Annotated in this window: 54 protein-coding genes (2 of these 54 only partly in view); 26 read left to right on the plus strand and 28 right to left on the minus strand. The window is 63.8% G+C overall.

Going from position 1 to position 56,072, the window contains the following annotated elements; all coding sequences use genetic code 11:
• On the plus strand, window positions 1–193 hold the 3' portion of the coding sequence (locus PYR64_RS19855) for a glycerate kinase (RefSeq protein ID WP_018778416.1). 950 nt of this gene lie to the left of the window's left edge; 193 of the gene's 1,143 nt are visible here — the last part of the coding sequence; its start codon lies beyond the left edge, outside the window; it ends in the stop codon at window positions 191–193.
• Window positions 194–209: 16 nt separating this feature from the next.
• On the opposite strand, the gene PYR64_RS19860 is transcribed toward PYR64_RS19855, so the two are convergent.
• Entirely contained in the window at window positions 210–452 is a 243-nt protein-coding gene (locus tag PYR64_RS19860) for a DUF2630 family protein (protein ID WP_018778415.1), read from the minus strand.
• A gap of 95 nt (window positions 453–547) precedes the next feature.
• Between PYR64_RS19860 and PYR64_RS19865 the strand changes: the two genes are divergently transcribed.
• Window positions 548–991 (plus strand): YdeI/OmpD-associated family protein, encoded by a 444-nt coding sequence (locus PYR64_RS19865; protein WP_055976629.1) that lies wholly within the window; start codon window positions 548–550, stop codon window positions 989–991.
• 329 nt (window positions 992–1,320) lie between these two features.
• On the opposite strand, the gene PYR64_RS19870 is transcribed toward PYR64_RS19865, so the two are convergent.
• The gene (locus PYR64_RS19870; RefSeq protein ID WP_275777196.1) at window positions 1,321–2,442 is read right to left on the minus strand and encodes a VanZ family protein; all 1,122 of its coding nucleotides are present in this window, start codon (window positions 2,440–2,442) and stop codon (window positions 1,321–1,323) included.
• Window positions 2,443–2,778: 336 nt separating this feature from the next.
• Window positions 2,779–4,038 carry an MFS transporter gene (locus PYR64_RS19875; RefSeq protein ID WP_275777198.1) on the minus strand — a complete coding sequence of 420 codons (1,260 nt, stop codon included), beginning with the start codon at window positions 4,036–4,038 and terminating at the stop codon, window positions 2,779–2,781.
• A 55-nt stretch (window positions 4,039–4,093) separates the two neighbouring features.
• Between PYR64_RS19875 and PYR64_RS19880 the strand changes: the two genes are divergently transcribed.
• Window positions 4,094–5,047 (plus strand): DUF5937 family protein, encoded by a 954-nt coding sequence (locus PYR64_RS19880; protein ID WP_275777200.1) that lies wholly within the window; start codon window positions 4,094–4,096, stop codon window positions 5,045–5,047.
• Between the two features lie 50 nt (window positions 5,048–5,097).
• Here the strand turns inward: PYR64_RS19880 and PYR64_RS19885 are convergent, their stop codons facing one another.
• From PYR64_RS19885 to PYR64_RS19895, 3 genes are all read right to left on the minus strand, one after another.
• Window positions 5,098–5,649 (minus strand): dihydrofolate reductase family protein, encoded by a 552-nt coding sequence (locus PYR64_RS19885; RefSeq protein WP_275777202.1) that lies wholly within the window; start codon window positions 5,647–5,649, stop codon window positions 5,098–5,100.
• 11 nt (window positions 5,650–5,660) lie between these two features.
• Window positions 5,661–5,996, minus strand: coding sequence for a hypothetical protein (locus PYR64_RS19890; protein WP_079582011.1), 336 nt, complete (start codon window positions 5,994–5,996; stop codon window positions 5,661–5,663).
• A gap of 664 nt (window positions 5,997–6,660) precedes the next feature.
• Window positions 6,661–7,299, minus strand: coding sequence for a VCBS repeat-containing protein (locus tag PYR64_RS19895; RefSeq protein WP_345799347.1), 639 nt, complete (start codon window positions 7,297–7,299; stop codon window positions 6,661–6,663).
• Window positions 7,300–7,774: 475 nt separating this feature from the next.
• Here PYR64_RS19895 and PYR64_RS19900 point away from each other — a divergent pair, with 475 nt between their 5' ends.
• Together PYR64_RS19900 and PYR64_RS19905 are read left to right on the plus strand one after the other, a co-directional pair.
• Complete coding sequence (locus PYR64_RS19900; RefSeq protein WP_275777206.1) at window positions 7,775–8,551, plus strand: hypothetical protein; 777 nt, start codon at window positions 7,775–7,777, stop codon at window positions 8,549–8,551.
• A 522-nt stretch (window positions 8,552–9,073) separates the two neighbouring features.
• Window positions 9,074–9,952 carry a VanW family protein gene (locus PYR64_RS19905; RefSeq protein ID WP_275777208.1) on the plus strand — a complete coding sequence of 293 codons (879 nt, stop codon included), beginning with the start codon at window positions 9,074–9,076 and terminating at the stop codon, window positions 9,950–9,952.
• Window positions 9,953–10,720: 768 nt separating this feature from the next.
• On the opposite strand, the gene PYR64_RS19910 is transcribed toward PYR64_RS19905, so the two are convergent.
• Complete coding sequence (locus PYR64_RS19910) at window positions 10,721–11,137, minus strand: hypothetical protein (protein ID WP_275777210.1); 417 nt, start codon at window positions 11,135–11,137, stop codon at window positions 10,721–10,723.
• 485 nt (window positions 11,138–11,622) lie between these two features.
• Between PYR64_RS19910 and PYR64_RS19915 the strand changes: the two genes are divergently transcribed.
• On the plus strand, window positions 11,623–12,201 hold the full coding sequence (locus PYR64_RS19915) for a hypothetical protein (RefSeq protein WP_275777211.1): 579 nt from the start codon (window positions 11,623–11,625) through the stop codon (window positions 12,199–12,201).
• A 188-nt stretch (window positions 12,202–12,389) separates the two neighbouring features.
• Window positions 12,390–12,635 (plus strand): SOS response-associated peptidase family protein, encoded by a 246-nt coding sequence (locus PYR64_RS19920; RefSeq protein WP_275780015.1) that lies wholly within the window; start codon window positions 12,390–12,392, stop codon window positions 12,633–12,635.
• A gap of 392 nt (window positions 12,636–13,027) precedes the next feature.
• On the opposite strand, the gene PYR64_RS19925 is transcribed toward PYR64_RS19920, so the two are convergent.
• The 10 genes from PYR64_RS19925 to opgC all read right to left on the minus strand — a co-directional run bounded on the left by PYR64_RS19925 (window position 13,028) and on the right by opgC (window position 25,190).
• A complete protein-coding gene (locus PYR64_RS19925; protein WP_275777213.1) occupies window positions 13,028–14,821 on the minus strand; it encodes an alpha/beta fold hydrolase in 1,794 nt (597 codons plus the stop codon).
• Window positions 14,822–15,205: 384 nt separating this feature from the next.
• Window positions 15,206–15,772 (minus strand): type 1 glutamine amidotransferase domain-containing protein, encoded by a 567-nt coding sequence (locus PYR64_RS19930; protein WP_018778399.1) that lies wholly within the window; start codon window positions 15,770–15,772, stop codon window positions 15,206–15,208.
• Between the two features lie 243 nt (window positions 15,773–16,015).
• On the minus strand, window positions 16,016–16,813 hold the full coding sequence (locus tag PYR64_RS19935; protein ID WP_275777216.1) for an ABC transporter permease: 798 nt from the start codon (window positions 16,811–16,813) through the stop codon (window positions 16,016–16,018).
• Window positions 16,810–17,508, minus strand: coding sequence for an ATP-binding cassette domain-containing protein (locus PYR64_RS19940; RefSeq protein ID WP_275777217.1), 699 nt, complete (start codon window positions 17,506–17,508; stop codon window positions 16,810–16,812). The genes PYR64_RS19935 and PYR64_RS19940 overlap by 4 nt, the downstream gene beginning before the upstream one ends.
• 47 nt (window positions 17,509–17,555) lie before the next feature.
• Window positions 17,556–18,377: a hypothetical protein gene (locus tag PYR64_RS19945; protein ID WP_275777219.1), complete on the minus strand. Its 822-nt coding sequence runs from the start codon at window positions 18,375–18,377 to the stop codon at window positions 17,556–17,558.
• An 82-nt stretch (window positions 18,378–18,459) separates the two neighbouring features.
• Window positions 18,460–19,113: a response regulator transcription factor gene (locus tag PYR64_RS19950; protein WP_275777221.1), complete on the minus strand. Its 654-nt coding sequence runs from the start codon at window positions 19,111–19,113 to the stop codon at window positions 18,460–18,462.
• Window positions 19,110–19,982: a sensor histidine kinase gene (locus tag PYR64_RS19955; protein ID WP_275777223.1), complete on the minus strand. Its 873-nt coding sequence runs from the start codon at window positions 19,980–19,982 to the stop codon at window positions 19,110–19,112. The genes PYR64_RS19950 and PYR64_RS19955 overlap by 4 nt, the downstream gene beginning before the upstream one ends.
• A 306-nt stretch (window positions 19,983–20,288) precedes the next feature.
• Window positions 20,289–20,651 carry a hypothetical protein gene (locus PYR64_RS19960; protein ID WP_156369827.1) on the minus strand — a complete coding sequence of 121 codons (363 nt, stop codon included), beginning with the start codon at window positions 20,649–20,651 and terminating at the stop codon, window positions 20,289–20,291.
• Window positions 20,652–21,276: 625 nt separating this feature from the next.
• Window positions 21,277–22,632: a solute carrier family 23 protein gene (locus tag PYR64_RS19965; RefSeq protein ID WP_018778387.1), complete on the minus strand. Its 1,356-nt coding sequence runs from the start codon at window positions 22,630–22,632 to the stop codon at window positions 21,277–21,279.
• 80 nt (window positions 22,633–22,712) lie between these two features.
• Entirely contained in the window at window positions 22,713–25,190 is a 2,478-nt protein-coding gene (gene opgC, locus PYR64_RS19970) for an OpgC domain-containing protein (protein ID WP_275777226.1), read from the minus strand.
• Window positions 25,191–25,396: 206 nt separating this feature from the next.
• Here opgC and PYR64_RS19975 point away from each other — a divergent pair, with 206 nt between their 5' ends.
• A complete protein-coding gene (locus tag PYR64_RS19975) occupies window positions 25,397–26,002 on the plus strand; it encodes a malonic semialdehyde reductase (protein ID WP_018778385.1) in 606 nt (201 codons plus the stop codon).
• A 100-nt stretch (window positions 26,003–26,102) separates the two neighbouring features.
• On the opposite strand, the gene PYR64_RS19980 is transcribed toward PYR64_RS19975, so the two are convergent.
• Together PYR64_RS19980 and pgm are read right to left on the minus strand one after the other, a co-directional pair.
• The gene (locus PYR64_RS19980) at window positions 26,103–26,564 is read right to left on the minus strand and encodes a DUF3806 domain-containing protein (RefSeq protein ID WP_275777229.1); all 462 of its coding nucleotides are present in this window, start codon (window positions 26,562–26,564) and stop codon (window positions 26,103–26,105) included.
• 23 nt (window positions 26,565–26,587) lie between these two features.
• Entirely contained in the window at window positions 26,588–28,258 is a 1,671-nt protein-coding gene (gene pgm / locus PYR64_RS19985) for a phosphoglucomutase (alpha-D-glucose-1,6-bisphosphate-dependent) (protein ID WP_026267259.1), read from the minus strand.
• Window positions 28,259–28,510: 252 nt separating this feature from the next.
• On the opposite strand from pgm, the gene PYR64_RS19990 reads away from it, so the two are divergent.
• The gene (locus PYR64_RS19990; RefSeq protein ID WP_275777232.1) at window positions 28,511–29,176 is read left to right on the plus strand and encodes a DUF4190 domain-containing protein; all 666 of its coding nucleotides are present in this window, start codon (window positions 28,511–28,513) and stop codon (window positions 29,174–29,176) included.
• Between the two features lie 175 nt (window positions 29,177–29,351).
• Here the strand turns inward: PYR64_RS19990 and PYR64_RS19995 are convergent, their stop codons facing one another.
• The 3 genes from PYR64_RS19995 to PYR64_RS20005 are packed head-to-tail and all read right to left on the minus strand — an operon-like array spanning window position 29,352 to window position 33,077.
• Window positions 29,352–30,851: a peptide MFS transporter gene (locus PYR64_RS19995; RefSeq protein WP_275777234.1), complete on the minus strand. Its 1,500-nt coding sequence runs from the start codon at window positions 30,849–30,851 to the stop codon at window positions 29,352–29,354.
• Between the two features lie 41 nt (window positions 30,852–30,892).
• Window positions 30,893–32,341 (minus strand): amidase, encoded by a 1,449-nt coding sequence (locus tag PYR64_RS20000; RefSeq protein ID WP_275777236.1) that lies wholly within the window; start codon window positions 32,339–32,341, stop codon window positions 30,893–30,895.
• Window positions 32,334–33,077, minus strand: a complete 744-nt coding sequence (locus tag PYR64_RS20005; RefSeq protein ID WP_275777238.1) for a peptidase E — start codon at window positions 33,075–33,077, stop codon at window positions 32,334–32,336. The genes PYR64_RS20000 and PYR64_RS20005 overlap by 8 nt, the downstream gene beginning before the upstream one ends.
• Window positions 33,078–33,230: 153 nt before the next feature.
• Here PYR64_RS20005 and PYR64_RS20010 point away from each other — a divergent pair, with 153 nt between their 5' ends.
• The 3 genes from PYR64_RS20010 (at window position 33,231) to PYR64_RS20020 (ending at window position 34,877) form a co-directional block, all read left to right on the plus strand.
• Complete coding sequence (locus PYR64_RS20010) at window positions 33,231–33,557, plus strand: rhodanese-like domain-containing protein (protein WP_018778378.1); 327 nt, start codon at window positions 33,231–33,233, stop codon at window positions 33,555–33,557.
• Between the two features lie 50 nt (window positions 33,558–33,607).
• On the plus strand, window positions 33,608–34,540 hold the full coding sequence (gene pheA / locus PYR64_RS20015; protein ID WP_275777240.1) for a prephenate dehydratase: 933 nt from the start codon (window positions 33,608–33,610) through the stop codon (window positions 34,538–34,540).
• A gap of 106 nt (window positions 34,541–34,646) precedes the next feature.
• On the plus strand, window positions 34,647–34,877 hold the full coding sequence (locus PYR64_RS20020) for a hypothetical protein (protein ID WP_275777242.1): 231 nt from the start codon (window positions 34,647–34,649) through the stop codon (window positions 34,875–34,877).
• Here PYR64_RS20020 and PYR64_RS20025 read toward each other — a convergent pair.
• Window positions 34,874–35,935 (minus strand): diacylglycerol kinase family protein, encoded by a 1,062-nt coding sequence (locus PYR64_RS20025; RefSeq protein ID WP_275777244.1) that lies wholly within the window; start codon window positions 35,933–35,935, stop codon window positions 34,874–34,876. The genes PYR64_RS20020 and PYR64_RS20025 overlap by 4 nt on opposite strands.
• Before the next feature lie 111 nt (window positions 35,936–36,046).
• Between PYR64_RS20025 and serS the strand changes: the two genes are divergently transcribed.
• The gene (gene serS / locus PYR64_RS20030) at window positions 36,047–37,327 is read left to right on the plus strand and encodes a serine--tRNA ligase (RefSeq protein ID WP_275777246.1); all 1,281 of its coding nucleotides are present in this window, start codon (window positions 36,047–36,049) and stop codon (window positions 37,325–37,327) included.
• Here the strand turns inward: serS and PYR64_RS20035 are convergent, their stop codons facing one another.
• A complete protein-coding gene (locus PYR64_RS20035) occupies window positions 37,328–38,068 on the minus strand; it encodes a class I SAM-dependent methyltransferase (protein ID WP_275777248.1) in 741 nt (246 codons plus the stop codon). It lies immediately after the preceding gene.
• Window positions 38,069–38,254: 186 nt separating this feature from the next.
• Here PYR64_RS20035 and helR point away from each other — a divergent pair, with 186 nt between their 5' ends.
• Together helR and PYR64_RS20045 are read left to right on the plus strand one after the other, a co-directional pair.
• A complete protein-coding gene (gene helR / locus PYR64_RS20040) occupies window positions 38,255–40,438 on the plus strand; it encodes an RNA polymerase recycling motor ATPase HelR (RefSeq protein ID WP_275777250.1) in 2,184 nt (727 codons plus the stop codon).
• An 81-nt stretch (window positions 40,439–40,519) separates the two neighbouring features.
• Entirely contained in the window at window positions 40,520–41,365 is an 846-nt protein-coding gene (locus tag PYR64_RS20045) for an HAD family hydrolase (protein ID WP_275777252.1), read from the plus strand.
• Window positions 41,366–41,375: 10 nt separating this feature from the next.
• On the opposite strand, the gene PYR64_RS20050 is transcribed toward PYR64_RS20045, so the two are convergent.
• Window positions 41,376–42,116, minus strand: coding sequence for a GAF and ANTAR domain-containing protein (locus PYR64_RS20050; RefSeq protein ID WP_018778370.1), 741 nt, complete (start codon window positions 42,114–42,116; stop codon window positions 41,376–41,378).
• Between the two features lie 134 nt (window positions 42,117–42,250).
• Here PYR64_RS20050 and PYR64_RS20055 point away from each other — a divergent pair, with 134 nt between their 5' ends.
• Entirely contained in the window at window positions 42,251–43,027 is a 777-nt protein-coding gene (locus PYR64_RS20055) for a sigma-70 family RNA polymerase sigma factor (RefSeq protein WP_275777255.1), read from the plus strand.
• A 13-nt stretch (window positions 43,028–43,040) separates the two neighbouring features.
• Here PYR64_RS20055 and PYR64_RS20060 read toward each other — a convergent pair whose 3' ends face one another.
• Window positions 43,041–44,003 carry a glycosyltransferase family 9 protein gene (locus PYR64_RS20060; RefSeq protein WP_275777257.1) on the minus strand — a complete coding sequence of 321 codons (963 nt, stop codon included), beginning with the start codon at window positions 44,001–44,003 and terminating at the stop codon, window positions 43,041–43,043.
• A gap of 86 nt (window positions 44,004–44,089) precedes the next feature.
• Between PYR64_RS20060 and PYR64_RS20065 the strand changes: the two genes are divergently transcribed.
• Genes PYR64_RS20065 through PYR64_RS20095 form a run of 7 tightly spaced genes read left to right on the plus strand, consistent with a single transcriptional unit; the run spans window position 44,090 to window position 50,851 of the window.
• Window positions 44,090–44,644 (plus strand): HAD-IIIA family hydrolase, encoded by a 555-nt coding sequence (locus PYR64_RS20065; protein ID WP_018778367.1) that lies wholly within the window; start codon window positions 44,090–44,092, stop codon window positions 44,642–44,644.
• Window positions 44,641–45,729 (plus strand): glycosyltransferase family 9 protein, encoded by a 1,089-nt coding sequence (locus PYR64_RS20070; protein ID WP_275777258.1) that lies wholly within the window; start codon window positions 44,641–44,643, stop codon window positions 45,727–45,729. Before PYR64_RS20065 ends, PYR64_RS20070 begins: the two co-directional genes overlap by 4 nt.
• Window positions 45,726–46,748 carry a glycosyltransferase gene (locus PYR64_RS20075; RefSeq protein ID WP_275777259.1) on the plus strand — a complete coding sequence of 341 codons (1,023 nt, stop codon included), beginning with the start codon at window positions 45,726–45,728 and terminating at the stop codon, window positions 46,746–46,748. The genes PYR64_RS20070 and PYR64_RS20075 overlap by 4 nt, the downstream gene beginning before the upstream one ends.
• The gene (locus PYR64_RS20080; protein ID WP_079581986.1) at window positions 46,745–48,013 is read left to right on the plus strand and encodes a glycosyltransferase; all 1,269 of its coding nucleotides are present in this window, start codon (window positions 46,745–46,747) and stop codon (window positions 48,011–48,013) included. Before PYR64_RS20075 ends, PYR64_RS20080 begins: the two co-directional genes overlap by 4 nt.
• Before the next feature lie 56 nt (window positions 48,014–48,069).
• The gene (locus PYR64_RS20085; protein ID WP_275780017.1) at window positions 48,070–48,696 is read left to right on the plus strand and encodes an SIS domain-containing protein; all 627 of its coding nucleotides are present in this window, start codon (window positions 48,070–48,072) and stop codon (window positions 48,694–48,696) included.
• Window positions 48,697–48,698: 2 nt separating this feature from the next.
• On the plus strand, window positions 48,699–50,126 hold the full coding sequence (locus PYR64_RS20090; protein WP_275777260.1) for a PfkB family carbohydrate kinase: 1,428 nt from the start codon (window positions 48,699–48,701) through the stop codon (window positions 50,124–50,126).
• Window positions 50,127–50,155: 29 nt separating this feature from the next.
• Window positions 50,156–50,851: an SDR family oxidoreductase gene (locus PYR64_RS20095; RefSeq protein ID WP_018778361.1), complete on the plus strand. Its 696-nt coding sequence runs from the start codon at window positions 50,156–50,158 to the stop codon at window positions 50,849–50,851.
• On the opposite strand, the gene PYR64_RS20100 is transcribed toward PYR64_RS20095, so the two are convergent.
• Window positions 50,817–51,983: a glycosyltransferase family 9 protein gene (locus tag PYR64_RS20100; protein WP_275777261.1), complete on the minus strand. Its 1,167-nt coding sequence runs from the start codon at window positions 51,981–51,983 to the stop codon at window positions 50,817–50,819. The two genes, PYR64_RS20095 and PYR64_RS20100, sit on opposite strands and share 35 nt — an antisense overlap.
• A 111-nt stretch (window positions 51,984–52,094) precedes the next feature.
• On the opposite strand from PYR64_RS20100, the gene rfaE2 reads away from it, so the two are divergent.
• Together rfaE2 and PYR64_RS20110 are read left to right on the plus strand one after the other, a co-directional pair.
• Window positions 52,095–53,636 carry a D-glycero-beta-D-manno-heptose 1-phosphate adenylyltransferase gene (rfaE2, locus tag PYR64_RS20105; RefSeq protein ID WP_275777262.1) on the plus strand — a complete coding sequence of 514 codons (1,542 nt, stop codon included), beginning with the start codon at window positions 52,095–52,097 and terminating at the stop codon, window positions 53,634–53,636.
• A gap of 10 nt (window positions 53,637–53,646) precedes the next feature.
• Window positions 53,647–54,681, plus strand: coding sequence for an NAD-dependent epimerase/dehydratase family protein (locus tag PYR64_RS20110; RefSeq protein ID WP_275777264.1), 1,035 nt, complete (start codon window positions 53,647–53,649; stop codon window positions 54,679–54,681).
• 13 nt (window positions 54,682–54,694) lie between these two features.
• Here PYR64_RS20110 and PYR64_RS20115 read toward each other — a convergent pair whose 3' ends face one another.
• A complete protein-coding gene (locus PYR64_RS20115; RefSeq protein WP_275777266.1) occupies window positions 54,695–55,858 on the minus strand; it encodes an aromatic acid exporter family protein in 1,164 nt (387 codons plus the stop codon).
• A gap of 102 nt (window positions 55,859–55,960) precedes the next feature.
• Here PYR64_RS20115 and PYR64_RS20120 point away from each other — a divergent pair, with 102 nt between their 5' ends.
• Window positions 55,961–56,072, plus strand: partial view of a hypothetical protein gene (locus PYR64_RS20120; protein WP_275777268.1) — the beginning only. The gene runs 824 nt beyond the window's last position; 112 of the gene's 936 nt are visible here — the first part of the coding sequence; the start codon lies at window positions 55,961–55,963; the stop codon falls past the right edge of the window.

Below are 56,072 nucleotides of genomic sequence, written 5' to 3' on the forward strand. Positions count from 1 at the left end.
TATTCCGGTGATCGCGGTGGCAGGCCGTATCACTGTGACCCCCGAGGATCTCGCGAAGCACGGGATCGTGGCTGCGGCGCAGTTGCTGGACGTCGCGCAGCGCAAAGACGGCGTTCCGGATGTTGCCGATGCAGTCGCCAACGCCGCCAAGTACTTGGCGTGGGCGACCAGCCAGGTTCTCGAGGGCGCCTAGGTTCGCCCGGCAGAACTTACTGCCTGTAACCCTCGACTTCGCTGATCGGGCGGGCCTCGGCGTCGTCCGGGTTCTCCCCGGCATGCTTCTTGGCCCGGCGCTGCCGCAGCAAGTCCCAGCACTGGTCCAGCTGGGCTTCCAGCTGGGAGAGACGCGCGCGGCTGTCGTCACCGTCGGTCTCCGATCCCGCCGAGTCGCGCAGATGATGCTCTTCTTCCACCAATGCCTGGATTCGTTCCAGAAGATCCTGCTCGTCCATGGTCCTGCTCCTTGGGTTGGCTGTTCCGGGCGTTATGTGAAACCTAGTACTACTGACCGGGTGCGTCTACTGGCGGCTGACGGCATACTTGGGTCATGCAATTCACAACCACCATCGTGGGCGATGGAAACAAGGCCGGCATAGAGGTTCCCGCCGATGTCGTTGATGCGCTGGGGGCTGGGAAGAAGCCGCCCGTGGTGGTGACCATCAACGGCCAAAGCTATCGCAGCAGCATCGCGGTGATGGGTGGAAAGTACATGGTGGGCGTGAGCGCGGCGAACCGCGAGCTTACCGGCGCTGCTGCCGGTGACACGGTGGAGGTCGGCCTGGAGGTCGACACCCAGCCGCGTGTAGTGGAAGTCCCGGACGATCTCGCTGCAGCCCTGGATGCCGAACCCGAAGCCAAAGCCTTCTACGGGACGCTCAACTACAGTGCCCAGCGGCGTTATGTAGAACCGATCGGAGACGCCAGGACTGCTGAGACCCGCGCGCGACGTATCGCCAAAGTTGTCTCCGATCTGAAGGCCGGGAAAAAGTAGCCGGACGGTCCCGAAAGACAGTCCCGAAAAAAATAAAAAGAAAGTGACCTGGACCATGACACGTTCCATCAGGTGGCGCCACTACTAAGTAGTGACAGGTTGCAGAGCGCATTCCGGATGTAGAACAGCAGCCACGGCCTATGAGGTGTTGAGACCCCCTCCTCGGCCGGTCACGGCGCAACGATCCATGCCGCTTTTTGTCGGCGAGCTGGAGGTGCGCTCGTCCGCTTGCCCAAGTGGACAGTGTGGCCGGCCCGAAAGCAGACCCCCCCTCGAGCCGGCCACACGCACCTCGCGCACCAGCCGGCTGCCGAGGTGGCGTGCGGCCCCTAGGCGGGTCGAGGAGCTGGGCCAGCCACCCGGCGTCGTTTGATTTCACGCGAGTCAACCATCTCCGCACCCGTCAGGACGCCCGAAAGTCCCCGCGCTTTTGTCAGGGGAACCGCCACGAAGGCGGCCAGGAGCAGCAGGCCGGAGAGCGGACCGAACGCCGTTGCCGGTATCAGGGCAGTCAGGAACGACAACACAACATAGAGTCCGCCGGTGGTGCTGGCCCGGAGCAACGCCCGACGGCGGGTGGCCGGCCAATGCGGTTGCAGCCACACGGCGCGCTGGCCGAGTGATGCGCCGGAACCCACAAGCGCCGGCAGGTAGAACACCAGGAACCCGGGAACGAGATGCATGAGGACGAGGGAGACGGCGTCGTCCGCTCCGGGAAGGTCCGCACCGATCGCGAGCAACCCCACCCTGTAAATCACAACGAAGCCGAAGCCAAGGAACGTTAGCGCCACGTAGTCGATGATCATCCCGAGCCAGCGCCGCCGGACAGTGACGGGGCGGCTCTGGCCACGGGCTGCGCGGAGGTCGCGTCGTTGCGGCATGAACCAGAGGACCAAAGGCGCAATCATGGCACCGATCAGGGCACCCAGGGTGTTGGTGATGAGATCGTCGACATCGGCAAGGCGGTAGGCACAGTCGTAAATGCCCCACAAACCAGTGAATTGAGTCGCTTCGATGAGGCCCGAGGCGAGGGCGCCTGTCAGCGTAGAGACGGCAATGTTCCACGACAAGTAGCGGCGCGCGATCACACCCCAAGGAACGAAAAGCACCACGTTGAACACAACTTGCAACATGGCACGGCTGGTCAGTGTCCCCGTGATCCCCAAGCCCGAGGTCTCACGTTGGATATCGTCCAGGAATTGGAAGGGGAGCGCCTGGAAGGTGCTTCCGCCCGGGCCGCATTTCAACAGGGTGGGGTCAGGCAGGGGTAGCAGCGTGTAAGCCACCAGAGCAACGCCGTAGATGCTGAGCCCCGCGGCACCCAGAAACCGGCGCCACGTGAACCGGCCGTACATCCTGTACTGGACGGCCACGATCGGCACCATGAACACGCCAAAGAGGGCCACTCCTCCCAACACGCCCACGTACGCCGGCCAGACCCATTCCCCCATGATTCCCCTTCACTCGTTCCTTACATGGTTTCAGGGTGGGCGGCTCAATTCCTCCGTCTCCGTGGTGATGTTGCTCGCGGCGGTCTCGCCCCGAGGTTGGATTTTCGCGTAACGAAGCAGTGCTTTTGTGCACCTTAGTAGAAAGGAACGTGGCTTAGGGGGACAGTCAATGACGCAAGAGTCGTGCAGGAATGACCGGTGCTTGGAGGGGTGGATCTGGCCGCAAGTGGGCGAGTTTCCTGATGGGCAGTGTCCGGAATGCTCGGACGAGGAACCCCCGCCGGAACCAAGTGCGCAGCCCGCCGGTGGGCGGCGGCGGACCCTGCGCCCGCCCCGTTAGGCGAGTACCGCCGTCGTCGTGGCTTTCCGCGCTATCAGCGCTACGCCCGCCGCCGAGGCAACAAAGACCGCTCCCAGGATGACCCAACCCAGTGTGCCGTGTTCGACGACGGTAGCGGTCACCACGAGAGGTGCGAGCATGGCCCCCAGGGCGGATCCCATGCCGAACATTCCCTGGTAAGCGCCGGCCTGGAGTGGATCGGCGAGTTCGAAGCTGAGTCCCCATGCCCCCGCTTGCGAAAGGATCTCCGCCAACGAGTGCAGGAGGGCGGCACCGCACAGGAGAATGATGGCGGCGACCACCGGCACTCCGCCCGCCAGTGCGTAGAGCGCGCAAGCCGCGGCCATGAGCACCCCACCGGTCAGCACGATCTTCCCGGCACGGGCAGGATGGTCTGTGCCCCGGGAGAGCGGCACCTGCAGCAGGACGACGCACACAGTGTTGATGACCAGGACCACCGATATCAGCACATCCGGCGCGCTGGTGTCCTGTGAAATCCACAGTGGAACGCCCATCTCGGCGAGTCCGAACTGCATGCCGAAAATACCGGACAGCACCGTCAACAGAACGTAGCGGCGATCCTTGAAGGGGGAGATGCCACGCTTCGGCGCAGGGTTGGCGGGGTCGTGTCGCGGCGCGTCGACGCGGCTGGGAAGGCGGCGGAGGTGCAGCGCGCTGAGGACATAGACGACGCCGGCACTGATCATCATCACGCGGAACGCGTCGGCCGTCCCGGCCAGCAACGCCAATCCGGCGATCATGCCACCCGTCGCGATGCCCAGGTTTGTGATGGTGCGGAGGACAGCGCGGGCGTTGACGCGGTTCGGGCCATCGAAGGCACGCGCGATGATCGCTGAGCGCGTGGCGTTCGCGGCGCGGTCCACGCCCACCGTAATGCAGGCAATCACGACGGCGGTGCCGAAGTTCCCGGCGAACGTATAGCTTGCGATAGCGAGACCTTCGACGGCGACCATCACCACCAGCAGCCGGCGCGCGGATAAGTGGTCCGCAAGGCGGCCGCCAATGTACGACGTCGCGACGCCTACCCCGCTGGAAACAGAGAGGATGACGGCGATTTCCACGGCGCTGAGTCCGACGAAGCGGCTGAAGTACAGAACCGTCAGGGTAAGGAAGATGCCGCGACCCACCGTGGAGACCAGAATGGCCGAAGCGAGGATCTTAAGGCTGGGTTCGGAAAGGGCGGCGCGGAGGCCGTGCCGGGGAGGGGTAATGGTGTCTGCCGGAGTTTTGGTCACCCCCTAGTTCTGTCACCCGCCGGGGATGGCCGGTAGTGATGTAGCGTTATGCTTCATGTTGAAGTACGTACTGTCCGGCGCCGACCTGGGCGGGGTGCGCTTCGGCATCTCGCCCATGTGTGAACTGGGGCTCTCCCTGAGGGCCATCCGTGATCCCAGCCAGTACCCTCTTCAGCTGCCGTGGTTGCGCCGCACGGAGGAAGCCCGTTCCCGCCTGGATCTGGATGGTCTGCTGGCGCTGGTTGACCACCGGCTCTGGACGCCGGACTTCCTGAACCCCAGGCCTGATTCCCCTCTCACCAGGATCGACGACGAGTTCGCGGCATTGGAGGGGATTTCAGCAGAGCAGTTCCACGGCGACCTGATCCGGGTGCATGGCGAAGTGCCCGCAGTCTTTGCCGGACCCGTTGGCCCGGCGATCCGGCGCCTCGTGCAAATCCTCAAGGATTTTTGGGAAACGTGCTTCGCACCGCACTGGCTGCGCATGCGCACCATCCTGGAAGCAGACATCGTCTACCGCGGCAGGCAACTCGCCCAGGGCGGGCTGTTCACAATGCTCAACGACTTGTCCGGTGCCGTGGAATTCGACGGCCGGGTCATCTCCGTGCGGTTGAAGAACCCTGCGTCACGGACCGAGAAGACTGATGGCCTGGGGCTGACACTCGTACCCACCATGTTCACCCGCAGGGCCTCTGCTCCCGTGAACCACGGTGACCCGCCGATGCTGATGTACCCGGCCCGCGGTCAAGGAGCCATGTGGGAAGCGGAGCAAGTGAGAAGCCCTGCCGCTGTGGTGGCGCTGCTCGGCGAGGTCCGTACCAGCCTGTTGACGGCGCTCGCTGCGCCTGCCTCATCCACCGAGCTTGGAGTGCGCTTTGGCGTGACCACGTCCGCAGTCAATCAGCATCTCAGGGTGCTCCGGAATGCCGGGCTCGTGACTTCCACGCGCTACGGCCACAGTGTGCTCTACTTCCGGAGCGAGCTGGGCGCGGCGCTGCTGCTGGGGTGAGCGCTGAGGCGGGCCGACGACGGTAGCCGGCTGCCGCCGTCGAGCGTTCTCTAGTCCTTGCGCAGGCTGTAGGTGCTCACAACATTGCCTTTGCTGGTGCCGTACTGGTCCTCCAGAACGAGCCGGTTTTGGGGATCGCCGTCCTCGAAGAGGCGGCGGCCGCTGCCCGCCACCACCGGGTGCGTCATCAGGGTCAGCTCGTCCAGCAGGCCCGCAAACAGGAGTTGGCGGACCACCGAGATGCTGCCGCATACGGCGATCTCTCCGCCGTCGCGGTTCTTGAGATCGGTGATGAAGTCCTCCAACGGACCGTTGATGAGGTGCGAGTTCTGCCACTCCAGCGGTTCGGTCAGGGTCCGGGACGCCACGAATTTTTCGACAGGATTGATGAAGGCGGCGAAATCATCGTCCTGGGTGGCGTTTGGCCAGTATCCGGCCCACTCCTGGTAGCTGACCCGGCCCAGCACCGCGGTATCCACGGTGTTGATCATCTTGGTCAGGCCCTTGCCGAGGTCCTCGTCGAAGCTGTCGAACTGGAACTTGAACGGATCCTGGACCACGCCATCCACGGAGTGGAACAGTCCGGCGGTTACTTTTCGCATGCGTTCTCCTATTAGGCTGCCCGGCTTGCTGTCTGGAGTTTCCGGGAGGGCAGGGCGGTCACATTGCCGACGTTGCCGGGCGCAGTGTTGAGGCGGACAGGCACCTCATGGAGTTCAGCGTAGATCCTCAGTTGGTCCAGCGCATCTGCGTCGATCGTCGCTTCCGAAAGGTCCATTTCCACGCCGAGTCCGCCGCCCAGGCCCTTTGTCCGCTGAACCACGGGGTAAAGCCCCTGAAGGCTCGAGGTGGTGACGCGGCCCGTTGCTGCGATCTGGATCTGTTCGCCGTCTACGTCGACGCGAACAACTACGGAGAGCTTGTCGCTGGCCAATTTTCTGCCTTTCATCCTTGCTGCCACGCTGCAGCGCACCCCAGCGTATGTGCCAGGTGTGACCTGCGCAACATTACGACGGCGGGAGCTGGCACGGGTTTGGTCCCCAGCCAAGCCGCTTGGCCGGGTCCCTGCGTACCCGGAATGGGTGCGGGTTCGCTCGTGAGTCGGCGACCCAGCTGTCCCGGAAGTTGTCTTTGGGACAGCTGTTGGAAGGGGATGTTTTGGGACAACATGCGGGACGACAGTGTTACGCGGACGCTGGACTGGGATTTCATCATTGCTGGACTGTGTCTGAATGAGTGCCCAAAGCCGTCTGCACAACATGCACGTTAGAGGATGCCTCCAAGGGATCGGCGCGGCATCACGCGACATCCGGCATGCTGCCCCGACTGAATCCGCGACTCGGAAGTGTCCCACCGAGTGTGTCCCAGTTCCAAGAAAATGGGACAGGAAACTGTGTAGCGTTTCGGCAGCTTCACCGGGCATTTTTGCGGGCGAGTCTTACATGACCGCATCTGACTACGCGCGTCGCATGGGCAACACTTTGATCGCGGACTGGATCGATGCCTGGACGCAGCGACATACAACGAGTTAGCCAGAACATGTACGGTGATGGATCCTCCACCGGACGTCTACATCCCATGGCCTCGGATCCGGAAATGGGCACCACGTCCGGCTAGGACAGAAATAGGATCTCCGTCATGATGTTCCAGCCGCTGCCCACTTTCCTCGATGTGGGCCATGCGGATCCACCGCTGCCCTCGTAAAGGTACAAGTCGCCGATGGAGTCCCGGGCTATGATGTCGTTTTTTCCGTCCCCATTGAAGTCGCCGGGTCCAACAAGGGAGTTCATGGCGTTCCAGCCGGCGCCGGTCACGCTCTGTGGCAACCAGCCGCCGGTTCCGTTGCCGGGGTAGAGCCACAGGACACCGGAACTGTCGCGGCCCACGACATCAGCTGTGCCATCACTATTGAAATCACCGACACCGATGGCCTCCGACCCGAAGAACCAGCCATATCCCGCCCACGCTGAGTTCAGCCAACCGCCCTTTCCATCACCGCGCTCTATCCACATCCCGCCACGGTTGGAGACGGCTACGTCAACGAATCCGTCGCCTTGGAAGTCGCCGATCCCTAGGCTATTAGTCTGGTTATTCCAGCCGGCGGATACCTGCACACGTGGCATCCATCCCGCCGAGCCATTTCCGGGGTAAAGCCACAGGTCGCCGGCGCCATCACGGGCCAGAATGCCAGCCTTGCGGTCCCCGTTAAAGTCGTTCTTGACGACGTCCGACGCGGAAGTTGACGGAGCCAGATCCCGGTTCGCGCTGGCTGCGGCAGGCGCCCCCCGGTTCCCCGATCAGCTCCACGAGGGTTTACGCCACGACCACTAATGCGTAGGGCCACATGGCCGGTAGAGCCAGCGCCATGGAAGGAACCCAAACCTAAAGAGGGCTCCTCACAGTGGAGGTGTTCCCCAACAGAACTGATTCAATTGCACGTCCGGCAGCAGCGAACCGACGCCATCAGACTGCTGGGGCCAAAAATATACGTCCTACCGGGGCCAATCTAAGTTGACACAATCATTTGGCGTTTCCTCGCCGCTGCTTCAGCGACGCGCTTTCGTCATTTCGGGGGATTGCATGAGTCGAAACTGATCTCCGGGCAGTTCTTCCTTGTCACGGGTTCTCTGCCGGAGGAGACTTGAGGCGACGGCCTTCCATCTCGCGCCGCCCGCGGGGCCACCCGGCTGCGGGGCCTCACAGCACCCTGTAGTGGCTGGTGGATCAATGAGCTCCATGACACCCCTCGAAAAGGCCGGTCAGCGGTTGCGCCATCTCTTGGCCTTGGTGATTGTCGCCCTGATTGGATGTCTTTGCGGGTGCGAGTATGAGCCCGATAACGTCGCCCTCCCGTCCACCAATTCTCCAACTTTGGAGGCCCGCACGGCCCCGCCACTGCCGGACGGAAACGACCCCCGCCCGTTCCCGCCGCTGCCGGAGAGTGGAGACATTGACGCCGGCACATACCTCGTCCCCGTCGCCGGCCATACGGAACCTTTCGAGATCACCGTCCCAGACGGCTGGTTTGCTCTCGACGGCGGAAGCCTGGGCAAGGACGACCCGGATCACCCAGCTGAATGGGCCGTCCACATAACTCTTTTGCCTGTCAACTATGTGGCGATGGACGCATGCAAGTGGAGGGGCGCCCTTTCCGATGACGGTCCGTCGGCCGAGGCCTTCGTTGACGCGATGGCGGCGCAGTCGTCAACGGCAAGCACCCCTCCCGTCAAGGTCACGGTGGGCAACTACTCAGGCTTCGAGTTCGACCACTTCGTCGAGGCCAACGTGGACATGAACGCCTGCGACGGCGGTGAATTATGCATTTACTCAAGACATACACAAGCCTGCTCACGCTGGTACTCCACCCGGGGCGAACGCGAAACCTACCGGGTGGTCGACCTGAACGGCAAGCGGGCTGTCGTCGCGGTGGGCCGTATCGACGAATCAATCAATCCGGAGCTGATGAGAGAGGCACGCGCCGTCTTCGACTCGATCGTGTTCTAGTCCTACAAGTGACCAGCTGATCCGATAAGCGATCCCGCCCGCGGGCGCCGGCTCCTTCTCTGAACCCCCTCCATGTCTTATAACCGAGGTGCCTCGAATCCCTAACGTTCCGAGACAAATCAATGACGCGGATTGTGAACAGGAGTGCTGAACAAACGGGCACTTGTGCACAGGAGTACCGGCCAGTCACTGATCGCAACCCGTCTGCACAAACCCCAAAATTCAGCGGGATTTTGTGCAGTCGGCTTCTGAAAACGACAGATTCGGATGGGTGGGGGAGTGTTCCATTGCTGGTGTCCCACTTCTAAGGAACTGGGACGATCCCGGTCGGCACCTAAGGCACCTGCGCCGGCATCTGGTATCGCATGAACCTCAGGCGTTGGTTGGATGGCCCATGTTCCACTGGGTCAGGACGGACCGTTTCACCGATTACTCGATTTCTTCAAGCGTCTGGAAAGATAACCTTGACGCCGGGCGTTCCGGTTTGGCTTGCCCTGGGTGGGCGTTTTTACCGGGGGAACCATGGCACGAAAACTCTTCTGCGAACTTTCGCCGATCACGTACCGCATTTCTGTGCAGCGCATGATCCTGAACCGCAAATTGCGCGACCTGTTCTCTCCCACAGTCTTTGCGCGGCGCCAGCCGGAAGAGGTCCTTCCTGCGGTTGTCTACGGCCACAACTCACTGATCCGCCGCAAGCTGGGCAACGTGGACTTGCACCTCCAGGAAAATAAGGCGGTAAGTCTGGGGATCGCCGCGCCTCTGGTGAACTCTGTCGTCATACGTCCCGGCGAGACCTTTTCGTTCTGGAAGCTGGTAGGGAGTTGCACTGAAGCCAAGGGATACCGCGAGGGCCTGGTCATCAACCATGGCCGAGCCGATTCCGGAATTGGTGGCGGCCTGTGTCAATTCACGAACCTTCTGCATTGGATGGTCTTGCACAGCGAGCTGACTGTGGTGGAGCATCACCACCACGGGGACCTGGACTTGTTTCCGGACTTCAATCGTCAGATCCCGTTTGGTTCGGGCACTTCGATCATCTACAACTACTTGGACTACCGGGTTCGCAATGACACGGACCAGGCTTTCCAATTCCTAGTAAGTACCAACGACGAATACCTGTGTGGTGAACTTCGCGCCGAGAACGTCACGGATGTGAAATTCCACATCCGTGAAGAGGACGCCTACTTCTACGAGTCCGGGAATAAGGTTTACCGCCATAACCGGGTGATGAGGCTGACCCGGGACAAACGGACAGGTCTTGTGACCTCGAAGCAACAGATCATCGAGAACAACGCCTTGGTCGTTTACGACCGTTCCCTCATCAACGCCCCGGTGCTGCCAGCTCCGCTTCCTCCTGTTCCCATGCAGGACGACCGAGTGGCTCCAGCTCCCGCCTAAGCGGCCTACCAGGTCGGTGAACCCGACAGCGTCTCTCTTTTACGTCAACGGAGTCCCAGCTGCCGCGTTCCGTATCCAAGGAAGTGGGACACGTTGCTCTTGTCGCCTACTCCAGCATCAACACACAGGCTGCAGAGGCACCTCACCCAGACGAATACCGGTTGCGTCCGTGAACTCCACTCGTACAAGGACGCAGCCGGGTGCGTACACCTGGCGTGTGAAGGAGTTCTTTGCCTCGGGTGTTGCTTGCACATCTCCAGTGATATCCGGCGATGTGAAGCTAACTGAAGGGAGGCCCTCAGCAGGGCCTCGTTCGATGTACTTCGTGACCGTTGTTCCGCTGAGTTGGTTGCTGACGTGGACCCAGCTCGTTTCGCATCCAGGGGAGTGCAGTACGGTCACTAACGCGAACGGGGAAGGCTCTGAGGCCCTGGCAATGGGGATACTCTTCAGCGTTATGGCATCTACGGAGCAACCAGCTTGTGGGTAGGTGCCGTCCAAACGGGTTTGTACGGGTGGGGGAACCGAACGACTCCCGATCCCAAGCTGAGGTCCGAAGAACTGCAGGGCAAATGTCGCCACAGCCACGAGTAGGGCACCTACGGTGGCTATTGCTGCAATGGTGCCTAATGAGAAATGTCCTCGGAGAAAGCCCACGGCGTCTCGACCTCGGCCAGGCTGGATCTTGACGTCAATGAGGTTCCGGTCATTCCACGCCCACTTAGGTCGTCCGTCGAGCAGCACCGTTGTTTGGGCGGGGCGGCCTTTCTATAACAGAGCAGGACCGAAAAGGACGTTATCGCCTTCGGCCCGGAACAACCCAGCCGGGTTTACTCTACCCAGATCGGCTTCAGGATCGTCACTCAGCAGAGCGATAATAGGCGCGCCACATTCGAGGATGAGTGGTTTTCCGGCATCAAATCTGCTGCTCTGGATATCCGCTCGTCCAGTTGATTCAGGAGTGACAATCAGCACGTAGGGGTTCTGCACAACGTTGCCGGAGTGTTGGACCACGAGCTTGTCCCAACCGCTGCCTTGCCCGAGCTTGTTTACTATTGGGGCGGCCCTGACGTCTGCGGATATCCGTGATTTGGGGTTGCTGCGCCTGTACTGCAGTGCCGTAATTACTGCCCCAACGAGTGTCACGACACCAGCGACTAGTGCGATCAGGTCCGAATTGCTCATGTGCAAATAAAACCATGGCACCTGAACGCCGATGGAACCGCCGGACCGATGCTTGCCAACTTAGTAACGGTGAGGTCGTTGCCGACGAACGTCCCAAAGTGCGCACAAGCGTCCTTTGCACGCATCAATGAGTGCCGCTCAACGAGGGTGGCTCCCAAGCCAGACAAAACGGGATAGCCTTTGCGCTCATGAGAACATGTGTCTTCTGCGGTGGGTTTCCTTTGACGGTGGAACACGTCTTTCCCCAGTAGTTACGGCAATTTGCCGCTCCTCAGGCCTTCATTCAACGCAAGGGCTCCTACCAGGCTCCTTTCCGTCAGACGGTCGTGAGGAAGAACTCTCAAGGAACCTATGTCAAGGTCGATGAAGCTCGGGGTACGAGGACGCCGAACGTCCACGAGGTAAGAGTAAAGAGCGTCTGCGCTGCTTGCAACAACGGCTGGATGTCGAGACTGGAGACTTCAGTCAAACCGATCCTAAGAAAGATGGCCAAGAAGACACCTCCCATGCCGCACTTGGTGTCCCCTGAAGGAAAGCTTTATCTGGCGGCGTGGGTATATAAGTGCCTTCTTATGTATGACCAGTACCTTCCTGTCGAGGACAGGGTCTTCGTGGACGAAGATTTCACTTCCTTCATGAAGACCCGCCGGCCACCTTCGTCCGCACGCATCTATATGGGGATTACAAACTCCCCATGGTCCACCGTTTCAATCTGGCACCAACCCCATCGTTTGGTCTTGGACGCAGGCACGGACCCCCAAGCGGCACTGGCCCAACCAAACAACACAGCGAGTTCTTTCCTTGGAATAGAGGGCATCTATTTCATCCAGCAGTACTTCAAACCAGATCTTCCCTGGAATGCCGATAACCGCTATATCTGGCTTGACGCACAACGAGGAGTCGATGCCACTCCCGCAAAGCTGATCTGGCCAGCGGACAACAAGCCTCTCAATTGGCCACCTCCCTTGACCCCATTCCTGAAAACGGAGGCTGCCAGACTAGCGCTCTACCAAGTGATTGGATCCCTGCGTGACCTCGCGGATTGGGAAAAGCCGCTCGAATGAGCGCCACGGCAAGAGAAGAATCAGCGAGGTAATGATTGAGTATGGGTACCAACGCGGGACACCACACCTCAGGACAGCGACCGCGAGCTCCGTCATGGGAGGGGGAGCTGCGCGAGGTCCTCAAGAAGTACCCGGGCGCCGGCCCGCGGCTGGCCACGCTTTGAAGGTTTTGTGGGCAGAATGGGCTCATTTGCGGCAGATACGTGATGTCCAAAGCAACGAGCGATCTTCTGAGCCATTTCGAGGCCAAGGAGGTTGAAGGCAACCCTCCTGGGCCGAGCTGGAACGTCGCCCCGACCCAGATTGTGCCAATCGTGGCCGAACGACTGGACGAGGGAGCCCTTGACCGGCGGCTGTTGATCGCAAAGTGCGGCCTGGTCCCGTCCTGGGCCAAGGATGCGAAGATCGGCTCCAAACTTCCCTGCACTAACTGACCCCATCAGCTGCTGGGCAGCGTCCCACTCTTGGCTGTTCCACTTCCAAGGAAGTGGGACAGCGTCCTTCGGTTCCTAAGTGCCACCAGCCTGTGGACCGACGGTGCTCCATTTTGTTGTGGCTTTGGCGGTTGACATCCGGCGTTTGGGTTGCGGTGTTCGTTTACTCGCCCGTTTGAGAGTTAGTGGCTGTTCGGTTGCGGGTCCAGTCCGGAGGCCCACACTCGTCCGTTGATGGCCAGTTCACGCAAGTCAACATCACCCCAGCATCCCCTGAACTGGCTTTGAAATATGTAGCCAGTTTGAAACTCTGGCTACCTTTCAGGTCAGAGCTCGTTGGTGGATCTCAATCGGCATGTGTATTTCTAAACAGCTGGACCCGGGCGCCCTGTTCACCCGACGGATTGCTTGATGAGTGTGACGAGTGGATCTATATGAGTCAGCTGCGGATGGTGCCCTGCGCCCGGCATCGAGACGAGCTCAACGTTCGGAAGTGATTCGAGCTGCCCAACCATGCCCGGGGCGATTGGGTCCTCGCTTCCCGTAATGATGCGGACCGGGCCGGTGAATCGCCCCAGGGCCTCCTGGAGTTCGCTACGCCACTGTTTCGATCCGGCAAGGGCGAGTTGCCTGGCCACCTTCTTGGCGCTGCTTCGTTTGATGTCACTGAGGCTGGACTGGAGAGCAGCCGCGTTCGCTTCTGATCCGGTCAGTTGGCGCGACAGCCGTGCCGGATTGGTGTGTCGCAGGTAGGTGGATACGAGCGGCCGAAGCCCGGCTGGGACGCCCGTTGGGGTTTGGAGGAAGAACGGTGCGACCAGTGTCAGGGATTTGACCCGCTCCGGGAACCGGTCCGCCGCGACCACTGCCGCAGCCGCGCCGATGGAATGGCCGATGAGGTCAGCAGGTTCACCGCCCAGCACATCGGGAAGCCACTGCTCCCAGTCCTGAATGCCTGTTCCTCCGCTGAGGCCGAGTCCGGGAAGGTCGACGACGCGCGCGCCGACACCCGAAGCGACGCCGGCCCATGTGTCCGCGTTGACCGGCAAGCCGGGAAGGACCACCCGGCTGGATCCGGCTACTCCGAGCTCGAATGTCCTTACACCGCCGGCGTCGACGAATCGGCGGCCGTCAGCCATGCCGTCGCCAAACCGGTGTGCGGCCAAGTAGTCGGCCCACCGTTCCAGGGACACCAGTACGTCCGGCATCTGTATCCCGTGTCTGTCTGCGAACTCGATGGCTGACTCTGTCGGATAGCGGTCGGCGGACATGAAGGAGAGTGTCTCGGGATCCGCCCTGGTGATCCGCTGCGGGAGTCGCTTGATGACGCCGACCGGCATCCGTACCCGCGGAACCTTGACTCCGAGGTGCCGCCCGACGTGGGTGAGCAGGTCAGCCAGCGGCGGGGTAGCGTCGTCGAGAACCCAATAAGCCTTGCCCGCAGCAGTGGGATCGACCGCTGCTGCGGTCATGAAGGCAGCCAAGTAGTCGACCGTGACGACCGGGAGGAACGTCGATCCGTTTCCGGGCAGTGCGGCTACGGCTCCCTCCCAGACTTGCGCGATGGTGGTAGCCAGGCCGATGAGCTGGTCGGACTCCCCGGTCACGCTGTCGCCGATCAGGCTGGACGGATTGACGATCGTCCAGGGGACTCCGTGCTCCAAGGCACGTGCTTGGAAGATGGCGTCGGATTCCACTTTCGAAGCCTCGTAGGCGCCAAGTTCCTTGTAAACCGCGATGCGGTGGTCATCTGACCACGGGACAGTGGCGGGGTCCTGTCCGCCCACCCGGTAGCCCGACACGTGGACGACGCGCTGCAGATTGGGGAGGTCCTTTGCGAAGTCGATCAGTTTCTCGACGATGCCAACATTTGCGCTGCGTGCCTCCTGGGCGGTCATCCCGAATCGGTAGGTCCCGGCGCAGTTGTGGATCTCGGTGATGAACGGCAATGTCGATGGTCCACCCGCGACGATCCCGGGAGCATCGAAGTCGACGATCGTCGTCCTGATGCTACGTTCCAGGCCATGCTCCCTGACCCATCGCTCCACGCGCGCTCCGGACTCGGCGGTCCGGACTGCCGCTGTCACGTTCGCGCCAGCCTTTGCAAGGGTCAGGACGAGGTGCCGGCCGACCATTCCCGAGGCCCCGAAGACCAGGGCGTTGCGGGAGTCTGCGTGGGGTGTCATCGCGTCCTCCCGGCGGTCTGGCAACGCTGGTTGACAAGCTCCACTACCGCACCAGCAGCCGCAGCAAGGGGTTGGGTGCTCTGCGTGGTGCGAGAGGCTATGGTCGCAGTCTCCGCCGATGGCACAAGAACGGCCACCGGCGGCCGCGCGTCTTCGGCGTCAACACCGCTGGTCTGGACGGGCTGGAGCAGGGGCTCTGTGAGCCGTTCTCTTGTCAGGGTTCCTTTGGATGGCATAAAGAAATAATAGACCAGTCTATATATTTTACAAATCACTCAAGTGCCCGGGCGAACGAGGCCTGCCTGGCAGTTAAACGCAAGTGCCGCCGTCGTACTTCTTGTGAAAGTACGACGGCGGCACTCGCCTTAAGGACGCTGGTGGCCGCTAAGCCGTCTGGCCGGCGTGCTGGCCTTCCGAGATCTCTTCAACAACCTTGGCGTTGAAGGCGGGGAGGTCGTCCGGGTTGCGGCTGGTGACCAGTCCCTGGTCGCACACCACTTCTTCATCGCTCCAGTTGGCGCCAGCGTTCTTCAGATCCGTCTGGAGCGTGTGGTACGAGGTGACGTTGCGGCCCTTGATCACCCCGGCTTCGATGAGGATCCACGGTCCGTGGCAGATCGATGCCACTGGCTTGTGCTGCTCAAAGAAGGAGCGCGTGAAGTTCTGGGCGTCCTTGTCCACGCGGAGATTGTCCGCGTTGACGACGCCGCCCGGGAGAACCAGGGCGTCGAAGTCGGAGGCGTTGGCGTCCGCAACTGCGAGATCGACGTCGAACGTGTCGCCCTTGTCCACGCCGTTGAAACCCTGGAGCTTGCCTTTGTCGAGGGCTACCAGGGTGGGCTCGCCTCCGGCGTCCTTGATGGCCTGCCACGGGCTGGTGAGTTCCACCTGCTCCACGCCGTCCGTCAAAAGGAATGCGACCTTCTTGCCTGCGATGTTGTGTTCTGACATTGTTCCTCCTCTTGTTCGGCTGCTTTTTGGGCATGTGCCGGTGCTGCGAGAGTTGTTTGTCTGACCTGAACCAGCCTAGGGAAGGATGCTTTAGTAAGCAAGCTGACTATTTCGATGGGTTGGTGAACATACGCATAACCGGACATATTCAGTCGCAGCGAAAACCGGCCTCGTACGTCGCTAAGCCAAGCCCGACGGCGGTCCCCGCCTCAGTCTGAGGTGAGGACCGCCGTCGTGGTTCAGCTATCCGCGGGCGTCCCGCGTGCTGAACTTGAACCCTGCAAAACCCACGAGGCCGGCTGTCCAGGTGAAGGTAACTATCGCAGCGGTGGGAGTACCCAGGTCCGCGGACGGGTACGACCCTGTCACCAAGCCGGGATCAAACAGCAGGACCCCGGCCACGGTGGGCAGGTAGGCAAAAGCCGGAGTCAGCAAGAGCAACATCAACGACAGTTGCGACACTACAATCAGCGCAAACAGCGGTATTAGCGTCTGCTTGAGCAAGATGCCCAGCGCGAACCCAATGAGGGCTATGGCATCCCAGAAAGCGATGGCACCAACCCAGCGGAGAACGAGGCTTGCCGGAATGGTTCCGTTGACGACGGAAAGTTCGCCGAGACCGGATTGGGACAGCAGGCTCAGCAGCGGGATGGTCACCAGACCCAGCAGCGTGACAAACACGGTCAACGCAGAGCATTTTGCCACGTAGAGGCGCTCGCGGTTCGGCGCGGCCACCAGGCTTGTCCGCAGTTGGCCCGACACGTACTCACTCGATGCGGAAATGACGCCGATAACGATGATTCCAATCAGTCCCAGTGCAACCCAGTCAAAGCCCACCGTCTCCGGACTCGCCCCTGGGGCCAGGCCGGGGTCATTCGTTCGGAGCGCTTCCCCCACCGGACCCGCCTGGGACCACCCGACGAGCACGACGATGAGCCACGTCAGGGCGGCAGTGATCCACACGGACCTTAACGTGACGAGCTTGGTGAGTTCGGCGCGGAACAGACTGGGCGTTCGGGCAGTGTCGACGAGTGTAGTCATGCGGCGTTTCCCTTAGCTGCGTTGCCGGTCCAGTCAAAGTAGGCGGCTTCCAAGTCATGGTGACCGGCTACCAGATCAACGACGTTTCCGGACTGGACGATGCGGCCACCGGATATGACGACGACATGGTCAGCTACGTGCTGGACCTCGTTAATGAGATGGCTGGAGATAAGGACAGTCTTGCCGTTGGACGCGAGGGTTCTCAGAAGCCCCCGGATCCAGCGGATACCTTCGGGATCCAAGCCGTTGGTCGGCTCATCGAGAACAATAATGCGTGGATCGCCGAGGAGGGCCGCGGCGATCCCCAGCCGTTGACCCATCCCCAGTGAGTACGCTCCTACGCGTTTCCGGGCGGCGTCCGAAAGTCCGACGAGCTCCAGGACTTCACCGATCCTCGAATGCGGGATGCCATTGGACTGAGCCAGCCAAGTGAGATGGGCCTTGGCTGTGCGACCCTTGTGGGCTCCTGAGCCATCGAACTGAGCTCCAACGGTCCAGAGGGGGGCGATGAGGTCCCGGTAAGGCTTTCCTTCGATGAGCGCGGACCCGCTGTCCGCCCGGTCGAGGCCGAGAAGCAGACGGAAAGTGGTCGACTTGCCAGCCCCGTTCGGGCCGAGAAAAGCGGTGACTTTCCCGGGCTCGGCCGTCAGTGAGACGTCGATAATTCCGTCCGACTGCCCGTATTTCTTGCTCAAATTCTTAATCTCGATCATTGTCTGATCTCCTCGGTAGTCGATGTCACTTAGCGGCGAACTGGTTGGCGGCGGAACAGAACAAGAGCAGCGACCAACGCTGCGACCACCCACACCACGACGAGCAATCCGCCCGTCGCAGGTCCCAAATCGCCCGGCGCGGAAGGTGGCAGTTGGTAGAGCTGGGCGCCCGCCTGATCCGGCAGGAACTTGGCCAGGGGGGTGATGTTCACCATGTAGGTGGAGACAATGAGGGCCATCGCCAAGACCGTGCCCATGGCCGCCAATCCGCTGCGAAGGACCACCGACACGGCGTAGGTGAACAGGGCGATGAGTATCCAGTAAAGGACCACGCCCCATAGGATTCCTGATGCCGCTTGTGGAGTTGCTGCTATCCGGCTGCCCTCGGCGGTGCAGTCGATGACCGCGCAACGAATACCTGCCGACCCAAATACGCTCAGGACAGCCGTGACGAAAACGGCAACGACAATCACGATCGCTTTGGCCGCCAACACGGCACTGCGCTGCGGGAGGCTGATCAAGGTGCTACGAAGCGAGCCGCTGTCCGACTCCTGGTGCATCGACCACGCAGCAAGAAGGATGACCCCTATTTGTCCATAGTGAAGGATGACCAGAAAGGCCGTACCTCCCTCAAGGCCAGCTGCCTCCTCCGGCCTCCCTGCCTTATGGGCAGCGTCGATCAGGTTTGTCAGTATCCAGGAAAGAAGCACCGTGAGCAGCACCGTTCCCGCCATGGTGTTGAGGCAAAGACGCAGCGTCAGGAGCTTGGTGGTCTCGGCCCTGACGGCGCGGGCCATGGTGGTTCGTAACCCCGGCCGCACGTCGAGGGTCGCTGTGGAAGATGCTGGCATGACTCAAGTCAATCCGGGCCGGCATCGCTTGTCTGTCTGCAGGTGTTGACAGTCGTGGCACGCTCTTGGGCGGGGGAAGACTTTAGATGGGTGTAGGGCCCACCAGGCCGCCTTCGTAGGCGATGACAACAAGTTGGGCTCTGTCCCGCGCGTCCAGTTTTGTCAGGATTCTACTCACATAGGTCCGCACCGTGGTTCGCGTGAGAAACAGGGCAGCCGCTATTTCGTTGTTGGAGGCGCCTTGTCCGATGAGGGTCAAGGTTTCGCGTTCGCGGACTGTCAGTTCGCTGATGCGGTCGTGTGCGGCCGGGCTCTGGGTGAAGCGGTCTATGAGGCGGCGGGTGATCTCCGGGGCGAGGAGGGCGTTACCTTCATGTGCGGTCCGGATTGCCTTGAGGATGTCCGGCAGCGGCGCATTCTTGAGGAGAAAGCCGGAGGCGCCCTGTCGGAGAGCTTGGTACACGTAATCGTCCATATCGAAGGTGGTCAGCATGACCAACCGGGTGCTGGATTTCCGGGAGGCCAGAACGCCTGCAGCTTCAAGGCCTGTCATCCGTGGCATTCGAACATCCATGAGGGCCACATCCGGTTGATGCTCCAAGATGGACTCCACGGCCTCCGCGCCGTCCACAGCCACGGCGGACACCGTCATGTCCGGCTCGTCGTCGATTAAGAGGCGCAGTGACGTCCTGATGTGAGCATCGTCGTCTGCGATGAGCACACTGATTTCATTCATCGGCTGTGCGCCCTCCCTGCAGTTCCCGGCAGTGAAACAGCCACACGGTATCCATTGGTCTCCCGTCCTGCTTCGAAGGTCCCGCCCAATAACTGAGCCCGTTCACGCATGCCTGTGAGTCCGTGACCGTTCTTGGAGGCCAAAGCCGCCCCCGGGCCGTCGTCGAGGACGCTGATCCGCAGGTCGTCGCCTTCAGTCCTGATGGTGATCCGGCAGGTTCCTGCTCCGGAATGCCGGATCACGTTCGTCAGGGCTTCCTGAATGATTCGATACGCGGTGGTTCGCTGCGCGGCCGGAAGATCGTGGGCACTTTCGTCGGCGTCGATCACGACAGATATACCGGCCCGTATGGCCGGCTGCGACAGCTCCCGCACCAATTCCGGAAGGCTTCCCGGCGGAGCGTCATCAGCCGTTTCGCTACGTTCCTGTCGCATCAACACCTGAAGTTGGCCCAACGCATCGCGGGCGTCGGACTCGATGCCCTGCAGTGCAGATCGCAGATCGTCGGGGGTGGACGACTTTACATGGGCCACGACGCCCGCCCGCACCCCAATCCCTCCCAGGGTGTGGGACAGTACGTCGTGGATATCCCGTGCGAGGCGAAGCCGTTCCTGCGCTCGGGCATTGCGCTCGGTTTCGCAACGCATGCGTTGGGTGCGAATTCCCAAAACCCATGCGGCCCCGATGATGACGGCGCCCAGGATGATGCCCCGGATGCTCGCTTCGGCGCCCTCCGCAGAGACCAGAAACAAGGACGCAAACAGAAGAATTTCCAGCGCGATCAGCCATGCAGGAAAGAGGCGTGTCCCGAATCGTTCCGCGGCAACGTACAGGCAGAGCCCTGTCACCAGGAAAGGATCCTCGGTCATTCCCAAGCTCCAGCCAACGGCCGTCACAACGCCGGTCCAAGCGGCAGCTAGCCAAGGAAACCTTGACCGAAGGCAGAGTCCCAGGACAACAAGGCCCCCCAAAGCCAGTTGGACCAGCCTGCCCGGTGATTCCGGCGGAACCACGGTGATCCAAAGCCCTGCCACCACGATGATGCCGACCAAGCCGTTCAGTAGAACGGGAATGATCGTTTCCCGGACTACGGAGAGGTGAACGTTTTCTGGATCAGCGCTTTGCGTCGTGCTCGGGTGTCGTTGGTTCATAGGCCATCTCATTTGTCAGGGCAGTCAGGGTTGGAGTTCCACGGGTAACTCAACCAGGTACTCACCCAGGAGGCCTGAAGCGATGACCATGCGGTACGTCGTTTGTTTCTTGATGGTCCGGTCGGCTTCCTCGGCGATCGAGTCGTCCACCACGAGTTGCCCGCACGAGGTGTCGAGCTTATAGGAGGTGCGGCTTCGGTTCTCATGGGAAATGACCACGTTCTCGGTGGTGCAGACCTTTTCAGATGTGGGCCGCAAAAGCTTCTCCACTGCGGGAGCGCCGAAGGACAAGGCTACAAGCGCCGCGAGGCAGATGAGGTAGGTCCGGACCGTAATCTGCGCCCGAGGCTTCGCCACGCGTGCCCTTCCTGATGGGTCTTCTTGCATGGCCTCAGCCTAGAGGTTTGAGCGTTCTCCCCGTCAACACGCAGAAATCAGATAATGACAGCCCTACGTCGACCTAACCCGCGAGACCAACTCCCCGCTGGCGCTATATGTCTCAGTCCAGCCCTTGCGGGTCGTTGCTGTGAATCCCAAGCCGGCCTCCCCAAAAGATGCCCAAGGATCTTCCTCATCATCGGGGCGCACGAGGGCCCCACTCGGTAGTAATACTGAAGTCATTTTCCGACCGGTGTCCCGGAGGATGACTGCACAACGGTCGGTGTCAGGCCATTCCGTGACAATACCGTCGTAGTACACGCATTCCAGGCTTGCAAGATAGCCCTCTTTGTCGACGAGACATAGCACCGACGATGGGACACCGGCGAGCCGAGCAAGTTCTTCGACCTCTGTAGGCATGAGGCAAAATTCCGGAGCGGCGGGCGCTTTCGCCCGGTCGACATGGAACTTGATTGAAGGGCAACCGCAAATGCAGTCCGGCTCGACTCCAAGAATGTGCATCGCTTGCTTCCGGAAGGCACCGACGCCCTCGAATTCGACGGAAAGAAACAGGTCGAGCACTTTCCGCTCAGCGTCGGTAATGGGTCGCATGCGGCGCCTCGCTTGCTACCGCCTACTTCCCTTTCTTCCCGCCCCGCTTGGCCGCAGCGTTCATCGCCGACTTCACCGCTGGCGGCAGCCCCGCCGTCTCGGTTTCCGGCTCGGCTACTGTTCCCCGCCAGCGGGCCAGTCCCTTCATGCCGTGGTAGATCACCAGCGCAGCAGCGGAGCCAAGGGCAATGCCCGTGAACTTCAGCTCACCGATGGTCCAGGTGTAGTCCGCGATGCCGATGATCAAGGCCACAGCAGCGGTGGTGAGGTTGATCGGGTTGGAGAAGTTGACCTTGTTTTGAACCCAGATCTTCACGCCAAGCACGCCGATCATGCCGTAGAGCATGGTCGCAGCACCGCCCAGGACACCCGGCGGGACGGTCGCGATCAGTTCGCCGAATTTCGGGGAGAAGCTCAGCAGGATGGCGAAGACACCGGCCACCCAGTAGGCCGCGGTCGAATAGACCTTGGTGGCCGCCATGACGCCGATGTTCTCCGCGTACGTCGTGGTACCGGAACCGCCGCCGAACCCGGCAAGTACCGTCGCGGCGCCGTCGGCCATCAGCGCGCGGCCGGAGACGCCGTCGAGGTTCTGGCCCGTCATCGCCGCCACTGACTTCACGTGCCCCACGTTCTCAGCCACCAGCACCAGCACCACCGGCACAAACAGACCCACTACGCCGATGTGGAATTCGGGCGTCTGGAAAAACGGCAAGCCAACCCAGGCTGCGGCATCCATCTTTTCGTAGCTGACCTCGCCGCGCATCATCGCCACGAGGTAGCCGACAACGACGCCCACCAGAATGCTCAGGCGCCCAAGGATGCCTCGGAACAGTACAGAAACCAGGATGATCGTCACCAGCGTGATGAGCGCGGTGACGGGCGCGAGGTCGAAGTTCGCCTTCGCCGCCGGAGCCAGGTTCAGGCCGATCAGCGCGACAATGGCGCCGGTGACGATCGGCGGCATGAGCCGGTTGATCCATTCGGCGCCGAACTTCTGGACCACCGCACCAATAAGCGCCAGTACGACGCCGGCAAGCACCACGCCGCCCAAGGCGCCGCCAACGCCGTACTGCTGCTGGGACGCCATGATCGGGGCGATGAACGCGAAGCTCGATCCCAGGTAGCTGGGCACTCGCCCCTTGGTGATCACCAGGAACAGCAGTGTTCCGATACCGGAAAAGAACAGCGTGGTGGCCGGCGGCATGCCCGTGATGATCGGGACCAGGAAAGTCGCGCCGAACATGGCAACCACGTGCTGCATGCCGATGCCGATGGTCAGGGGCCAGGCGAGCCGCTCATCGGGTGCCACCACGTGACCGGGGCGGATGGACTTGCCATTACCGTGGAGCTTCCATTTGGTGCCGAGCATGCTCATGGCGGAGCCTTCCTCAGAAGAGTATTGGGATTCGGTGCAACATTACCGCCAAAGTACCCGCGCCGCCCCGCTAAAGCTGCTTACCGTGGAACCAGCTTGAAGAGGAACTTCGTTTTCACCATGACCCACAGAATGGCGAGTAAAGCTGCGTACACGGCCGAGTTCAGCCAGAGGTTGCCGTCCCGCAGCGCCGGGATGTTGGCGATAGCCACGATGAAGAACACGTGCATGATGAACACGTACAGGGTGGCTTGGCCAAGAGGTATGAAGAACCAGCCAACAGCGCGTGAGAGCGGCCTCCAGAACGCACTCAGGAGGGCATAAAGGGCGATGGTAATGACGAGGACATTCACAACACGGCCCGGGCCCAGATAAGTGCGGCCGAAGAAGGTGTCGTAGAGGTACCTGAACGTGGTCTCCGGGATGAGGGCAAGGCGCACATCCAACTGGTTTGTCAGATAGGGTCCGCTCCACGAGAAAAGCGCGCAGGCTGCGGCCAGGAAAACGCACACGCCCAGAAGAATCCGCTGACGGGGATGGGCGAACCAGTCGATGATTCGTTGGCGGTGGAACCCCGCAGTCATGCCGAGGACGAACAGCAACTGCCATACGAGCAGGGGAAAGGAGTCCTCGAACTGCGAGGGAAGCAACCGGAACCGGAACACGGATCCACCGATGTAGAGCGCCAGACTGACCGTAAGCACCAGCCAGGTGAGTCCGCGGGACAGTGCCACCAGGATCAAAGGGCTGATCAACAACAGGATGACGTAGAGGCCCATGATGTTGAACTGCCACGGACCGACCTGCAACAACAGCAGGGCCGGAATCAGGCCCTGCGGGACCGGAAACTGCAGCAAACCTTCCATCCCGGCGTAAAGGTCATAGGTCGTTCCGGCGGCTGAATGCCCGGCTGCGCCTGTGCCTTGATCGGTGAAGGTGGTGACGGCAGCGGCGTTAATGAAGGGGAGCAGGCTCAGACCGTAGACAATCAGGACCACGGCCAGGGCGGTGAAGTAGAGCTTCCACGCCCGCTTGGTTGTCCCGTCCACCACGTCCCCCAGCTCCGTGGAGATGCGGGGCCCGTAGACCATGCCGAGCACCACCCCGGAGAGCATGACAAAGAGTTCCGCCCCGGAGACCACTCCGATGGTCTCCTGACTCAGCAGTTGGAAAACCGAGTTGATGCCCACGTGGTTGACCACCACGAAGACGATCGCCAGTCCGCGGAGCATGTCAATCCTGGCATCCCGCCTGCCGGAACCCGTGTACGACCACTTGTTGGGGGCCGCCCGCGATGACAGATGCCAGAGTGCCGCGACGGCCACGAGGACCGTTCCGGCGGTGGCCCATGCAGCCCATCCACGGATCACAGTGCCGGACTTCGCTTGCGGGATCTCAAGACCCGGAACGTCCTTCAGCCCCTTCTCGGTGACAGGACCGACCCTTAGGCCGGAGGTGTCCAAAGAGGTTCGGAATGGACCGGCCAGCAACGGTTGGGCGGTGGCGCGCCAGTCAATGGACACCTTGCTCTGATCGCGTGCATCGGTGGTTTCGTTCCAGACCACTGCCCGGACGGACCCATTCTCGGGCTGGGCCACCGACGCGAAGACCTGGTGCCACCACGTCTGCTTGACGTCAATCTCTGCGGCGCCGCCGGCTCCTGGCGAGTAGAAAGCCCCGGTTTCGATCAGCAGCGGCTTGTTCCGGGCTTGTACATAGGTGCCATAAAAATTGTCCGTTCCGGTGCCACCACTGGACGCGTGCAGGGAATCGTTGAACTCGTCGGCCGCAGGGAGGGTGTTCTGGGCGGAGCCTGCACCGGTGGTGTCGTGATAAATGGACAGGCCTATCCAGTCCACAACGTCATCGCCCGGGTAATAGGGGTCAAACGCGGAGTCGTCGAGGTCCCAGACGCCGTTAGCGTTGGTATCCAGCGAGGCCAAGGGGACGCCTTTGGGTGGCGTGGACGTGGCCGTCTGGAACGGGTAGTCCTTCTCCGCTGTCGGCGACCACACCATCACGGGATCTGGCAGGCTGCTCTTGAGCGCGGCAGCAACCCGGCCAAATGCTGCCCGGTATGCTTCGGGTTCCTGGCCCCAAGCCACCCATGGGGCGTTCATTTCCGGTGCGAAGCGGACGAAGACCTTGCCCCTGAAGCCGGCAGCCGCCGTCGTGATTTGACGCGCAAAAGTGGCCGCGGCGTCGTCGCTGACGTCCTGGAGGGAAATTCCGGGACGTACGGTGAGCAGCGCGTGGGAGCCTTGGCCGGCTACCTGGGAGAAGTAACCCTTGAGGTAATCCAGGCCGCCTTCGTCCATGGGCATGGATACGTTTTGTCCGTACAGGGCAGCTGGCTCGCCGAGGCGCTGGGCGTAGTCCGCAGCTGAGTCCTTGTCCCAGTCGAGCAAAGTTCCGAAGTAGCGCTGGCCGGGATCGTCGCCGTCGGCCGGTTGCCGGTCCAAGGCCCAAGCTTGCGTGGAGGGGAGCAGGAACGCCAGAAGCAGCAGGATAAGTACTGCCGGGGCCCGTCGAGGGGCCGCCAGGGGAAAGGTAGGCATCAGGCCCCTTCTGGTGTCGTCATTCCCACAGTTGAGACGCCAACCCACAACGGGCGCCGGCTCGTAAAAACGATGCTACCCATTTTCCCGCTGTGCCCAACGTCACGGGCCGTCATGGGAAGAGGACAGCGGAAGTTGAAGTTGCAACCATGGAAAGCAGAAGTGCCCGGCCAGCCCAGGGTCAGGGCCCAGCGAAAGGTTCACAAATGACGATTGCCCACGAAGAAGCAGTCATTGACGCCGCAGCAGTCGACGCCATTTTTGCCGAAGCCCGTACCGCCAACAGCTTCTCCGGTGAGGTCACCGAGGAGCAGGCCCGCGCCATCTACGAGCTCACCAAGTTCGGCCCCACCGCCTTCAACTCCCAGCCGCTCCGCGTGACGTACGTCCGCTCCGACGAAGCCCGGGCCAAGCTGGTAGACCACCTGTCCCGCGGCAACCAGGCGAAGACCGCCTCAGCTCCGCTGGTCGCCATCCTGTCTTACGACACCGACTGGCAGGGACAGTGGGACAAGTTCCTCCCCGAGTACGGCGCCCCCAAGGCAATGTACGACGCCGATCCCGCCTTCGCTGCCTCCACCGGCAACAACAACGCCCACCTCCAGGCCGGCTACTTCATCCTGGCCGTGCGCTCCCTCGGTTTCGCCGCGGGCCCGATGACCGGCGCTGACTTCGCCGCCATCGACGCCGAGTTCTTCCCGGCCGGCGACCAGAAGAGCTTCCTCGTGGTCAACATCGGACAGCCCGGCCCGGACGCCTGGGGCGAAGCCAAGCCGAAGTTCGCTTACGACGACGTCGTCCGCACCGTCTAGTCATCCCGGGGCCGTCGTCCAGGACACCCATAACGCCTGATGACGCAGAAACGGATTGAGGACACCCAAATTCAGGTGTCCTCAATCCGTTTGGGTGTCGCTAGTTGTTTTGCGCGGCGTTGGTACCACCAGATGCCGCCGCAAGCGCCCCCTGAATCCCCTGGACCAGGCCAGCTGCCTGTTGCGATATCCAGGTGCCCGGTTCCTCCGAGCGGGTGGGCCAGCGTTTGCCGATGAAGTTCATCGGATGCACCACAATGTTGCCGGTCTGGTGGTGCACTGTGGCTTCCGTTACGCCGTCCGGGTAGGTGCCCAGAACCCAACGAAGCCCGGGGACCTCCCTGATGAGGTGATCTCCAAGAGCTGCGCCCATGATGTTGATCATCGCGTTGGGATCGAAATCGGGCTCATCCTCGACATGGTTGACGGTCATCTGCCACAGGGCGTCGATGTACTCGAGATCAGTGCGGGGCTGATCCCTGTCAGGGCCGTCCACCGCCGAACCCACTTGCTGGAATGAACGGAGAAGATCCTGAATCCACTCTTCCTCCGCTGGGGACATCTCCTCGATCAGCGGCCCCGACACTACGCGATGACCCCGTCCACCAGCGCCTTGGCCTCTTCCTGAACTTGCTTCAGGTGGTCTGCGCCCTTGAACGACTCGGCATAGATCTTGTAGACGTCCTCGGTGCCGGAGGGGCGGGCCGCGAACCAGGCGTTCTCGGTGACGACCTTCAGACCACCGATCGAAGCGCCGTTGCCGGGGGCCTCGGTGAGCTTGGCAGTGATCTCTTCGCCGGCAAGGGAGGTGGCAGTGACGTCGGCAGCGGAGAGCTTGCCCAGCTTGGCCTTCTGCTCACGCGTGGCGGCGGCGTCGATGCGTGCATACACAGGTGCGCCGAACTGGTCGGTGAGGCCCTTGTACAACTGCGACGGCGACTTGCCGGTCACAGCGGTGATCTCCGACGCCAGCAAGGCCAGCAGGATTCCGTCCTTGTCCGTGGTCCACACGCTGCCATCAAGCTTGTTGAAGGAGGCGCCGGCAGATTCTTCGCCGCCGAAAGCCCCTTCGCCGGACAGCAGGCCCGGGACGAACCACTTGAAGCCGACCGGAACTTCGACCAGCTTGCGGCCGAGTCCGGCGGCAACGCGGTCGATGATCGAGGAAGACACCAGCGTCTTGCCGACTACTGAGTCCGGGTTCCAGCCGCTGCGGTTGCGGTACAGGTAGTCGATGGCGACGGCGAGGTAGTGGTTCGGGTTCATCAGCCCACCGTCGGGCGTCACGATCCCGTGGCGGTCGGCGTCGGCGTCGTTACCCGTGGCAATGTCGAACGCTGAGCCCGCGCCCGAGGAGCCGGTGGAGTCGGACATCCGCTTGATCAGCGACGCCATGGCCGACGGCGATGAGCAGTCCATGCGGATCTTCTCGTCCCAGTCGAGGGTCATGAAGGCCCACTGCGGGTCCACGGTGGGGTTCACCACGGTCAGGTTGAGCTGGTGGCGCTCGCCGATCTCGCCCCAGTAGTCCACGGAAGCTCCACCCATGGGGTCGGCGCCGATGCGGACGCCGGCCTCGCGGATGGCGTCGAGGTTCAGCACCGACGGGAGGTCATCGACGTAGCTGCTGAGGAAGTCGAACTTGCCGGTGGTGTCAGCAGCCAGGGCATCGTTGAGCGGCATGCGCTTGACGCCGCGGAGCCCGTTCTCGAGCAACTGGTTGGCGCGGTCGGCGATCCAGCCAGTGGCGTCGGTGTCGGCCGGGCCACCGTGCGGGGGGTTGTACTTGAAGCCACCGTCGCCCGGCGGGTTGTGGCTGGGGGTAACCACGATGCCATCGGCCTGGGGTGTGCCCGGCGCAGCTTCACGGTTGTACTTGAGGATCGCGTGGCTCAGGGCCGGAGTGGGTGTGTATCCGTGGCGGGCATCCACCAGAACGGTCACACCATTGGCGGCCAGCACCTCCAACGCGGAGTTCTGCGCCGGCTCGCTCAAGGCATGCGTGTCGCGGCCAATGAACAGCGGCCCGGTGATGCCCTGACGGCCACGGTACTCAACGATTGCCTGTGTGATGGCAAGGATGTGCGGCTCATTGAACGACGCCTTCAAGCTGGAACCGCGGTGCCCCGACGTTCCAAACGCCACGCGCTGCGCGGGATCGCCCAAGTCCGGAGCTACGTCGAAATACGCGTCCAGCAGGGCTGTGATGTCAACAAGGTCCTGGGGAAGGGCAACTGTGCCCGCTCGGCTAGCCATGGGGTCCAGCATGCCAGACCGAAGGCCCCGCTGACACGAAATGTCCGTGATCCGGCCCCTGTGACGCCGAATGGCGGACTTCTTCGGACGATATCTCCCGGTATCGCCCAAAGGTTCACTCCGCGTTTACCATAAGTGACCTTAGTGCCGGCCTTCCGCCAAGACAGCCGGCCGCCACAATGCGCGCTACCTTATATGCGGCCCCGGACGGCGGTAGTGTTGGGATCAAAGACCACATTCAGGGGGATTCCTATGTCAGATCAGCCATCCAAGGGTAACGAGGATAAGCCGGCCGGCTACGAGCCGCCGCAGTACGTTCCTCCGGCGCAGTTCAGCGCTCCCGAGCAGAACCCGCCGGCCCCGGGCGCTCCCGTGCCGCCGGCCCCGGGCGCTCCCGTGCCGCCGGCGTTCGAGCCGCCAGCCCAGTCGTTCGACCAGGGCAACGCCACCCAGCCGCTGCCGCCGTATGAGCAGAACGCTTACGGCCAGCAGAACACCTACGGCCAGCCGGGCAACCAGGACGCCTACACCCCGGGCGACTACAGCCAGCAGCCTGCCTCGCCGTACGGCCAGCCGCCGAGCCCGTACCAGCAGCAGGCTTTCGGCCAGCAGCCCTACGGCCAGCCGCAGTCTCCGTATGGCCAGCCCGCCTACTACGCAACGCCCACCCAGCCCAAGGGCCTGAGCATCGCCAGCATGGTGTGCGGTATCGCCGTCTACATCGGCTTCGGATTCTTCATCCTCCCGCAGATCGCTGCCGTGATCCTGGGCCACCTCGCACTTAAGCGTGAACCTGCAGGCAAGGGCATGGCGATCGCCGGTTTGGTGATGGGTTACCTCGGAATCGCGCTGACGGTGGTGTTCGGCATCATCTTCTTCGCCGCCATCGGCGCCTCCACCAACAGGTACAACTACTAAACAAAAACGTTCGACGGCGCCCCTTGCGTCAGGTGGGAATCCCGCCTGACGCAAGGGGCGCCGTCGTTGGTTAACGCAGGCTACGCCACCCAAATTCGCCGGGGACAGAGAAACGGACCAGCGCTGCCCGGATGTGGGCGGCGCTGGTCCGTTTGCGTGTCGCTGGGCAAAAGTCCTAGCGAACGCCGCCCATCAACTTCTTGATTGCCGGCGATGCCGCGGCAAGTCCAACGGCCAGGACCACTGCCACGCCGCCAATGCCCAGGAAGTAGGGGAGCTCGTCGTCGGGGTTGTACAGCCCCGCGAGGATGCCTGCCAAGGTGGTCCCAAGCGAGACCGACAGGAAGAACAGTGCCACCATCTGGGCGTGGAAGGCCTGCGGTGCGAGCTTGGTGCTCACGGACAGGCCGATGGGGGACAGGAACAACTCGGCAAGGGTGAACAGGAACAGGATCCCCACCAGGGCCAGCAGCGGGGTCTTGCCTTCTCCGGCCAGCGGGATGAACGCCAGGAACGCCAGGCCCATGATGAGCAGGCCCGCGGAGAACTTCAACGGTGAACTCGGTTGCCTGGAGCCAAGCTTCGTCCACAGGGCAGCCATCACACCGGCGAAGATGATGATGAAGACGGGGTTGATGGACTGGACCCATGCGGCGGGCATTTCCCAGCCGAACAGGTTACGGTCCAGCTTCTCCTGCGAGTACACGGCGATGAACGTGAACTGCTGCTGGAACAGTGCCCAGAACCCGGCCGATGCAATGAACAAGGGGATGAAGGCCACTACGCGCTTGCGCTCCAGGCCGGTCACCAACGGGCTACGGAAGATCAGGAAGAGGTAGATCACTGCGGCGCCGATCGCGGCGTAAGCCATGCTGCTGGCCAGGTTGTTGGCGTTGACCAATCCAGTGCCGAGCAGGACGGCCACCACAATCAGGATGCCCAGGAAGATCAGACCGTACTTGGTGCGGTCCTTCGCCGGGAGCGGGTTGGGAACGCGGTGTGCTTCGTCCGGGAGGCGCTTGCGGCCCAAGGAGTAGATGACCAGGCCGATCGCCATACCCACCGCTGCAGCGCCGAAGCCGATGTGGAAGCCGTAACTCGTCTGCAGCCAACCTGTGACCAGCGGGCCAATAAGACCGCCCAGGTTGATGCCCATGTAGAAGATGGAGAAGCCGGCGTCGCGGCGCTCATCCTTCTCACCGTAAAGGGTACCTACCAGCGCCGTTGCGTTGGCTTTCAGGCCACCGGAGCCAATGCCAACCAACACCAGGCCGGCGATGAGGCCCGGAATGCCGGGCAGGAGGGCCAGGGCGATGTGGCCGGCCATGATCATGATGGCGGAACCGAAAAGGACTTTCTCGGAACCGAAGAGACGGTCGGCGAGCCAGGCGCCGAGGATCGTCGACAGGTAAACGCCGCCACCGTACGCGCCCACCAAACCAGCGGCGAGGCCCTGGTCGATGGAGAGACCGCCCTGCTCGGCGGTGAAGTACATGTAGTAGAGCAGGATTCCCTGCATGCCGTAGAAGGAGAAACGCTCCCACATTTCCACGGAGAAGAGGCTGGCCAACATCTTTGGGTGGCCGAAGAACGACGTATCGCCCGCTGGCTTTGCGGACTCAGCCGTGGTCTGGGGTGTGCTCATTTTCTTAATGCTGGCACTGACTGCGGGCATTGTCACATCGATGAATGCCCCAGGCAACCACCTTCCATATGCTAGACAGGCATTTTTGCGGCCTCCAGGGAACACGCAAGCTGCAGGAGTTTCAGTTCTGAACCTGCCGGGCCAATGAGCTGGATTCCCATGGGCAATCCGGCCGCCGTGGTGTGAACAGGGATGCTGACAGCGGGCAGTCCGCACACGTTCACCATTGACGACCACGGTGCATACTGGCACTGCCGTTTGTAATCCTCATCCGCGTCGCCCGCCCACTCGCTCGGCCAGGGCTCGCCGCTGTGCCCACCGCCCGTGAACCACCCGATGGGGCGCGGCGTTTGCGCCAAGGCAGGCATCAGAATGAGATCCCATTCCGCATACTGCGCGATGGTGTCGTGTTCGAATTGCCGGAGAAAGGCCAAGGCCTCGCTGACTTTGGAAGCGCTGCGCTGTTGTGCCCGACGACGGAAGGTCCTGGTCAGCGGGGTCAGCAGTGGCTCGCGCGGGGGTGCTATCCGGGCACTCCCGACGCCGGCAGTCCAGGCGGTGGTGAACGCCTCCGGGTAGCGGTTGTCGTATCGGATTTCCGCTTCGCCTACGCTGTGTCCGGCTTCTTCCAGCAGCTTCACGCCCAGTTCCAGGGCATCCCGCGCTTCCTGCCCGATCTCGAAGGGGTACACACCGGCCCACGGGCTGTCCAGGCTGACGCCGATCCTCAGGGATTCCGGCGCCCGGCCGACATTGGCGAGGAAGCCGCCGTCGGGCGCTTGTTCCGGGGGAACCAGCGCGTCCATGAGCAGCGCTGCGTCCGCTGCATTCCGTGCGAGTGGCCCGGCAACCACCAACTTGGCGGCATCCCCGGCGCCCGCCCCGGCAGGAACGAGGCCCCGCCCCGGTTTCAGTCCCACGAGCCCGCAGGCGGCGGCGGGAATCCGGATGGAGCCGCCGCCGTCGGTTCCTGGTGCGAACGGAACAAGTCCCGCGGCCACCGCGGCAGCGCTGCCTCCCGACGAGCCGCCGGAGCTTCGCCCCGGAGCATGCGGATTGCGCGACGGCGGTGCGACGCGGTTTTCGCTGTAGGCCGTCAAACCGAATTCCGGCACCTGGGTCTTGCCCAGGGAAACCACACCCTGGGCTTTCAGCGTTGACGCCAGGGCTCCGTCCTCCGGCGCCGGTTTGTGGTCCAGCGCGGCGCTGCCGTGAGTAGTGGGGACGCCGGCAACATCGGTGAGGTCCTTGAAAGCCGTCGGCATGCCGTGCAGCAGCGGCAGCTCTTCCAGGCGGCCCTCCCGGACCAACCGCGCATGGAGGGTGTCGGCCGTCTTGGCATCGAGGAGTGCCTGCTCGGCCGTAACAGTGACAAAGGCGCCAAGGTGCGGGTTGCGCTGCCCGATCATGGACACGAAGTGCGCTGTTGCCTCGCGGGCGGAGAGCTTCCCGGCGGCGAGGGCGTCGCGGAGCTGGACCGCGGTCAGGCCGGAAAGATCCTGCGTCGACGGATCAGCCAAGGAAACGCGACTCCAACCGTTCCTCCACAGCCACGGCATCCACGCTCTCGCCGGCGCCCGCAGTCACGCGGAACGCGGCCTTGTTCTTGATTTCGGACACCACCTCCACAAGGTCCGTGCCCCGGTAAACCAGCCCCACGCCGTCGTCCGAGCAGTGCGTCTCGCCCAGAGTGCCGTCGGCCACGAGCTTGTGGATTGCGGGCGCCCGGCGCAGCTCGGAATCGTAGTGGACACCGTTGCCGTAAGGGAGGAAGCCCAAGGCGTCGGTGACCGGGCGCAACTCCGGCCCGAAGGAGTCCGTCACACCGCCCTGGTACCAACAAATCGATCCCGCTGAAACCCCGGCAAGGACAACCCCGCCCTCCCACGCCTTGCGGAGGATCCGGTCCAGTCCGTGTGCACGCCAAACGGCCAGCAGGTTCACAACGGAGCCGCCATTGACCCACACCACGTCCTGTTCCAGCAGATGGGCTTCCGGATCGTCGATGTTGGGCATGGTGAAGAGATTGAGGTGGCTGAAGTCGAACCCGGCGATGCGCGCAGCCTGGTCCATCTCAGCGGCCCACCATCGTTGATCACCGGATGCCGTGCCGATGTGCGTCACCCGGGGCGCCCGGCCCGTCACGCCGGACAGTTCCACGGCGTAGTGCATCAGGTGGTTGAACTCGATCCTGGTCCGCTCACCCGGCTTGTACCCGCCGGAGGTGGCCAGAATCGTGGGTTGCCCAGCAGCCATGGGTTGCTCCTAGTAGCCGGTTGTGGGGGAGTGCTTGGTCACCAGTCTTAACGCCCAGGCCACTGCGCGCAAGCGAAGCCGTCCGCCGCGTTACGGGGTCAGGCTCCGGGGACTAGGCTGGATGCTGACCTTAATCGATGGGAAGGATCCACCATGAGCGACTTCGATACCGTGCCTGTGGGCGATATTCCGGCCGGTGCCAGCATCCTGGACGTCCGCGAAGACTACGAATGGGTGGCCGGGCACGCCGAAGGTGCACGCCATATCCCCATGGACCAGTTGCCCGCGCGTTTGGACGAACTTGATCCGGACGAGGACTTCTTCGTCATCTGCAGGACCGGTGGGCGGTCCTTCCGCGCGGTCCAGTGGCTGGTGGGCCAGGGCTACTCGGCCGTGAACGTCGCCGGCGGAATGGACATGTGGTTCGAAGCCGGCAAGCCGATGGTCTCTGACAACGGCCTCAAGCCAGTGGTGCTGTAGCCCCCGTCCGGCCGTCACCAACCTCGTATATAACCAGCAAGGAATACTCAATGCCAGCAGCTACGTACACCTTCCTGGGACCTGAAGGCACGTTCACTGAAGCGGCCCTCCTGCAGGTTCCGGGTGCTGCTGACGCCACACGGATTCCCTGCACCAACGTCAATACGGCACTCGAACGGGTGCGCCAGGGCGAAGCGGACGCGGCCATGGTTCCCATCGAAAACTCGGTGGAGGGCGGGGTTACTGCCACCCTGGACGCGATTGCCACGGGACAGGAGCTGCGGATCATCCGCGAGGCCCTTGTTCCCATCACCTTCGTGCTCGTGGCGAGGCCCGGCGTCGGGCTTTCCGACATCAAGCGGATCTCCACGCACGGGCACGCCTGGGCGCAATGCCGGCTCTGGGTGGATACGCATTTGCCGGGGGCCGATTACGTACCGGGTTCGTCCACGGCAGCGGCGGCCATGGGGTTGCTGGACGAGGATGCGCCCTACGAAGCCGCTATCTGCGGCCCGCTGATTGCCGACGAGCAACCCGGCCTCAACGTCCTGGCACGGGACATCGGAGACAACCCGGACGCCGTGACCCGGTTCATCCTGGTGAGCCGGCCCGGAGCTTTGCCGGAACGGACCGGTGCCGACAAGACCACCGTCGTTGTGCCGCTGCCCGAGGACCATCCCGGTGCCCTCATGGAGATCCTGGACCAGTTCGCCTCCCGGGGGGTGAACCTCAGCCGCATCGAATCCCGGCCCACGGGTCAGTACCTTGGCCACTATTTCTTCAGCATCGACGCCGACGGCCACGCCTCCGATTCGCGGGTGGCTGATGCCTTGGCCGGCCTTCACCGGATCAGCCCGGCAACGCGCTTCCTTGGCTCCTACGCGCGGGCCGACAAGCAGCCTGCTGTGGTTGCCCCACACACTTCAGACGCTGCCTTCGCGTCCGCGCACGCCTGGGTCGACTCGATCCTGAAGGGCCAGTAAGCCTTCTCCACAGGGCACGGCCAACGCCCTTTCCCCTTGGCAGAACTGTGCGTATGCTTGCTTGATCCACAAACGATGGATGAATGCATCAACGAAAGGAGCGGTCATGTCTGTACACCGGGATGACAAAGACGGCCAGGGCATGATCGTCAATCCGAAGCCCACAGGCGAAAACCAGGACGACTGGAATGGCGATGAAGCCGATCGGGCAGACCGGCTCCGCTTTGAAGAAGAACAAGCAATGATCAAGGAGCAGGCCGAGGCCCGCGCGGCCGCAAAAGCCGCCACTGAGGAAGCTGAAGAGAAGGCCGCCCAGTCGGACGCCGGTTCGGTCTAGACGGACTTTGCCTTCGGCACCCGCACCAGCAGGGAACCCGGGGCCACCTGAACGGTGACGGTCGTCGCTTCACCCGACGGGTCGCCGTCGAGCTGTGTGGCCATGGGTTCCTGGCTGCGGATCACCACTTTGCCGGACCGGTAGAAGCTCATCATGGGCAGGTTCCGGTTGTGCTTGAACAGGACCTTTGTGTACATGGCCAGCCACCCAAAGGCGCTGCGGGGGCTCATCACCACGATGTCCAGCATGCCGTCGTCGATCATGGCCTGCGGGATGAAGTCGATGCCGCCGGGGATCAAACCACAGTTGGCAAACAGGACACTGCGGATTTTGCGTGCCTGCTCGGGCTCGTCATCCATGGTGATGGTGACGCGTTTTCGGCGGCCGGGCAGGTGCCGGACACCCGCCTCTGTGTAGGCGAGCCAGCCGACGCTTTTCTTGAGGTCTTCCTTCGTGTCTCCGACGACCTCGGCGTCCAGGCCCATGCCCGCGATGACCAGGAAAGTGTGTTCCCCTTTGGTCCCCGTGATGTCGTTCTCGATCCCCATGGTTGCGGTATCGATGTAGCGCTGGTGGCCAAACAAGGCCGTCTGGATGCACTCGGCGAGGTTCGTGACGTCCAGGTCCACGTTGCGTGCCAGCAGGTTTCCCGTGCCCAACGGGACCAGGCCCATGGCAACGTCCTTATGCGCCAGCGACTCGGCCACAACGCGTACGGTACCGTCGCCGCCGCACGCCAGAACGACGTCGGCCCCGTCCGCCAAGGCCTGGCGCGACTGGCCGTAACCGGGATCCTCCACCGTGGTTTCGAAGAATTTCGGAGCGTCCCAACCGGCGAGGTCGCAAGCATCAATGATCGCCTGGCGGGCCACTGCGGCGTTGTTCTTCACGGGGTTGAGGATCACGGCGACCTTCTGGTCTCCCGGGCCGGGCTTGTGTGCTTCCTCCCGTACCGCGCTCCTGACGTGCCTGGCTTTCAGCCTGCGCACGCCCCACCAGCTCGAGACGGCAAAAGCCACGCCCCCAGCGAGAATCACGTACAGGATCCAGTCGTTCATCGTGCTCCAACACTATCCTCATGGGCACCCCTGACTTTGCCGCGTCCGCAGAGCTGCCCGCTTTTGGCCCTGCGGACCGGAAATCCGTGGCTGATTCGATAGTCTTGTGTGGTGATCGACGTAAAAGACCTCAGCGAAAATCCGGACAAGTTCCGTGCCAGCCAGCGCGCCCGTGGCGCCGACGAGTCCGTTGTGGACGCGATCATCTCCGCTGACTCCGACCGCCGTGCTGCGCTGATCCGCCACGAGACCCTCCGCGCCGAGCAGAACGCCTTCGGCAAAAAGGTGGCCCAGGCCAAGGGCGAGGAGAAGCAGGCCCTGCTGGCCGAGGTCAAGGAACTTGCCAACTCGGTGAAGGCCGCGTCCGCAGAGGCAGCCGCTGCCCAGGCCAAGCAGGATGAGCTGCTGCGCGTCATCCCCAACCTGGTAGTGGACGGCGTTCCCGAGGGCGGCGAGGACGACTACGTTGTGGTCAAGACCGTCGGCACACCGCGTGAGTTCACCGACTTTGAGCCGAAGGACCACTTGGAAATCGGTGAACTGATCGGCGCGATCGACATGGAGCGTGGCGCCAAGGTTTCCGGCTCACGCTTCTACTTCCTCCGCGGCGTGGGCGCCCGGCTGGAAATGGCACTGCTGCAGATGGCCATGGAGCAGGCCATCGACGCCGGCTTCGTCCCCATGATCACCCCCACTTTGGTGCGTCCGGAGACCATGCAGGGCACCGGTTTCGACGTAAAGCACGACGCCGAGATCTACCGTCTCGCTGAAGACGACCTTTACCTGGTGGGAACCTCGGAGGTGGCCCTCGCCGGCTACCACGCAGACGAAATCCTGGACCTCTCAGCAGGCCCCATCCGCTACGCCGGCCAGAGCTCCTGCTACCGCCGCGAGGCCGGTTCGCACGGCAAGGACACCCGCGGCATCATCCGTGTGCACCAGTTCAACAAGGTGGAGATGTTCATCTACACCACGGTTGAAGAAGCAGCCGCCGAGCACGAGCGCCTGCTGGCCTGGGAAGAGGAGATGCTGGCCAAGTGCGAGCTTCCCTACCGCGTCATCGACACCGCTGCCGGTGATCTCGGCATGTCCGCGGCCCGGAAGTTCGACTGTGAAGCCTGGGTCCCCACGCAGAACGCCTACCGAGAGCTCACGTCCACGTCCAACTGCACCACGTTCCAGGCCCGTCGCCTGAACATCCGCGAACGCGTGGTCAACGACGAAGGCGTAGCCAAGGGAACACGTACCGTTGCAACGCTGAACGGCACCCTGGCCACTACGCGCTGGATCGTGGCCATCCTTGAGCACCACCAGAACCCTGATGGTTCGGTCAATGTTCCCAAGGCGCTGCAGAAGTACCTTGGTGGCCTTGAGGTCCTTCCGGTTCTTTAGTCAGCTGGGCTTGCGCGCCAGGACGATCAGCTCGCCCTGGCCGCTGCCCACGCTTTCGCCGACCCAGCCGCCGAGGATCCGTTCCACTGTGAATCCCGCTGTGCCCAGATCCCGGCGCAGTTGTTCCTCTGAGCGGAACGCAAGCATCGAGGTCCCTGTCTCACTGCTGCTTTCGTCAAGGACTCGGTATTCGGTGAGGGTAACGAGTCCTTCGGGGAGCTGATCACTCTCCATCCACGTTTCCACCGCGGTGCCGTCGGGAAGCGTGTGCCGGCGCCGCGTCGCCGTCGGCGTCCAGCCTTCCCACGCCCTGGCATCAGGGTCCCGGGAATCGAAGGCCAACCGCCCCCCGGGTATCAACGCGCGGTGAACGTCGGCAAGCGTACGGGACCATTCGCCGTCGTCGTGGATGGCCTGGGCGACGTGCGCCGTCATGATTGCGACGTCGAAAACTTCCCCCTCCGGGATCTGGGCCGATGTGCCTGCGATCCACCTGACACCATCAGCGCCAGGCTTGCCGCGGGCGGCCGCGAGGGAGTCGGGGTTCGGGTCGACGCCCACCATGTCATGCCCCTGGGCGGCCAACGCCAAGGTGATTCTCCCCGTCCCGCACCCCAGGTCCAGGACCCGTCGGTTTGCTTGCTCGTTCACGAAGTCGAAGAAGAAATCGTCGTCCTCTGCCCAGCGGTTTTCCAGGTCGTAGAGTGCGGAGAGCTGGGCTCCGGTCAGTCGTGAACGCATCCGGCAACCCTACCCAACGCGCAAGGGGCGGGCACGCAACCCGGGCATGAAACGGGCACAAAAAAGGAAGGGAATTATCCCTTCCATATTCAATGTATAACCCACCCGGGGGCTTGCGGCAAGGCCCCCCTGGTGCCGAACAATTGATCCCCGAACCCCATAACCAACGCAAAAGGGAGTCGTGGGATGCCTGAAAACAACCGCCTGGGAACCAGTGCCTTTGCCCTGCCCGGGCACCTTGCACGCAAAGCGGATCCGCAACTGATCGGCGCTGATGAGCGGCAGTTCGACGCCATTGCAACCAGCCTTGAGGAATCGATCGCTGAACTGTCCGCCCGGTTGGAGGTCACCCGCAAGCAGCCCGGCGGCCGTGGCCAGGCTGCCTTGGACCGCGACCAGGAGATCCACAGGCTTACTGCCCGGCTGCGGGGACTCCGCCGCTTTGGATTGGATCTGTGTCTTGGCCGCATGGTGACAGCCGGTAGTCCGGAACCGGTTTACGTCGGCAGGCTGGGCCTCACCGACAGCCAGGGGAAGAGGCTCCTGATCGATTGGCGGTCACCCGCTGCCGAACCGTTCTTCGGAGCAACACATGCCAACCCGATGGGCCTGGTGAGCCGGCGCCGGTACCGCTGGACCCGTGGCAGGGTGACCGACTACTGGGACGAAGTTTTCACCGCTGCCGGCATGGAAGGAAATGCCGCGCTTGATGACCAGTCCGCCTTTATCGCGAGCCTTGGGAGCAGCCGCTCGCCGCGGATGCGGGATGTCCTGGGGACTATCCAATCCGACCAGGACCGGATCATCCGTGCCGGCTCGCGTGGGGCGCTGGTGGTCGACGGCGGTCCTGGTACCGGTAAGACGGTGGTTGCCCTGCACCGCACGGCCTACCTTCTGTACTCCGATCCCCGGCTCAGCCACCGCAACAACCACGGAAGAAGCGACGTACTGTTCGTCGGGCCGCATCAGCGCTACTTGGCGTACGTGGCCGATGTCCTCCCAAGCCTGGGGGAGGAGGGCGTGCAAACGTGCACGTTGCGGGACCTTGTCCCCGAAGGTGCCGGTGCCGGCGTCGAACGCGATGCCGAGGTTGCCCGGCTCAAATCTTCCGTGGAGATGATCAAGGCAATTGAACGCGGTGTGAGGTTTTACGAAGAGCCGCCAACCGAGGGCATGGAAGTGGAGACCCCCTATGCCGATATTTGGCTGGGCAGCGACGATTGGGCGGAGGCTTTTGACGCGGCCGAGCCCGGTACGCCGCACAATGAAGCCCGGGACGATGTCTGGGATGCTTTGCTTGAGATCCTGGCGGACAAGCTGGGCGAGCACGATGTGCCGGAGGCATTGCGGCGCAGGGCTTTGAGCCAGAGCGCGGAGCTGCAGTCGGCCTTCAACAGGGCGTGGCCGCTTCTCGATTACGCAGCCCTGGTGGCGGACCTGTGGCGCGTGCCGGCCTACCTCCGGTTGTGCGCTCCGCACCTGCAGCCTGGGGAGCGGGAGATGCTTCATCGCGAAAACCCGGAGGAGTGGACTACGGCCGACCTCCCGTTGCTGGATTCGGCTCGGTTGCGCCTCGGCGACCCGGAGGCATCCACGCGACGCCGGCGGCAGGCGGCGGTCCTGGCGGCGGAGCGCGAACTCATGGACCGGGTGGTGGACGACCTCATTGCCGCCGATGATTCCGAGAACCTGGAAATGTACATGCTGCGCGGCGACGACATGAGGGAGAAGCTGGCAGGCCAGGACGCTGTGGAAACACCCGATCCGGATGTCCTCACCGGACCTTTCGCGCACATCGTGGTGGACGAGGCCCAGGAGATGACGGACGCAGAGTGGCGGATGCTGCTGCAGCGCTGCCCGTCCCGTAGCTTCACAGTGGTGGGGGACCGCGCCCAGGCCCGGCACGGGTTTACGGAATCGTGGGAGGAACGCCTTCACCGGGTGGGCATGGAAAACGTTGCCCTGGCCGGCCTCAGCATCAACTACCGCACTCCCGAAGAAGTCATGGTGGAGGCCGAACCCGTCATCCGTGCCGCCCTCCCGGACGCCAATGTGCCAACGTCGGTGCGGAGAAGCGGGATCCCGGTGGTCCATGGCGTGAGAGAGGACCTGGAAACGATAGTGGACGCGTGGCTCGATGCGAACAGTGAGGGCACCGCCTGCGTCATCAGCCAGCCGGTCCTGGGCGAAAACCCGCAGTGGGAGCGGGTCAGCCGGCTCACCCCGGAGGTGTCCAAGGGCCTTGAATTCGATCTTGTGGTCCTCATCGACCCGGACGATTTCGGTGCCGGGATCGAAGGCGCCGTGGACCGGTACGTGGCGATGACCCGGGCAACGCAGCAACTCGCCATCCTCCGGAGCGCACTGTGATGACACTGTTCACGCTCCGTTAACCGCCCGCTGTGGCGCCGGTCCTAGTTGAGTGTCGGCGGTGTCTGGTCTACTGGAAGCATGACTATTTTGACTGATACTCCAGTTGCTGGCATCGATGACCAGCCCAACGAAAACACCAAACTCATGATCGCCCTGGACGTCGATGGCACTCTGGTTGACCATGACGGCCACATGACTCACGAGGTTCGCTCCGCTGCCCAGGCAGTGGTCGCCAAGGGGCACGACGTCATGATCGCCACCGGACGGTCCCTCAACGCGACGCTGCCGATCATCCAGCAGATCGGCATGGAGCGGGGCTATGCAGTGTGCTGCAACGGCGGCGTGACCCTCCGACTGGATCCCGCCTTGGAATCCGGTTACGAGATCATCCACAAAGCAACGTTCGACCCCGCCCCCGCCCTGAAGGCACTGCGGGAACGGCTGCCCAACGCCAAGTACGCCCTGGAGGACGAGGACGGCAACTTCCTTTCCACGGAGCGTTTCCAGGATGCCAGCTTCGGCGTGGAGTCCATTGGTGTCGATTTCCAGACGATGCTCGATGCCACAGCCGTCCGCGTAGTGGTGTTCAGCAGCGAGAACACATCCGAAGAGTTCAACGAGGCCATCCGGCACATCGGGCTTTCCGGCGTGACCTACTCCGTCGGCTGGACGGCCTGGTTGGACATCGCCGCTGAAGGGGTCACCAAGGCCAGCGCCCTGGAGGCCCTCCGCCGTCGGCTCGGCACGGACCAGGCCAACACGGTGGCCGTCGGGGACGGCCGCAACGACATCGAGATGCTCACCTGGGCCGGCCGCGGCATCGCCATGGGCCAGGCTCCCGATGAGGTGCTCGCCGTCGCGGACGAGGTCACCGCGTCAGTGCTCGACGACGGCGCGGCGCTGGTTTTGCGCGGCCTGCTGTAAGGATCCGTACTCACTGGAAGTACGTCTGAACCTGCCCGCCCCCGGCTGACTCGACGATTGCCTGTGCCACCACCCGGAGCTTGACGTTCCGGTTGCTCGAAGCCTTCTTGATCAGTTCGATCGCTTCTTCCTGGGTGCAACGGTTCTGGGCGATGATGATGCCGGTCGCCACGTCGATCACGGTGCGGGATTCCATCGCGGCACGCAGGTTTGCCGCTGTTTGGCTGTGCTGTGCCAGAAGTATGGCCAGCTGAAGACCCTTGGAAGCCTGCACCACGTAGTCGTTGGCGCGCTGCACGGCCGCTGCGTCGAAGGCGTTGGGGCGGTCGGAATACAGGTTCAGGCCCGCCGTGGACGTGTCGTCCGGGAGCGGGAAGGGAACGGCCAACACTGAACGTACGCCGTGGCCAGTGATGGCCTCGTTGTATTCCGGCCAGGTGTTGTCTTTTTCAAAGTCGGGTATGTGGACCTGGGTGCCCTCGCGGCAGGCGTGGAGGCAAGGTCCATCGGCGAACGCGTATTGAACCTCGTCGAGTCGCCGCGCACGTTCGCTGCTGCTGGCCACCGTGCCCGCGGTCCTCTGACGCATCAGCGTAATTCCGCAGTAGACCTCTGAATCGGAGTTGCTGAACATGCCGGCCGAGTGCCGTGCCAACTCCTCGAGGAACACTTCCACATCCGGGGTGTTGAGCAGCATGTCCTGGATATCGGCCAGGACCGTGCTCGGCGCTGCGAGCTGTGGTTCTTCCATGTAAATCTCCGATTCGGTGGACGCGGCTTCCTTTTGAGCCTAACCCCGTTGAAAGCTAATAGTAAGTGTGCTTCTCTTTTTAAGGAGTCTTGCCGTGGGCTCACCACCCCAGCAGGTTTGAGGATTGAAGCCCCATGCGACAAATCCCACCGTCCGACGTCCTGACACGTCCCCCCGCCAATGCACCCGAAGGGAGCATCCGGCAAAGCTTCCAGGACAGCCTGGTCCTGGACCATCTCAATCTGGCCAAGTCCATTGCCGCCCGATACTCCGCCCACACCCATGACCTGGATGACGTCCGCCAGGTTGCCTACATGGGCCTGATCAAGGCGGCACGCGGCTACGACAAAGCCAAGGGCGTCAGCTTCCCGGCCTATGCAGCCCCAACAATTGCCGGCGAGGTGAAAAGGTACCTTCGCGACCATTGCTGGGTAGTGCGGCCACCGCGTCCCATCCAGGACGTGCGGCGCCAAGTGTTGGCCCGCACGGAAGAGATGACCCAAACCCTGCAGCGGACGCCGTCACCGCAAGATGTGGCAACGGACCTGAAGCTTGAGCCGGGCCTGGTGCAGGAAGCCCTGACGGCTGGAACCAGCAAGCGGCCCGATTCGCTGGATGCCCCCGCCGCGGAAGGCCGCGACGGACTTCACGGATCCTTGTCCGCCTTCGGTTGCCCGACAGACAGGCTCGAAGACGTTCTTGCGCTGCGGAACGCCATCCGCGGATTGAGTGCGGAAGACCGGCACCTGCTCTACCGGCGCTATTACCAGGAGGAAACGCAGTCCACCATCGCCGAAGCCCTGGGAATCTCGCAGATGCAGGTGTCACGGAAACTCTCAAGGGTTCTGGTTGCCCTCCAGAAGCAACTGCTGGACGACGAAGCCCAGCTCCGGAACGGGACCGCCCCCTGACCGCCGCCGTTGCCTAGCAGCCAAGACGCTCCACGGCGTCCAGTACGTCGCGGACGCTGACGGCCAACAGTGCGGGGTCGGGTTCGGCCGAGAAGACATCACCGCGGCGGAGTTCGACGGCGGTCAGCACCACGTGCGGTCCCGGCGGCGGTCCCCACTCCTCCGCTGGTGCCGGCCCGAAGAGGACCACGGAAGGGCGCTCGTAGGCGGATGCCAGGTGGGCTGCGCCGGTGTCGGCGGAAACCACCAGGCGCGCTTCTGCGATGGTTGCCGCGAATTCGGCGAGGCCCTGCTGCCCGGCCAGCAGGCCGTCGTCGAGGTTTGCTCCCTTGAGCCTTGCCAAAGCGGCCACCTCCTCCGCCCGGGCACGCTCCGAAGCGCCCCCTGTGAGGACGATGCGGTGCCCTGCAGCGGCGAGGTCGACAGCGACGTCGGCGAACCGTTCCACGGGCCACAACCTGCTCCCGTACGCGGCACCCACATGGATCACGGTGGCGCCGGGGCGTGGCGAGGAGACGGTGGGGCGGTTGAGGCGGTAGTCGAGGGGATCGGCGTCGATCCCATGCCAGGTGAGCAGGCGGGTCCAGCGTTCACGTTCCGGAATGCCGGTGATCCATGAAGGTCCGGCGATTCCGTCGGATGCGTGTGCAACAACGCGGTTGGCGCCCAGTTCCTGAATGCGGAGCCGGCTCTCCGCGCCGTTTCCGTGCAGGTTGACGGCCACATCCACCGAACCGTGCGGAAGGGTGAGAGGCTCGTCCAACCCTGGTGTTGGCAGGTGTTCAACACCGCCCACCAACTCCAAGGCCCCCGCGATCCAGGCCGGCCCGGCGTACAAAATCCGGTGCTCCGGAAACGCCCGCCGCAAGCCCCGCAGGGCCGGAACCGCCACCAGGAGGTCGCCGAGTTTCAGGGCGCGCAGGGCAAGCAGCAGGGGTTGGTTCCGGTTCCCGTCACTGTCCAAAGCTATGTCCATAGAGGCCTCCCGCTGTGAGTCTAGCGGTACGAAACTTCTCACTGCCGCGTTGTTTAGCGTCAGGAGAACTGGGGAACGTTGCGGGTATGGGAGGAACCGGAACGTTGAAGGCGGTCCTGTTTGACCGCGATGGAACACTCGTTGTCGATGTGCCGTACAACGGCGATCCGCAGCTGGTGCGGCCCATGGCCGGCGCCCTGGAAGCACTGGACAGAGTCCGCGCGGCGGGCCTGGCCACCGGAGTGTTAAGCAACCAGTCAGGCGTGGCCCGCGGGCTGCTGACCCTGGACCAGGTGGCATCGGTGAACCGCCAGGTGGAGCAGCTGCTGGGCCCGTTCGACGTGTGGGAAATCTGCCCCCATGGACCGGAAGACGGCTGCGCATGCCGCAAGCCCGCTCCCGGAATGATCCTGGCCGCGTGCACCACTTTGGACATCGCGCCGGAAGAGATTGCCTTCATTGGCGATATCGGCTCCGACATCGAGGCTGCCACGGCTGCCGGCTCCCGTGGAGTGCTGGTGCCCACGCCTGTGACCCGGCAAGAGGAGATCGATGCTGCAGGGTTGGTGGCCATGGACCTGGGCCACGCCGTGGAACTGCTTCTCGCAGGGACGCCGGAAGAACAGGGCGCCCCTGCATGAGCCGCGTCCTGGTAGCCCGTTTGGACAGCATGGGTGACGTCCTTCTCTCAGGGCCCGCCCTGCGTGCTGTGGCGAACGGAAACCGTTCCGACGGCAGCCGGCCCAACGACGTCGTCCTCCTCTGCGGCCCGGACGGGGCAGCCGCCGCAGGGATGCTGCCAGGGGTGACCCAGGTGCACACGTGGGCGTCGCCCTGGATAGTGAATCCGGCCCCACCCGTAACCGGGGAAATGACCAACGGACTCATTGATTTCGTCCGCAGCTCCCGCATCCAGGAGGCCGTGATCCTCACGTCCTTCCACCAATCTCCGCTCCCGCTGGCGTTGCTCCTGCGGCTCGCCGGGGTCACGAAAATCACCGGCGCATCCACGGACTACGCCGGCTCCCTCCTGGACGTCCGCCTGAAACCTGGCGAGGACTTCCCCGAAGACCAGCCGGAAACCGTGCGTGCCCTCACCATCGCCGAAGCCGGCGGCTACGTCCTGCCCAACGGTGACGACGGCAAACTGCGCATCACCCCGGGCCCGGACCATGAGGGATTGGCGGATGAACTGGCTGAAGCGGGACCCTACATCGTGGTCCACCCGGGCGCTGCGGCACCGGCCAGGGCCTGGCCTGCACTGCACCATGCGGCAACCGTGGAATTGCTCGAAGCCTACGGTCACCGGGTGGTGGTCACGGGCGGCCCCAGCGAAGCGTCTCTCACGGCAACGGTGGCCGGCCCTTCTGCCAGGAACCTCGGCGGCGGAACCAACCTCCGGACGCTGGCGGCGGTACTGGCCGGGGCCGCCGTCGTAGTGACCGGAAACACCGGGCCCGCCCATCTGGCGGCAGCGGTTGGAACCCCGGTGGTGTGCTTGTTCGCGCCTGTGGTCCCGGCCATCCGTTGGGCTCCTTACGGCGTCCCCTTGGAGCTGCTGGGTGACCAGGACGCTGCCTGCAAGAACTCCCGTGCCCGCATTTGTCCCGTCCCCGGCCACCCATGCCTGAGCTCCGTAACCCCGGAACAGGTGGTCGAAGCGGTGGAAAGGCTCCTGGGAGGCATCTCCTCCCTGACCAGCCGGCGAAAGGTGTGGAAACCATGAGGATCCTGGTGTGGCACGTCCACGGCGGGTGGATGGAGGCTTTCGTCCGCGGCCGGCATGAATACCTGCTTCCGAAAACGTCCGACGGCGGCGCCTGGGGGTTGGGGCGCGGTGGCCGTGACTGGCCAGCCGCGGCTCAGGAAGTGGACCTGGACGGACTCGACCCGGACAGTGTGGACGCAGTGGTCCTGCAACGCCCCGAGGAAATCGCGGCAGTGGCGCGGATTCTGGGACGCCGGCCGGGTGTCGATCTTCCAGCGGTGTACCTGGAACACAACACCCCCAAAGGCGACGTTCCGTTCACGCTGCATCCGTTGGCGGACCAGAGCAGCATACCGGTGGTCCACGTGACCTACTTCAACCAGCTTTTCTGGGACACGGGCTCGGCAAGCACCACGGTCATTGAACACGGCATCCCGGATCCTGGCCATCTCTACACCGGCGAGCTGGAAGAAATGGGTGTGGTGGTCAACGAACCCGTCCGGCGCGGCCGCGTCACCGGAACGGACCTGCTCCCGGGATTCGCGGGCATGGGGCCTTTGAGGGTCTTCGGAATGGGCGCCGAAGCACTGCCCCGGGAACTGGACCTGGAGAGCCTTGGGTTCGGCAACGACAGACTCCGGATCTCCGGAGACCTGCCCGCCCGGCAACTCCACGGGCAACTTGCCCGCTGCCGCCTCTACCTGCATCCCCTGCGGTGGACCTCGCTGGGCCTGGCGTTGCTGGAAGCCATGCACCTGGGCATGCCCGTACTGGCCCTGGCCACCACCGAAGCGGCCCGGGCGATACCGCGCGGAGCAGGCCTGGTCTCCAACGACGTCGGCGAACTCCAAAGGTTCGCAAAGCGGTTGCTGGATGACCCCGAGGACGCGTACGCGATGGGGATCGTCGCGAGGGAGGCTGCCTTGGAACGGTACGGTCTGGGCAAATTCCACCGCGCCTGGGACGAACTCCTGGCCGGGCTGCCCGTCGGCCGCCACACAGCCGCGAGCCATGACACAGAGAGGACGCACCCATGAAAATCTCCATGGTTTCCGAACACGCCAGTCCGCTGGCTGCCCTGGGAGGCGTTGATGCCGGAGGACAGAACGTCCACGTTGCGGCACTCTCCTCGGCCTTGGCCGACCGTGGCAATCAGGTCACGGTGTACACCAGGCGTGACGATCCCGGACTGCCCGCAAAGGTGCAGGTTGGTCCAGGACTCACCGTGGTCAACGTTGACGCGGGTCCGGCCAAAAGGGTTCCCAAGGACGAACTGCTGCCTTTCATGGGCGAGTTGGCGGACGGTATCTGCGCCGATTGGGCGGGCCAACTGCCGGACGTGGTCCATGCCCACTTCTGGATGTCCGGCCTCGCGGCAATCCAGGCATCGCGTCGGGCGGGAGCTGCCGATCCCGTGCCCGTGGTCCAGACCTTCCACGCGCTGGGCTCGGTCAAACGAAGGCACCAGGGGGCCGCAGACACCAGCCCGCCCGCCCGGCAGTGGCTGGAACCCTGGGTGGGCCGCACCGCTGACTGGGTGATCGCCACGTGCCCGGACGAGGTCTTCGAACTCAAAGCCCTGGGCATCAGCCGGTCAAAAATCTCCATCGCGCCCTGCGGCGTGGACCTCAACCTCTTCACAGGAACGTCCGACGCCGAGCCCAAGTCCCGCACGCACCGGATCCTGAGCGTGGGTCGCCTCGTGCAACGCAAGGGAGTGGACCTGATCATCCAGGCCCTGCCCCTGCTGGCTGAGGCCGGCTTCAACGACGTGGAGCTGCTGATTGTTGGTGGTTCCGGGGACGCCCTCAATCTCGAAGAGGATCCCGAAGCCCAACGGCTCAGGTCCTTGGCCAAAGAGCTCGGCGTTGAGGACAAGATGACCATGCGCGGCCAAGTGCCCCGTGGTTCCATGCCCGCGATTTTCCGCAGCGCGGATGCCGTGGTCTGCGCGCCCTGGTACGAGCCGTTCGGCATCGTTCCCCTCGAGGCAATGGCTTGCGGCGTGCCCGTGGTGGCTGCAGCGGTGGGCGGACTCCGGGAAACGGTCGTGGACCAGAAGACAGGACTGCATGTCCCGCCCAAGGATCCCGAAGCCCTTGCCGAAGCACTGGCCAGGTTGCTGGGAAACCCGGAGCTTCGTGCTGACATGGGCCGCGCCGGTGCCCGCCGGGCACGTTCCCGGTACTCCTGGGAACGCATCGCCGCGGACACCGAGAAAGCGTACAGATCTGTTCTGGCTGCCGGGTTGTCGCGGCAGGCCGATGAAGTCCTGGAACCACTGGAAGGAACGGCGCTGTGACCTTTGAAAGCCGTGTGACTACCGAGTCCGTGCTCGCGGGCCGCGTACCCGACGCCCTGCCGGCGCGTTGGGCCACCGATCCCGGCGATCCCACCCACAACACCGAAGTCACCCGGCACTTGGACAACGTCCTCCCCGCGTTGGAGTCTTTGCGCTCGCAATCGCACCGGCTGTCCGGGTGGGGAACGGAGCTGGCAGCCAGGCTGCTGTCCGGGCAGCGCCTTCTGGCGGCGGGCAACGGCGGATCAGCGGCGGAAGCCCAGCACTTCACGGCCGAATTGGTGGGCAGGTTCGACGACGAACGGGCGCCCTTCTCCGCGATCTCCCTCCACGCCGAGTCATCCGCGGTCACCGCGCTGTCCAACGACTACGGCTATGAGGAAGTGTTCGCGCGCCAGGTCAGGGCCCACGGCCGGGCAGGTGACGTACTGATGCTTCTGTCCACCAGCGGACGCAGTCCCAACCTGCTCAAAGCTGTCCGTGCGGCGCGTGACCGCGGCATCGTTACCTGGGCCCTCACCGGCCCTGGCCCCAACCCGCTCGCCGACGCCTGCGACCAAGCCGTCACAGTGGACGCCATCGCAGCCAACGCGCAGGAAGGCCACCTCATCGCGGTCCACGCCGTGTGCCGGGCCTTTGACGCGGAGATCGCACGGCGTGCCGGCACTCAGGTGGGTGGCTGACCATGAAGATCACGGTTGTTGGCGATCTGCTCCTGGATGTCGACATCAACGGTGCCGCCACCCGGCTGAGCCCCGACGCGCCGGTGCCGGTGGTCGATGTCGCGGACGTCCGGCGTCGGGCGGGTGGCGCAGGGCTGGTCGCCACCGTGCTCGCGCGCGACGGCCACGACGTCACGCTGGTCACCGCGCTGGCGGACGACGACGGCGCAAGCCACCTCAGGCGCGCACTGGCTGGTGTTTCCGTGCTCGCCGGAGCCCCGCTGGCTCCCACGCCCACCAAGACCCGGGTGCGGATCGGAACGCATCCGATGGTCCGGTTCGATCAAGGATGTTCACCGGCCCCCGTCCCGTCCAGTACCGGGGAGATGCTCGGAGCCATCGTGTCGGCGGACGCCGTGGTGGTGGCAGATTATGGGCGGGGAATCACCGCGAACCCGGCTATCCGGGCGTCGCTCGCGGAAGCTGCCCGGCATGTTCCGGTGGTGTGGGATCCGCACCCCGCCGGTTCGGTCCCCGTGGCGGGAGTGTCCGTGGTGACACCCAACTTTGCCGAAGCACTCGCCTTTGCCAAGGCCGCAGGCCTGGAGGGGAACCACCTTGGGGCCGAAGTTGCCGGGCGGTTCCTGCTGGACGCGTGGGGAAGCGCGTCCGTGCTGGTGACGAAGGGCGAGGACGGCGCCGTCCTGCTCGCGGCGGGCGCTCAGCCGCAGGGCATTCCGGCCCCGAAGACCCACGTCAATGATCCCTGTGGTGCCGGCGACCGTCTTGCCGGGAGCCTCGCTGTTCACCTGGGCAAAGGACTGGGCCCGGCGGAAGCTGCCGCGCGGGCCGTCGGGGACGCTTCAGCATTCCTGGCCGCCGGCGGTGCGGCGGCGCTCGCAATGGTGGGGGACGAAACAGCGGTCCAGGTGGCGCCCGGGGCGGGACCCGTCGTCGAACCCAAGGGTCTGGAACTGGTGGATAGCGCCGACCTCCGCCAGGACGGAGTCCGCCTGGCCCGATCCACCCGCGAAGCCGGAGGCACCGTAGTGGCCACGGGTGGATGCTTCGACCTCCTCCACGCGGGCCACGCCCGGACGCTGGCAGCGGCGCGAAGCATGGGCGACTGCCTGATCGTGTGCTTGAACTCGGACGAATCCGTCCGGCGGCTCAAAGGCGCGCATCGGCCCATTGTCAGTGCGGAAGACCGTGCCGAGTTGCTGCTGGCGCTCGGATGCGTTGACGCGGTGGTGGTCTTTGACGAAGACACCCCCGAAGCCTGCCTCCGCGGAATCCGGCCCGATATCTGGGTCAAAGGTGGCGACTACACCCCCGAAGAATTGCCGGAAGCCCGCGTCCTTGAGGCGTGGGGAGGGCGCTGTGTCACAGTGCCCTTCCATCCGGCACGCTCCACCAGCGGCCTGGCTGCAGCCCTTGCCAAGGTCAGCTGACCATCAGCAGGATCAACGAAAGGAACCGCATGAACACGCAAACACCTGGACGCGTCATCGTCACCGGAGGCGGCTCCGGCCTTGGCGCTGCGATCGTTGAGGCCATCCGCGACGCCGGCGGCACGCCGTTCGTCTTTGACCGGGACGTCAGCAACGTCTCGGGGGCCAAAGCCCTGGAAGTGGACGTCTCCGACCGGCAGGCCGTGGAATCGGCCGTCAAGGAAGTCGCCGAAAGCCTGGGCGGCCTGGACGGAGTGGTCACTGCCGCAGGGATCGACCGCTGCGGAAAGCTGGGCGACGTTCCGGCCGAGGAATGGGAAAAGGTCATCGGAGTCAACCTCCTGGGAACGGTCTCCGTGGTCCGGGCAGCCCTGCCGTACCTCAAGGGATCCCGCGGCCGGGTCATCACCATCGCCTCCACCCTTGGCCTTCGGGCACTGCCGGACGCCACCGCGTACTGCGCGTCAAAGTTCGGCGTGATCGGTTTCAGCCGCGCACTCGCGGCCGAAACCGGGGGAGTCATCGGGGTCACCACCATCATCCCGGGTGGCATGAAGACCCACTTCTTCGATGACCGCGACGAACAGTACAAGCCGCAGGACGACTCCAAGCTCAACGACCCCGCCAATGTGGCGCAGGCCGTGGTGTTCGCCCTCTCGCAGCCGTTCGGCAGCGAGGTCCGCGAACTCCTTATTTGCCCCGCAGAAGAAGGCTCGTGGCCGTAAGGTCCAGCACGTCCTGAACAACGTCGGCCACGGCGATGCCCCTGATGAGGGTGTCGTCGTGGCCGCAGTGCGGAGCCGTCCAGCCGACCTGGGTGATGTCCGCCCCGCAACGAGGGCAGCGAGTCACCCAGGACATGTGGACGCGGTGCATGGCCCGCCCGCGCGGGCCGGCATTGATGGCGTTGCCCAGCCAGAAGACCCCCACAGTGGGAGTGCCAAGTGCTTGTGCCAGGTGCCGTGGGCCGCTGTCGCTGGCCAGCATTACCGACGCCTCTGCCAGCAGGGCCGCCAGATCTCCGACGTCGAGCTCGCCGGCCACGGACGTCACGGCCTGCCGATGGGACTCCGTGAGCTGCCGCCGGGCCAGCCCGGCAACTTCCTGGGCCAACGCCTTTTCCGAGCTGTCGCCGACGACCAGCACCTGCGCCCCTTCCGCCGCGACGCCCGCCGCAGCTTCGGCAAAGGTCGACGCCGGCCACCGCCTTCGCGGATCGGTGGCACCCGGGTGGACCACCACCAGCGATGACCGCAGAGGGTCCCTTAACCCGGCAATGTTCTGCCGGTGCCCGTGCTTGGGGAGCAGGACAGCGGGGACACCGCCGGGTGCCCCGGCCAGGCCGGCTACTTCCAGCCAGCGCTCCGGTTCGTTCTGGTAGTAGACGTAGTCCAGGTTCCGCTCCAGATGTTCGGCGTCCTTGGTGCGCGTTCCCGCCGTGTGCCGCGCCCCCAGCCGGAGCAGGAAGGGGTTGGAAAACCGGCCACCACCGTGCATCTGGAGCGCAAGGTCGAACGCCCTGGCCCGCATCGCCTCAAAGAAGGCTTCCTGGGCGGCCGTGTCCTCAGCATCGTCCTCGAAGTGCTCGCCGTTGCGGGGACCGTCGTGGACGCCGCGCGCCACCGGAAGCAATTCGACGTCGTCTACCGGACCGTCCGTAGCGGCGGCCAGGGCTGCGTGCACGGGCGTGCCCAGCAGCGTGACGGTGGCCTGCGGATAAGCGCTTTTCAGTGCATTCAGGGCGGGGTAGGTGTAGATCAAATCGCCCAGTCCGCCGCCCCTGAGCACCGCGATCCGCTGGACTCCACGGAACTTTTCCAGCACGGGCCCCATTCCGGGACACAAACGAACATCCATGAGCGGTTTCTTTCTTCAAGGTAGCGAAAACTCCCGGGTCCGGCGTGTGAAGCGCGTGCCGCGGGGTACCTGTCGGGAACAGGAACATGCCGTTCTACCGGAAGGTACCCCATGGCACGCCTATCCAATCAAGAAGGCCTGGCTGACTGGTTGCCGGGCCGTTTGGCCGAGGAACGCCCTGTCGTGACGGTCATCGGCGACTCCATCCTTGACGGTTGGTGGGAGGGAACCATCGAAAGGTTCTGCCGCGAAGCCCCCGCTCCCGTAGTCCAGGTCCAGCGCCGCGACTTCGCTCCCGGCGGTGCTGCCAACACCGCGATGAACCTCGCAGCCTTGGGCGCCGAGGTGCGCTTCGTGTCGTTGATCGGCGAGGACGCTGCCGGGGCAACACTGGCCGCCGCCCTCGAAGCAGCAGGAGTCGACGTTTCCCACATGGTCCGGCACCCTGCCATGACCACCACTACCAAGTTCCGGGTGAGCAGCGCCGGGCAAGTGATGTTGCGGCTGGACGATGCCGCCACGGAAATTCCCGACGCGGGCCGTGGGGAAATGGCCGCCGCAGTGCCGGAGGCCCTTCGTGGCTCCGCTGCCGTGGTGCTGTGCGACTACGGCGCAGGGGCACTGGAAGGCCCGGTGCGCAGTGCGATCCTGGATCACTTGGCCCCCGGCGTTGACGGCGGTGTACCGGAGCCCCGGCAGGACACGCTTGTTGTGGTGGATGCCCACAACCCAGCCGACTGGGCCGGACTCAGACCGGACCTGGCTACCCCCAACGCCCAGGAAGCGGCAAGGCTGATCGGTGCGGAATTCCCGGGCGGTGCCGCCCGGTGCCCCTTCGTGGAAGCGCATACGGACCAGCTCCTTCGCGCCTCAGGTGCGGCCGCCGTCGTCGTGACCCTGGACCGGGAGGGGACGCTGACCATCCGTCCTGACAGCACGCCAACGGAACCGGCGACGCACCGCACCTGGGCCCGGCCGCAGGCGGAGAAGCAGGCCTCCGGAGCCGGCGACACGTTCGTCGCCGCCCTGACCCTGGCCCGGGCGGCAGGCTTGCCCCTGACCACCAGTGTGGATCTGGCACAAGCGGCCGCCGACGTCGTGGTCCACAGGCCGGGAACCTCTGTCTGCACCACCAGCGAACTCACCAAACACCTCAGCGGCTTCGCGGACACGGCGTTGACGGACACAGAGCTGGCTGCACACATCCAGGAGCACCGCAGGGAAGGACGCAGGATAGTGCTCACCAACGGCTGCTTCGATGTCCTCCACCGCGGCCATACCCGCTACCTGAACCAGGCCAAGCAGCTGGGCGACGTGCTGGTGGTGGCACTGAACAGCGACTCCTCAGTACGGCAACTCAAAGGTCCAGACCGCCCGGTCAACCACGAAGCCGACCGGGCCGCCGTCATCGCCGCCCTGAGCTGCGTCGACCATGTGACCATTTTCGATACCCCCACGCCGATCCCGCTCATCGAACTCCTGCAGCCCGATGTCTACGCGAAAGGCGGGGACTACACCCCGGAAATGCTCCAGGAGACGGAAGCCGTGGAAAGCTACGGCGGCACGGTGACCATCCTGGACTACGTGCCCGAGCATTCCACCACAGCGGTGCTCGAACGCATCCGCTCAAGCGGCGAGAACCAGGAAGGCTGAGGAACCACGCATGCGCATTGCGATCATCGGAGCCACCGGACACGGCGGAACGGAACTGCTCAAACGGCTGCAGAAGGCTCGTTCCGAAGAGGGCGCGGACCTGGAACTTGTGGGCGTGGTACGCCGGGAACCGGATCCGGATGCCGCCCCCTACCACGGGGTGGAGTGGCACACCCTGGACATCGGCTCGCCCACGGACCAACCGGCACTCGAAACTGCCCTCGCCGGGGCCGACGCCGTGGTTCATCTGGCCTGGCTCATCCAGCCCAACCACGACAGGGAACTGCTGCGACGCACCAACGTGGAGGGCACGGCCAACGTCCTGGCCGCCGCGCGCAAAGCCGGGGTGGGGCACTTTGTCTGCGCTTCCTCCGTGGGAGCCTACTCGCCGGCGCCGAAGGACCAACGCACCAAGGAAGGCTGGCCCACTGGCGGTATCCGCAGCTCGCACTACAGCGCGGACAAAGCGGAGCAGGAACGCCTCCTGGACGAGTTCGCCAAAGAGAACCCGGACATTGTGGTGGCCCGCCTCCGCCCGGCTTTGATGTTCAGCTCCGGAGGCGGAAGCGAAGTGGGCCGCTACTTCCTCGGCCGGCTCCTGCCCCGGTTGGTTCCGCGTAAGCCATGGCTCCCGGTGCTGGCCCTACCCAAAGAGTTGGTGTTCCAGGCCGTACACACGGCGGACGCCGCGGATGCGTACTGGCGGGTGTTGGAGCACAAGGCCGAGGGCGCCTACAGCATTGCCGCCGAACCGGTGATCGACCCCAACGCGCTCGCATGGATCTTCAAGGCCAGGCGTTTGCTGCCGTTCCCGCTCGCGGTGCTTCGCGCCGTCGTCGAGGCCACGTGGCGTTTGCGCCTGCAGGTGACCGACGGCGGCTGGGTGGACATGGCGGCCAACGCGCCCATCATGGATTGTTCCCGTGCGCACAGCCTGCTGGGCTGGTCGCCGAAGCATTCTTCGCTGGAGTCCCTGGCAGAGATGCTGGAGGGAATCGGAGCGGGCAAGGGCCGGACAGGGTCGCCCCCGCTGAGGCCGCGCTGAGGTAGGTCCAGCCCTATTCCGACGACAGCACCACGGTCAGGATCCGGCGCAGGCTCATGGCCACGGAAGCCGGTGCGTTCACGGGTGCCTGGCCCGCGGCAGCCTCGGCCACGGCGTTGCTCAGGGCGGTGATGCTGTCCTTCGCATCAGCCATGCGTCTGGTCAGCTCGCCGGATTCCCCGTCCCGCCAGTGGTCCACAACGGAGGCCACGGCTTCCAAAGACTCCGAAAGGTAGCCCACCACAGCATCCGGGATGACTGTTCCGGCGCCTTCTTCCCAGATGGCACTTGCCAGGACGTCGGTGATGTCCTGGACGTGGAAAGTGAGCCGTTCGAGGGTCCGCAAACCTGAGAGATCGGCCGGCAGGCGGGTCGCACGACGCCGGGACCTGGGATTCGCCTTGGCGCTCAGTTCCGCTTGGTGCACCGCTGTCCGCACCGCGGCCGCAGTGAGGGACAGTTCGTCGCTGCGGCTCGCCCATGCTTCGTGGTTGGGCGGCCAGGACTCCTCCATGGCCTTCGCCATGTCTTTGAGCTGCCGTGAAAGTGCTTCCTGGTGGCCGGCGATCGCGGGGTCGATGTCGTCCAGGTGCAGGGGCGGAACCACCAGCCAGTTGACGGCGAACCCCACGGCGACGCCCAGTGCCATCTGCAGGACGTACGCGAAGGAGAACCCCTCCGTGTTCGAGTCGCCCAACACCAGGACGAACAACGCAGCCATGGGAATCCATTCAGAGGCACTTCCCAGCCGGGGCAGGCCGCCGATCAGCACGCCAAGTCCCACGACCAGGGCGACGGCAAAGGCTGTTGGTGCGGTGACCGTGGTGATGGCGAAGGCCATGCCGATACCCAGCACCAGGCCGGCCAGGCTCTGGAGTCCGTGCTTGGCGGAGTCCGCCACGGTGGGGTGCATGCTGACCAAGGCACCCAGGGGCGCGTAGTACGGGTACTCAGCGGCGGGGCCGGGCATGAAGGGGGCGATGTACCAGGCCAATCCAGCAGCGATGGCTGTTTTGGCGGCGAACAGGAGTCGATGGCGGGTGACGGTTTTACGCAGCGCGGGAATCAGCCGTCGCCTGGAGGGCATGGGGCTCATCAATCCAACGGTCGCAGGTATGTGCCCTGGTGTCGAGCGGAAGGCGCTGAACGTGAGCGGAACCATGATTACTGGATTCATGTGATTAGAACCACGGCATCCGGGTACACACCCATTGATAGTAACGATGCTTACTATTCCGGCTGCTGTCCGCAGCCTGCCAACTGTGGAAAGAGAGCAACAATGACTGAGCGCCAATCGCCGCAGGACGGAAGCTTCGCGGCGCCGAGAGGCGGAGCCCACGCAGGGACCGAGCCTTTTTCCGGAAGCTACCTGGACTCGCCGGACGTTGAAA

The organism is Paenarthrobacter sp. Y-19, assembly GCF_029223985.1.
Classification (GTDB): Bacteria; Actinomycetota; Actinomycetes; order Actinomycetales; family Micrococcaceae; genus Arthrobacter; species Arthrobacter nicotinovorans.

Bases quoted from the DNA above. Each gene is read 5' to 3' on its own strand.
- PYR64_RS19860 (WP_018778415.1), bottom strand. From the start codon at position 452: ATGGACGAGCAGGATCTTCTGGAACGAATCCAGGCATTGGTGGAAGAA.
- PYR64_RS19865 (WP_055976629.1), top strand. From the start codon at position 548: ATGCAATTCACAACCACCATCGTGGGCGATGGAAACAAGGCCGGCATA.
- PYR64_RS19870 (WP_275777196.1), bottom strand. From the start codon at position 2,442: ATGGGGGAATGGGTCTGGCCGGCGTACGTGGGCGTGTTGGGAGGAGTG.
- PYR64_RS19880 (WP_275777200.1), top strand. From the start codon at position 4,094: ATGTTGAAGTACGTACTGTCCGGCGCCGACCTGGGCGGGGTGCGCTTC.
- PYR64_RS19885 (WP_275777202.1), bottom strand. From the start codon at position 5,649: ATGCGAAAAGTAACCGCCGGACTGTTCCACTCCGTGGATGGCGTGGTC.
- PYR64_RS19890 (WP_079582011.1), bottom strand. From the start codon at position 5,996: ATGAAAGGCAGAAAATTGGCCAGCGACAAGCTCTCCGTAGTTGTTCGC.
- PYR64_RS19900 (WP_275777206.1), top strand. From the start codon at position 7,775: ATGAGCTCCATGACACCCCTCGAAAAGGCCGGTCAGCGGTTGCGCCAT.
- PYR64_RS19905 (WP_275777208.1), top strand. From the start codon at position 9,074: ATGGCACGAAAACTCTTCTGCGAACTTTCGCCGATCACGTACCGCATT.
- PYR64_RS19910 (WP_275777210.1), bottom strand. From the start codon at position 11,137: ATGAGCAATTCGGACCTGATCGCACTAGTCGCTGGTGTCGTGACACTC.
- PYR64_RS19915 (WP_275777211.1), top strand. From the start codon at position 11,623: ATGGCCAAGAAGACACCTCCCATGCCGCACTTGGTGTCCCCTGAAGGA.
- PYR64_RS19925 (WP_275777213.1), bottom strand. From the start codon at position 14,821: ATGACACCCCACGCAGACTCCCGCAACGCCCTGGTCTTCGGGGCCTCG.
- PYR64_RS19930 (WP_018778399.1), bottom strand. From the start codon at position 15,772: ATGTCAGAACACAACATCGCAGGCAAGAAGGTCGCATTCCTTTTGACG.
- PYR64_RS19935 (WP_275777216.1), bottom strand. From the start codon at position 16,813: ATGACTACACTCGTCGACACTGCCCGAACGCCCAGTCTGTTCCGCGCC.
- PYR64_RS19945 (WP_275777219.1), bottom strand. From the start codon at position 18,377: ATGCCAGCATCTTCCACAGCGACCCTCGACGTGCGGCCGGGGTTACGA.
- PYR64_RS19950 (WP_275777221.1), bottom strand. From the start codon at position 19,113: ATGAATGAAATCAGTGTGCTCATCGCAGACGACGATGCTCACATCAGG.
- PYR64_RS19955 (WP_275777223.1), bottom strand. From the start codon at position 19,982: ATGACCGAGGATCCTTTCCTGGTGACAGGGCTCTGCCTGTACGTTGCC.
- PYR64_RS19960 (WP_156369827.1), bottom strand. From the start codon at position 20,651: ATGCAAGAAGACCCATCAGGAAGGGCACGCGTGGCGAAGCCTCGGGCG.
- PYR64_RS19965 (WP_018778387.1), bottom strand. From the start codon at position 22,632: ATGAGCATGCTCGGCACCAAATGGAAGCTCCACGGTAATGGCAAGTCC.
- opgC (WP_275777226.1), bottom strand. From the start codon at position 25,190: ATGCCTACCTTTCCCCTGGCGGCCCCTCGACGGGCCCCGGCAGTACTT.
- PYR64_RS19975 (WP_018778385.1), top strand. From the start codon at position 25,397: ATGACGATTGCCCACGAAGAAGCAGTCATTGACGCCGCAGCAGTCGAC.
- PYR64_RS19980 (WP_275777229.1), bottom strand. From the start codon at position 26,564: ATGTCCCCAGCGGAGGAAGAGTGGATTCAGGATCTTCTCCGTTCATTC.
- pgm (WP_026267259.1), bottom strand. From the start codon at position 28,258: ATGGCTAGCCGAGCGGGCACAGTTGCCCTTCCCCAGGACCTTGTTGAC.
- PYR64_RS19990 (WP_275777232.1), top strand. From the start codon at position 28,511: ATGTCAGATCAGCCATCCAAGGGTAACGAGGATAAGCCGGCCGGCTAC.
- PYR64_RS19995 (WP_275777234.1), bottom strand. From the start codon at position 30,851: ATGCCCGCAGTCAGTGCCAGCATTAAGAAAATGAGCACACCCCAGACC.
- PYR64_RS20005 (WP_275777238.1), bottom strand. From the start codon at position 33,077: ATGGCTGCTGGGCAACCCACGATTCTGGCCACCTCCGGCGGGTACAAG.
- PYR64_RS20010 (WP_018778378.1), top strand. From the start codon at position 33,231: ATGAGCGACTTCGATACCGTGCCTGTGGGCGATATTCCGGCCGGTGCC.
- pheA (WP_275777240.1), top strand. From the start codon at position 33,608: ATGCCAGCAGCTACGTACACCTTCCTGGGACCTGAAGGCACGTTCACT.
- PYR64_RS20020 (WP_275777242.1), top strand. From the start codon at position 34,647: ATGTCTGTACACCGGGATGACAAAGACGGCCAGGGCATGATCGTCAAT.
- PYR64_RS20025 (WP_275777244.1), bottom strand. From the start codon at position 35,935: ATGAACGACTGGATCCTGTACGTGATTCTCGCTGGGGGCGTGGCTTTT.
- PYR64_RS20035 (WP_275777248.1), bottom strand. From the start codon at position 38,068: ATGCGTTCACGACTGACCGGAGCCCAGCTCTCCGCACTCTACGACCTG.
- helR (WP_275777250.1), top strand. From the start codon at position 38,255: ATGCCTGAAAACAACCGCCTGGGAACCAGTGCCTTTGCCCTGCCCGGG.
- PYR64_RS20045 (WP_275777252.1), top strand. From the start codon at position 40,520: ATGACTATTTTGACTGATACTCCAGTTGCTGGCATCGATGACCAGCCC.
- PYR64_RS20050 (WP_018778370.1), bottom strand. From the start codon at position 42,116: ATGGAAGAACCACAGCTCGCAGCGCCGAGCACGGTCCTGGCCGATATC.
- PYR64_RS20055 (WP_275777255.1), top strand. From the start codon at position 42,251: ATGCGACAAATCCCACCGTCCGACGTCCTGACACGTCCCCCCGCCAAT.
- PYR64_RS20060 (WP_275777257.1), bottom strand. From the start codon at position 44,003: ATGGACATAGCTTTGGACAGTGACGGGAACCGGAACCAACCCCTGCTG.
- PYR64_RS20065 (WP_018778367.1), top strand. From the start codon at position 44,090: ATGGGAGGAACCGGAACGTTGAAGGCGGTCCTGTTTGACCGCGATGGA.
- PYR64_RS20070 (WP_275777258.1), top strand. From the start codon at position 44,641: ATGAGCCGCGTCCTGGTAGCCCGTTTGGACAGCATGGGTGACGTCCTT.
- PYR64_RS20075 (WP_275777259.1), top strand. From the start codon at position 45,726: ATGAGGATCCTGGTGTGGCACGTCCACGGCGGGTGGATGGAGGCTTTC.
- PYR64_RS20080 (WP_079581986.1), top strand. From the start codon at position 46,745: ATGAAAATCTCCATGGTTTCCGAACACGCCAGTCCGCTGGCTGCCCTG.
- PYR64_RS20090 (WP_275777260.1), top strand. From the start codon at position 48,699: ATGAAGATCACGGTTGTTGGCGATCTGCTCCTGGATGTCGACATCAAC.
- PYR64_RS20095 (WP_018778361.1), top strand. From the start codon at position 50,156: ATGAACACGCAAACACCTGGACGCGTCATCGTCACCGGAGGCGGCTCC.
- PYR64_RS20100 (WP_275777261.1), bottom strand. From the start codon at position 51,983: ATGGATGTTCGTTTGTGTCCCGGAATGGGGCCCGTGCTGGAAAAGTTC.
- rfaE2 (WP_275777262.1), top strand. From the start codon at position 52,095: ATGGCACGCCTATCCAATCAAGAAGGCCTGGCTGACTGGTTGCCGGGC.
- PYR64_RS20110 (WP_275777264.1), top strand. From the start codon at position 53,647: ATGCGCATTGCGATCATCGGAGCCACCGGACACGGCGGAACGGAACTG.
- PYR64_RS20115 (WP_275777266.1), bottom strand. From the start codon at position 55,858: ATGAATCCAGTAATCATGGTTCCGCTCACGTTCAGCGCCTTCCGCTCG.